The organism is Aerosakkonema sp. BLCC-F183 (assembly GCF_041929145.1).
In the GTDB taxonomy this organism is placed as follows: domain Bacteria; phylum Cyanobacteriota; class Cyanobacteriia; order Cyanobacteriales; family Aerosakkonemataceae; genus Aerosakkonema.
Map to the genome: position 1 here is coordinate 1 of NZ_JBHFNU010000124.1, position 50,813 is coordinate 50,813.

The following is a 50,813-nucleotide window of genomic DNA, read 5'->3' on the forward strand; positions in this document are numbered from 1 at the left end:
ATACGACCAACTTACCACCGACGGACTCACCCAATGGCATCCCGCTTTTCTCGCTTTGGGTAAATCCTTAGACGAATGCGCGAAAAAATATCGCGGTTTCTGTCAAAGATATAAACCCCAACCAAAAGCCAAAAAACCCGCTGCTTGGGGAAGTAAAATGTTACCCCAATTGCCGAAAATCATATCTAGGAAATCTTCATCCGGTCAATTACCTTTGTCTGGGATATGGTCATCGAGAGATAATTATATAGAAGAAGTAGCTAACCAATTTATCACCGCTAATCAATTTAATGTGGTGGCGATATTATAAGATTTTGCAGAAGGCAAAGGGGTATAGCATTAGTGAGAACTGTCGAAAAACTAGAAGGAAGGGAAGGGAAAAATAGTCGGGAAAAAGATGGAAACAAACCCTTGACAGCTTAATTTTTTTTTGTTATGCTGAAGTCGATAAGGAAGAACTATCGTGTAATATTTGAAAGAAAAAATAATTATATAAAAGATACACTAAAAAAGGGAAAATAGTCCAGCAGCACTTTAAACAGACATAAACAATTGTTTGTTTATCGTTCGACAAGATCTCTCATGCGATCGCCATCACCAAATATCCCATCTTTTTCTTCCTTGTTGTCATGCGATCGCCGACTCAACTAAGAAGCGATCGTTTTTAACTAATCAGCTAACACAGACGGCGGCCCAACAATTCTAATTCCATCAGGTTGGAATACTCGCCAATCTTCAATATCGTAAGTGTAAACCTCGTTAACGCCTGCAACTAAAGCAGTAGCAGCGTGTCTTGCATCGTGAATGCGACGAGCAGTTAACCTTCGATTTGACGCAATTTCTAACATTTTTAACGTCGCCTGCAAATTAGTTGGTAAAACAACAATTGCCGATGGCGGCTCTACCAAAAGACGAGCCGCTTGACTAGCAACCTCCGGTGTTTGGGGAGGTTGAGCGCCTATCCAAGTCAGTGCAGCATATACTTCACTCAACACACCAGCAGATGTACAAGCACCAAATTCACCCCGTCGAGCCGCTTCTACAATTGGACGCGCTTCCGCATGGCGAGGATCGCCACTTAGCAAAGCGCCGATGAAAATTCCTGCATCTAAAAATACTAAAGTCATGTCAATGCTTGTAAACTTCCTCTTTCCATCCTTGCGGTACATACCCATCCAATATGGGTAATGGCGCTAGTTCAACTTTCGCTTGTACGATTAGCGATTCACCGTTGGGAAATTGCACTGCGATCGCAGATTTTTGTCGTAACAAGCTCAAAAAATCTTCTCCTGAAATGTTTCTTACGCTTTCAATAGTAATGATTTGTTCGACGTTCATTCAATTCTCCTTTACTTTTGCTGCAAAACTTGTCGCAATTACGCATTAATTAGTTAACTTCGCTCATTACCCCTAGCTCTTCACTGTACTGTAACCACCGTTGGCTACCTGTTGTTCTACATAAGTTCGCATTGCGTCTGGCAGAGAAATGTTGATGCTTTTCACATTCGTTACTCGATCGACTTCACTTTTATAGTATGGCAGGTTTTGCCATTTTCTGCCAAATTCAGTTGTAGGCGATATGCCTACCTGGAATTAATTGAAGTGCGAATACCAACGGCAGGCTACGCCAACGCTACTTCAAATAAATTCTATGCGATCGCGCATTTCCTCAATTCCAAATCCCTTCTTAAGCTTTCAGCGACAGATGTAAGTCTGCCATTAGGCGATCGCATGATAAAATGAATGTAAATTCAATTAACAGCGATCGCTCTAAAAAACTATGACAGATGAAGAATTGAAGCAACTCGTTGCCAGCAATGCTCGCGCTATCCAAGCACTCACTGATACAGTCAATACCTTTGCTGATAGAGTTTCGGAATCCATAGAACAGGCGCAAGCTGAGCGAGAAGAACTCCGTCAAGCAACTATAGGTATTGCTAATCTGCTGGCTTCTCTCGACCAAGATCGTCCTACAATCCTCAGAAAGTTAACAGCAATTGAGAACAAAGTCGATCGAATTTTGGCAAGAGAAAATCGCGATCGAACTGTCGATAGCTAGCGAGGAAGTGAGTATAATTAAAGGAGGTAATAACTCCGACTATTCAGGAGGAGGCAAATATGCAAATTAAAAGCAACACCAAAATTCATTCTACTGGACTGGCGTTCTAGGCGATGCAGTTGATTTACATTATCAAAAAATATGACTTTTTGATTATTAGCAAAACGATTTTGGTTGTCTTAAAGAAACCCGGTTTCTAGCCGAAACCGGGTTTCTTTTTACCTTCAATCACCTCAAAATGGCTGTATTTAGGGTGGGAAAAAATATGGTTAGAAAACCCGGTGTTGCAGAGAAGGCATTTGACGGCGCACTTGTTCGAGGCGAATGGGATTGATTTCTGCGATCGCCACTCCGGGTTTGTCCCCAGCATCGGCTAAAATAGTACCCCAAGGGTCAACAATTATGGCGTGTCCGTGGGTGTGGCGCATCCCGTAGTGATTCCCAGTTTGCGCTGGTGCGATGACGTAACACGTATTTTCGATCGCTCTGGCTTGAATTAATACTTGCCAGTGATCCTTACCAGTGTAAGCTGTGAAAGCTGCTGGCACAAACAGCACATCGGCTCCCATTTGAGATAAGTGACGGTAAAGTTCCGGGAAGCGGACATCGTAGCACACGGAAAGTCCCAAATTTCCCAACTCTTTGGTGGGAGCGACAGGCGGTATGCGGTTTCCAGCCATCACTGTGCTGGATTCTCGGTACGTGTTGCCGTCGGGTAAGTTAACGTCAAATAAGTGAACTTTTTCGTAACGGGCTAGCTCTTGACCGCTGGGGTCGATCAGGAGGGCAGTGTTGTAAAATTTACCAGTACTGACGGGAACAGGAAAGCCACCGCCCAAGATAGTGACTTGGAAGCGTTGCGCCATTGTTTTGAGAAATTTTTCGCTACTCTGGGCAATAACTTCCGCTTGGGCAATTTTGTCTTTCTCTTCTCCCATAAAAGCAAAGTTTTCCGGCAAACACACCAACTCCGCACCCCGTCCTTTGGCAAGTTCAATTAATTCTTCTGCCTGAACCAGGTTTTTTTGCAGGTCAGGTACGCTAGTCATTTGAATGGCGGCGGCGATATATGACTTCATCGGTAAAGCTTGAAATTTTGCAGGACAGCCTATTCAAAATATATCTTTCTATGGGTATTTGCGGACAGCAAACTCAACCGCTAATGAATATTTGCGATCGCGCCATTATTTCAGTCTATTTTGTTACGCAAATTAATATTTCCCATTGCGGCTAAAATTATGCTTCTCGATCTGTGCTTTGATTAGCTAGAAGTGGTTTTGTTATGTCTATATCAAAAAAAGTCATTTATGTCAATATTATAAATGGATCGTTTTTCGTTAATTTGGTAGGATGAAATATTGATATTGACAGAGAGCAGGATCGAACTGGTATGATGGTTCGCACCTCTAATTGTAAATATATCTTTGTTGGACTTACCGCAAGAAAACTAAATTTAAAAGTAAAAAAATTGAAAATAGGAAAATATATTTGCTATCGTATTTAAATTGGCAGCCACCATCATAAAATAATACACTTATGGGAAAATTATAGATAAAAAATAGATGTCACTAAAACCTTGCCAAAATTGATATTAAAATCGAGAAGCTTTTTTGGTATAAATACTGAAGACGTGCAGGCAAGACAAATATCGAGAGATTCTATCCGGAATAATGACATAGCAATTCAAAAAAGTCAAAAATATCTTGAGCGCTTAATGTGATTTTTTGTCACTCAGTCGTTAATCCAATACTGCATTGACAAACTTGACACAGGAGTAGAACCAAGGCGCATTATTAGTGCTATAATCGGTTTAGCAAGGGTCAAACAATCCTACTATCCTAGACGCAAATTAACCCATTTGCAATTGGCAATTTTTAATTTTTAATAGTTATGTCGGATCGTTTGGCAACCAAGATTGAAGCAATTCTCTACTTAAAAGGACAGCCTCTTTCCATTGCAGCGATCGCCGAGTATGCTGGATGCAGCAAGGCCAAAGCTCAGGACGCGCTGCTAGAACTCGTCGCTGACTACGCTCATCGAGACAGCGCCTTGGAAGTTGTGGAAACTCCGGAGGGTTACAGCTTGCAACTGCGGACAACTTTCCAGGAATTAATGCAAAATTTAATACCGCCAGAATTAGGGGTGGGAGCTTTGCGAACGCTGGCAGCGATCGCCCTCAAAGGGCCAATATCCCAAACGGAATTAGTCGATCTACGGGGTTCTGGAGCTTATCAGCAAGTCCAGGAACTCGTCGAACTGGGGTATATTCGGAAACGGCGACAGGCAGATGGAAGGTCTTATTGGCTACAAGTGACAGAGAAGTTTCATCAGTATTTTCAAATCGACCAGCTGCCGCAACTGAATGGAGCGAAGGAAGCTTAAGGAATTAGGGGATTTGCGGGTAAAATTGCTGATTCAGTGTATTTTGCTACTCTTATCTTCCTTTAGCTTCCTCCCGCTTCTCCTCAAACCTACTTTTGGCGAAGAAAAGAGTAAAGCTGGTAAATGCACGAGTTTTGGCCCCCAAAAGCTGCCAACACATCAGGATCGTTTAGATTAGAAGTAAGTCAAATATTTAGGAGCCTCATGGTCTTTAATCCTGACTATTTAAATTCCGGCACAGAAGACGTTCAAGCCAACCCCCTGCTGACATATCTCCAGCACCAACCTCCAGAGGTTTTAGCACGTGTAGCAAAGGCGGTTAGTCCAGAAATCAAGCAAATTATTTCTCACAACGTTCAAGGGCTGGTCGGGATGTTACCGGGCGATCATTTTAATGTTCAGATTACGACAGACCGCGAAAACTTAGCAGGTTTGCTAGCTTCAGCAATGATGACAGGTTATTTCCTCCGTCAGATGGAGCAACGGATGCAGCTAGAGGAAAGTTTGTTAGGTTCTCAGTCCCTGTCGCGAGACTCAGGTATCAGCGAAAGAGCCAGCGATTCTGAGGCTTGAGCTTAGCAAAGCCAAAAACCGACTGGGCGTCAACTAATTTTAGATTGACCCCACCCATAAAGGGATGGGGCTGAGAGAGTTAGATTGATATTGGTTGCAAAAACTAGGTATAAACCGAATCATTGCCAATCAAAAATCTAAAATCGCAGTCTATAATTGTAGGCTACTCAGTGGGAAAAGCACCGGTCTGGACTTGAATTTTTTGAATTTGACCGTTGCGGTTTATTTCTAGTTCTAAATTGCCTCCAACAGTAGTGGATTCCACTATTTGCTGAACTTCAGACGGCTCTCTAACGGGTATGCCTGCAACTTTTTGAATGATATCGCCCTGACGCAAAAGAGCGCGATCGGCAGGTGAGTTTTCGACGACGCGCACAATCAAAACGCCTTTATCTTGAGAAATGTTAATATTTGTATCTCGACCGATCTGTTCTTTTACGGCTGGGTTAAGACCTACCATTTGAATTCCCAAATAAGGATGTTCCGCACGACCTTTCGCAAACAGCTGATTGGCGATTCGCTGTGCGGTTTGAATGGGGATAGCAAATCCCAGTCCTTGGGCACCAGCGCGAATAGCGGTATTGATACCGATAACTTCGCCGCGATCGTTTAAAAGCGGGCCACCAGAATTACCGGGGTTGATAGCGGCATCGGTTTGGATAAAATTAACGCGCTTATCTGGAACGCCGACCTGAGAACTAGAGCGACCGATCGCACTGATAATACCCACAGTAACAGTATTATCCAAACCGAGAGGATTGCCGATCGCGATCGCCCACTGACCCGGAACCAGATTTTGAGAATCACCCAACTTCACAGCAGGCAAATTTTTGGCCTGAATCTTCACAACCGCTATATCAGTAAGCGGGTCAACACCAATCACCCGACCGTCCAACGAGCGACCGTCCTTGAGAGTTATTTTGACAGTATCTGCCCCTGCTACTACATGAGCATTGGTAATTAAGCGACCATCATCGCTGAGAATAAATCCAGAACCGGTACCGCGTTCTACCCGTTCTTCCGGTGCTGTTGGCATTTCATTACCAAAAAACCCCCTGAAGAAGGGGTTTTGAAAAACGTCGGGCAATCTACTTTCCACCCTCCGAGCGGCATCGATGCGTACCACCGCAGGGCCTACCTTTTTAACAGCCTCTGCAATAAAGTTACCGTTGTCGGTGGGAATTCCATCTATTCTCGGTGCAGGATTTTCCTGGGTCTGGAGAAGCTGTTGTTGCGGAGGCGATGCCAAAGAGATTTCCTTGAAACCATTCTCTGTTTGGAGATAGCGGCTCCCCAACACTCCTACGCCGCCACCAATACTTAGCAACGTTAAATAAAGAGTCAGTTGTTTAAAAGTTAAACTCATGGTCGTCAGGCTAAACGACAGTTTCACAAGCGATAAATCTACTGTAGCCTTTTCTCACGATGACCTTCACAAATCGGCTGTTGTTTTTGGTGTAAAATCTTTACAATACATCAACTACAGCCAGTTGCTAGAGTTTAAATTTTTTAACAAAATACCGATCGCACCCTCTTTTACTAATTGAGTTCATGGCTCTTCATCGTTGGTTTCCACTGCTATCAATACTTTTGTGGCTGACTGTTACCGTATCGGGAGCCAAAGCCGATCCGGAATTAGCAGCAGCTAAAAACGATAATTGCCCCCAGCCAGCGTTGGAGCGCTTGAAGAAACATATAGTTGCTGCGGGTGAGACGATCGAAAGTATCGCCAGCAAATACGACCTCATTCCGGCTACGCTAATGGGTATGAATCCCAGTTTGAGGCAAGGTGAGGCTCGCGTTGGCAGCGAAATTATCATTCCTCCTTACAACGGCATCGCCGTAGAAGTTCCTGAAGGTAAAACTTGGCGCGACTTAGCCGCAGGTTACAATGTCCGCCCCGCCGTAGTATACGAAGTCAATGGCTGCGAAGAAAATCCCAGAGTAGTGTTTTTACCGGGAGTAAATTGGTCTCCTGAAGGTGCTGATGTTGAATTTGAAAGCGTCTTGAAAGGCTATCCTTTACCATCACAAGCAACAGTGGGTTTTGCCTTCGGCTGGAATCTTCATCCTATTACTCGTAAAGTAGTCTTTCACGGCGGTGTAGACTTGCTGGCAGAGCCAGGAACGCCAGTTCTTGCCGCTGGCGACGGCATAGTAGCTTTTGCGGGCGAAAGAGGAGATTACGGCAACTTAGTAGTTATAAATCATCAGGAAGGCCAACAAACTCGTTACGCGCACCTAGATACGATCGCAGTGTCCGCAGGTCAGAGGATTCAACAAGGTATGCAGTTGGGAACAGTCGGTTCTACAGGCTTCCCCGACATCGAACTTCCCCATCTGCATTTTGAAGTCAGGTATAACTCTGATTTAGGTTGGGTAGCAGAAGACCCAAAACGTTACTTACAGGCGACGACACGGCAAGGAAATGCCATGTTTTCCCGGCAACAAAGAATACAAGTAGAGCAGCATTAATTAGGGGTGTAGGGAAGGAAAAAAGAAATGCGCCCTACACCCCACACACTCTCCGATCGCTCAAAGATGACGGGAAAAGTCAGCGATGTGTATTATGGAGTCGATACTTTTGCTAGTTGTTGCTGCGGCTCTGGCGGCTGTTCCTCTGGGGACGAGCTAGAGTCAACCAGAGAACGGTACAAATTGTCATACTCCTGAGCGGATTTATCCCAGCTGAAGTCCATCCTCATGGCCCGCTGTTGCAATTCGTACCAATCTTTCTTGTACCGGAAACTCTCCCACGTCCGCACCATAGACGTATAAAGGTCTAGAGGTTCATAGCGATCGAAACAGAAACCCGTACCTACATGGTTCATGGGGTCGTGGTGGGAGACGGTATCGACTAAGCCGCCAGTACGACGGACAATGGGTACGCAACCGTAGCGCATCGCCATCATTTGACTGATGCCGCAAGGCTCGAAGCGACTGGGCATCAGGAAAGCATCCGTACCCGCGTAAATACGTCTGGCTAAGGCGTCGCTTTGGAGGATATAAGCTGACATCCGACCGCGATAACGAGTGGCAATCTGCCACATTTGATTTTCGTAGTAGGGATCGCCCAAGCCTAACACAACGAATTGTGCATCGGTGTAGGCCATGAAGCGGTCTAGCACCTGAATGATCAAATCGATCCCCTTCTGTTCTACTAAGCGGGAAATCAAACCGATCAAAAAGCAGTTGGCATTCACCTCTAAGCCCAATTCTTCTTGCAGGGCTACCTTGTTGGCGCGACGCTGGTCGAGAGTATCGGCGGTAAAGTTTTTGGTCAGGTGTTTGTCCGTGGCGGGGTCGTATATGTGGGTATCGATGCCGTTGAGGATACCGCTTAACTTGCCGCTGACGTAGGATAACAAGCCTTCCAACTGTTCCCCATAGGCAGGTGTTTTAATCTGATCGGCGTAAGTGGGGGAAACAGTGTTGACGCGATCGGCATGGTGAATGGCCGCGCTCATTGTATTATGACCTTGCATATACCAAGGGCACCAAGTCATCTGCTCTAAACGCCAGCGCCACGGCCCTTGATAAGCTAGGTTGTGAATTGTAAAGATAGTTTTGATATCCGGGTCTTCCTGCATCCACACCGGAATCATGCCTGTGTGCCAGTCGTGGCAGTGGATGATGTCTGGTTTCCAGTAGTTCCAGGCAAACTCAGCTGCACCATTGGCAAATAAGGTGAACCGCCAGTCTTCATCTTCTCCGTAGTAGATGCGGCGCGGCCAGAAGGAGGGATGACCAAACAGGTACAACGGTACATCGCTATTTGGAAAGACCGTTTCGTAAACAGCGAAGTTTTGTAACATCGCTGTGCCATACCAAATAGGCGATTTCGGTACGTCTATTTTGTCGGGCATAAAGCCATAGTAGGGCATGAAGATCCGGACATCATGCCCCATTTTTTTCAGGACTTTGGGTAAGGCACCGACGACATCCCCCATGCCGCCTACTTTAGCCAGGGGTGCTGCTTCAGCTGCAACAAATAGAATCCGCATCTTATTTTCGCGTTCCCTGCAATGGTTTGTTACATAATACCGAGTCACGGGATCGATGACACGCTTTCTTGGCAAGGAGGTTTTGATTGCCTGCTATGCTGAAAAAGAGCGGCCATCTTGCCTAACTAATACGGTTACAGGGCGGGATTATCTTTGCCCACCCCACAAGATATTAATTCACTCTTGTCTCACTTCGGCAAAAATTTGCTCTAAAATTGTTTGGGCTCCTTGTTGCCGCAAGCGCTGTGCCAGTTCGATGCCTAATTTTTCCGCGTCGATCGCAGCTCCGCTAACGCTATCCTTGATTAATTGCTGTCCGTCTAAGCTGGCGACCATACCTGTGAGGGTGAGGGTGTCGCCTTCGATTTGGGTGTTAACGCCGATCGGTACTTGACAGCCGCCTTCCAGTTCTCGTAAAAAGGCTCGCTCTGCATAGCAGCGTTGCGCTGTAGCTGTGTGTTCTAATACTTTGATTAACGATAGCACTTCGGTGTCCCCGTCACGGCATTCGATCCCTAAAGCTCCTTGTCCGACGGCGTGGAGGGAAATTTCGGCGGGGATGACTTGGTGAATGCGATCGCTCATTCCCAATCTTTGCAACCCGGCTACCGCTAAAATAATGGCGTCGAATTCGCCTGCATCCAGTTTAGCCAGTCGCGTGTTCAAGTTACCCCGAATATCTTTAAATGTCAGATGGGGATAGTGGTGACGCAGTTGCGCCAGTCGTCGCAGGGAAGATGTTCCCACTACTGCACCCGCTGGCAAGGTGTCGATTTGTTTGTCTTTGTGCTTTTCGTGGACTACCAAGGCGTCTGCTGGGTTTTCCCGTTCCGTGACGCAGCCTAAAATCAAGCCTTCTGGCAAATTGGTGGGTAAGTCTTTCAGGGAATGCACAGCAAAGTCTGTCTCGTTGTTGAGCATTCCCACTTCGAGTTCTTTGGTAAAGAGTCCCTTATCGCCAATTTTGGCTAGGGCGACATCAAGTATCTTGTCGCCTTGGGTACTCATGGTGTGGACTTCAAAGGTGATGTCGGGGAAGTGTTTCTGGAGTTGTTCTTGCACCCAGTAGGTTTGCACTAGGGCGAGTTGGCTTTTGCGCGAACCGATGCGTATTGTGCGGGTAGGAGCGGAAACTGACATAAAGAAGTGTTGTCAAAGGAGCGTGTAAAGTCACCCAATCTAGGCTACCGCAGACTGGGACTTCTATATTAGAAATTGCAGACGTTCGCTACCACAGAAAGTGAGTATACCTATTTTTCGGTTGAAGTATCCCGTCGAACAAAGCGATCCGCCTCTTTCTCCCAGAGAAACTCTGCCCACGATGTTCGATCTACCTAGCGAAGATCCGGAGGAACCCGGTTTGCCTGACGAGTTTCACGATTTGCAACCGCAATTGCTGAGTTTCACTTTCCGTCCGCACAACTATTTCCCCGATCGCGTCTTTTGCGGTAGTGACATGAACTTATATTACGATGTTCATCACCAAAATTGGTACAAACGACCGGATTGGTTTGGAGTTGTGGGAGTGCCGAGGCTTTATGATGAGCGAGATTTACGTTTGAGTTATGTGATTTGGCAAGAAGGAATTAGTCCTTTTGCAGTTGTGGAATTGCTCTCTCCCGGTACTGAGAATGAAGATTTGGGAGAAACGACAAGTGAGGTTAATAAACCCCCTGTGAAATGGGATGTTTACGAGCGCATTTTGCGCGTGCCTTACTATGTGGTGTTTAATCGTTATACCGATCGGTTACGCGCATTTTCTCTCACATCCGGTCGTTATCAGGAATTAATTTTGACCGAACCGAGAGTTTGGATGCGCGAGTTGGAATTGGGTTTGGGATTGTGGCAAGGAGAATATCAAGGAATTAATCGTCTGTGGTTGCGTTGGTATGATGCTGAAGGTAACTGGATTTTGACTGATGCTGAGGCGGCACAGCAGCAAGCAGAAATGGAGCAAGAGCGTGCCGAAGTAGCCGAACGACTAACCCAGGAAGCCGAACAACGTGCTTCTGAAGCCGAACAACGTGCTTCTGAAGCTGAACAACGCGCAGAATATTTAGCGCGGCGTTTGCGAGAGTTAGGGATAGAACCGTAGTATTTAGCTATAGGGGTAATTTCTGAATTATCCCGAAAGCTAGTGCGATCGCTTTTAGTGAGGAGATAGATTTATTTGAAGAGTGCGATCGCTAAAAAAATTGAATTACTTTATGGTGTAATTAATTGAACTGCTATTCCCAAAACATTAGCTGCTTCCGCGAGTGTTTCGTCAGCTGTTACCAAACGCAAATCGTTTGTGGCGGCAATTGCTAAATGTATAGCATCAAGAGTGCGTAAAGCCGTATCGAAACGCGCAATCCACTCACGCGCTTGCTGATAGTGAATTGGTTGTAATGGTATACGGGTATAGAAACCGCCGTCCAGGTGAATTTGAAATTGCTCGGCTATTTCTCTTGCTTGCTCTTGCGATATTTCCCTCATTCGCACTCGGCGAGATAATGCGGAAAACATTTCTACTTCAACTAGCTGACTCAACGCTGCTTGCTCTTCTATTGCCAGTAACTCCCGAATAGCGATACTGAGAGCTTCTGGCAAGTAGAAAGGAACGATAACACTGGTGTCTAAATAAATCAATAGCGTTCCTCTTGCCTTAGCTTAATTACTGTTTGACTCATTGGTTCACCCTTTATCTGAATAGAAGCGCGAAATTTATCCATTTTGGCTAACCATTCCTCCTTTGTGAGTGGCGGAACTAATCTGGCTACTACTTTTCCATCTTGCCAGAGGCTCACTTCTTCTCCTTTTGCTACTTGTTCTAGGATAGCTTGGAGGTTTTGACTGGCTTCTTCAACGGTAATTTTAGACATTGTATCAGTGGTAATGGTACATCTTCAAGGGTACAGCAGGAGATGTGGGGATCGACCAGTGCGATCGCACGAACAGAGAAGATAGAGTCAAGGTTGGCGGGGTATCGCAGCTGGTTTTGCCCTTTTTATCATATCCTCGAAATCCTCGCGAATATAATTATATATAGTTCCTCCTTTTTCGCAGACAAATGTTGGAATTTTAACGCCTCGTTCTCGGCGATGGGTAACCATTGCAACAACAGCTATATCGTTAAAACGATAAAAACTAAAAAAAGGAATACCTTCACAAAAATATACATCTATTTTTGCGCCATTGGGCTTTCTTAAATTTTGAAAGAAATCTGCCGTCTCTTCTATCCTTTTTTTTAATTCTTTTTCCTCAATACAAAACAGTCTGCTTAATTCACCTAGCACAAATGGATCATTGTTATCTGGCAAAACAAGGCGAATACAGACTTCTTTTTTTGATGCTAATTCCTTTAATTCGCTTGTGTAAGTCCTAGACCAAGTTCGACCATAAGTAAAGAATATGTCGAGTTCCCTGACTCCCTCAAAATAGGCTTTCCAATTAAGGCTTGTAATATTATCCCATTCGGTAATTTTAACTATTCCAGCCTTTTGAAATTCTTGAGAAAGGTTAACCTTGGCTAATACCTCATCTAAAAACGCTCTTTTTGCTGCCATATCCCAAACAAAACTGAGCGCTCCAGCAGTAAATATTGCTCCTCCTAAGTTTTGGATAAGATTCTGAGGTATTTTCCAATTTTCCCCCCAATCTTTCTGTGCAGAAACACATAAAAAGCCAAATCCAACAACAACCATTATAATAGACGAATTTAAAACCAGCAGGTTTACTTTTTCTTTGAGAAGCTTAAGGTAATCCATAGCTATCCCCAATCGGTTCAGTTTTCGTTAGGGATATTCAAGCGTACTTACCTCATATCCGGACAATTATAAAAAAATTACTTTATTATTTTTACATAAGGAATTATAATAGCGGCTTCCACTCGGATGAAGTACACCCCAGAAACCCGGTTTCACAGTAGTTACCGGGTTTCTTTGTATTTCAGTATCGCGCAATGAATTTAACGTCTGCCAGCTTGGATTGCAGAATTTGCTATTTGCACAGTTTCTGCTTCTCGTCCGTTTTTAATGGATACTCGATAGAGGACTCCCTGATTTTGCCATTCGACTGACGCTGTGCAATATGCACCGCAACCGTTGTGAAAAATGCCTCTGGTTCTACCCGCTAATTGGATATGTTTAAATGTTCTGGTTGTACCTTGCATTGGTGTGATAAATTGCCCGCCTTTTTCGGCGTCGATCGCTCCCATATTGCAAGCTGTTGTGCCCTGACAATTGGGAGTATAATCGAAGAAGACGACGTAGCTATTTCTTGTCGCTTGGGTATTAAAGTAAAATCTATCTGACGAGGGAATGCTGCTGGGAATAAATATCGGTATTTGGGTTTTATTTTTGATTTTGGCGAGGATTTGACGAGTGGGTACTGTAGTATTCGATCGCTGAGCGATCGCATTTTGTGGGAGATAGAAATTAGCGGCTGCCATAGTAAGGACGAGCGCAGAAGTGGCGATAAGTTTGTTGAACATTTGTTTAATTTAGTATAATATGTTGGTACGCTTTCCGGGCGGTGATGAGGTGCGATCGCTTACGAAATTGTATGCGATCGTTACCTCAACAGCAAAGAGCGAAAAATTATCTATTATTTACGGCTTCTAAATATCCCTCTAAATCTTTTGTACGCTGCTCTGTGACAGTCGCCAAACAATTACCGTAAATCGTGGGAGCCATTGTTCCTCCCTCAACTTCGCTTCGTTCAAACACACAACTCGCATCGCGAAACTTTATCCAAGCTTGCTGTGCGGCAACTAATTTTTGTTTTCGCGCCGCTGCTAACTTGGGAAGCAATTGTTGGTAAACTTGATTTAATTTTCTATCTGCATTTCGATAGGATATGCCAGCACAAGCATTCATTTCGCTTTGAGTTTGAGGGTTGTTGCAGTTAGGTTGTTGAGCTACTGGCACGCCTGATGTTTTAGGTGCTGCACCTACCACACTCAAGGCGATACTTAGCAAACCAATCACAGATGCTAAACTTACTATTGGCAATAAAGACTTTGACATAGCCTAATTTTAGGTTCATGTAATTCTAATTCAGCACTCAACTTTGTGTTCTACAATCATCAAACCACCTTTAAATTTGCCATCCAATGTATATCCTTGACTTGTGCGTATACAATTATTTTCATCGCTCAGGACGATGGTTTCGATGCCAATTAATACTCCAGTCGCCTTGTCCCAAATCCGGAAAATAATTGTGTTTTCGCTATATTCTTCTGCAAGCGTAGCGAAGTTAGAAAAAGGAGGCTCTGAACTTTCAATTTTGATTGCGCCGACACCCGCCACCATTCCGACAAAATTTTGGGTGACAGTTTTACCGTCAGCATATTGATAAGTGTTGGTTTGGAACCATTGATTATCAATTATCTTTTTAGTGACAACACCTGTGAAACGTTCGATTTCTTTACCGTCTGCATCCAGGCGTATCCATTTTCCTTGCCAAACTCCGACGTGTTTGGAAAAGACTTTAAAATTCTCTAGCTGTGGCTGAGTGGCGGGATCGGAAGTAGACATATAAATATCTGCTTTGCCAATGGCATCTTGTTTGCGCTAATCTCAATTTAGCGCCTAAAAAGACTTTGAGCTAGTCCCTCATCTGGGGAATAGGGAGGTTCTAGTTTGAGCGATGCAGAGGGCTGATGCGCGATCGCATTCTTTGATAGCTACAGATGACTGCTTCTATTCAACCGATAAATCTATTTGAGTACGAAACGCTAGCTGCCCAGCATCTGTCTCAGATGGCGCTGGACTACTACGCCAGCGGTGCGTGGGACGAAATTACGCTGCGAGATAACCGTGCGGCATTTGAACGGTATAAACTGCGTCCCCGAATGTTGGTGGATGTGAGTCAGCGAGATTTAAGTACTACTGTACTGGGTCGATCGCTCAAAATGCCAATTTTGGTTGCGCCGATGGCTTTTCAGTGTTTGGCGCATCCAGAAGGAGAAATTGCGACTGCCAAAGCTGTGCGTCAACTGGGTACGGTAATGGTGCTGAGTACCTTAGCAACCAAGAGTGTGGAGGAAGTTGCCAAAATAGATTGTCTGCGGTGGTTTCAATTATATGTGCATCGGGATAGGGGTTTGACAAAGGCACTGGTGGAACGAGCAAGCCAAGCTGGTTTTCAGGCGCTTTGCTTGACTGTGGATGCGCCTGTTTTGGGACGGCGGGAGAAAGATCGGCGCAATCAATTTGTTTTGCCATCGGGTATGGCATTGGCAAACCTTGTTAATATAGCAGATTTAGAGATTTCTTTCAAAGCAGGTGAATCGGGTTTGTTTACCTATTTTTTAGAGCAGCTGAATCCAGCACTAACTTGGAAAGATTTAGAGTGGTTACAATCAATTTCGCATCTACCTTTAGTAGTAAAAGGAATATTGCGAGGAGACGATGCTATGCGAGCAGTGGAACATGGAGCCAAAGCAGTAATTGTTTCCAATCATGGGGGGAGACAATTGGATGGATCGATCGCATCGATCGATGCTTTGAGTGAAGTTGTTGCTGCTGTCGGGGACAAAGTAGATGTACTTGTCGATGGGGGTATCCGTCGCGGCACAGATATTATTAAAGCGTTGGCTTTGGGTGCAAAAGCAGTATTGTTGGGACGCCCTGTCTTATGGGGATTAGCTGTTGGTGGAGAAGCTGGTGTTGGCCACGTCCTGGAACTGTTACGAGATGAACTGGATGTGGCAATGGCTTTGAGCGGTTGCCCTAAATTGCAGGATCTTGACCCCAGTTTGGTGGTGCGGTTGTAGAGATCGGAAGTGCAAATACTTACGCCACTTATACCAATCCGACATCACCCAAAATAGGAAATTTTGGTTTGGAAAAGCTCTTAGTTTTAACTTTTGTGCTAAACTATATCTTAACAGTTGGATTCGGTGCAGTGTTTGTTGTTGGTATGAAGAGAAATATTGACAGGAATCTCTCCGAATTTCAATGTTTACGTTCGTCTGATTTCGGAGATATTCCATGTCTATTTACGTAGGCAACCTATCCTACCAAGTTACTCAAGATGACCTAAGCAGAGTTTTTGCAGATTACGGCACCGTGAAGCGGGTTCAGATACCCGTTGACCGCGAGACAGGTCGCTCTCGCGGATTTGGTTTTGTGGAAATGGCAACAGATGCTGAAGAAGCAGCTGCCATTGAAGCTCTTGATGGTGCTGAATGGATGGGTCGCGATCTAAAAGTTAATAAAGCAAAGCCTCGCGAAGATAGAAAACCTTCTGCTGCTGGCTGGGGAAACAACAGTCGTGGCGACTCTCGCCGACGCTACTAAAGTGCTTCGAGTTCTTGCGCGGGAAAGCGGGTAAGCAGATAGGCGCAAAACAGAGGGGCAACCTCTACACTATATATGTCCGATCGTTGCTCGGTTACCGCGATTAGCAATTAGCAATCTTGCAGCCTACCAAAATAGAATGGTATAAAACTGAGTTTGCTGTTATATCCTTTTTAGTTAAACAGTCCTGTAGTTAGGATAGACTACAGGACTTTTTGAATTCGATCGCTAGGCAAATGGTTTAATTGCCAAGTCCCCCAAGGTGATCGTAAAACTCCGTTGCTGTTGTGTCGCAACAAAGGTAATCATCACTTCGCAGGCGACAGCGACTGTCAGGATAACCAAATTACGCGCTAGGGGATAATCGCACACATCGTCGTTTGCGGGAGAGGGGACGCGGTAAAGTTCGTTCCAAATTACTTCGCCGTAATCTCCACCTAATCCGACGTGAAGACAAGGCAGTTTGGCACTTTCACAATAGTCTTTTACAGCTTGACGAGCAACGCTATTATCAAAAGTATCGATAACTAAAGATGTGCCGTTGAGTAATTGTGCTGCATTGGTAGATGTTAACTCTTTTGAGTGTGCGTCTGCATTGACTCCCAAGGCGCGGTAGAGTGAATTTGCCAGCATCTTGGCTTTGAAAGCACCAATATCGGAACGATAGTATGGTTGGGTGGAAAGATTGCGTTCCTCGATGCGATCGCGATCGATTACCTTCAGTTTACCAAAACCCGATCGCGCTAAACTTTCGGCAATATTTGCACCCAAAGCACCCGCGCCGCAGATGGTGATTGCAAAGTCGCGTATTTGTGCCATTACCTCAGATGTGCGATAGCGTTGTTCGTGAAAAAAAATAGACATAGAAAGTCAAAAGTCAAAAGTCAAAAGTCAAAAATAAGAGGGAGAGGAAGAGGGAGAGGGGAAGTCTAATCGTAGGATGGGTTAGGCACGGGCGATAATTTCAGGACTTTCGATCGATAATTTAGTTCCCGTGCCGTAACCCACCATCACACGGTTTCTTTGCGTAAGTCCTAAAGTCAAAAGTTAAAAGTCAAAAGGTGGATGTTTTTATGCCATTTCCTCATCATTTCGCCTTTCGATGACGCCAACAAGGGATTGTAAATCAAAGTCGCGATCGCGTCCGCTCAAACAAATGCCAGAACTAACAACAGTGAGGTCATTTTTGGAAATAGCAGAACTGTGAAATTCGCCATCAGCAGTAGTCCATTCAACTAACCAATGGTCGTCGCGATCTCGAAATTCGCGCAACTCGCCGCCGCCTTGCCGTAATGCCGCAGCTAAACGTTTTTCATCCTGCTTTTGCTGCATTTTGGCAGCAAATTCTTTTTGCTGCTGCGCCACCAAATCGTAGATTGTACGCATTTCTGGGGTTACCCCTTTGAAGCGCAATTCCGCTGGCGAAATCACTTTTTTCAGTGCTTCTTTTAGTTGTTCTGTTACTAGCGGATCGGCACGGCGATCGCACTCATCGAACCACCACGAACCGCCATCCCAACGCGCAATTATCTGCTCAAAAGTTGCCGCATCGTTCACCAAATGTACGGCCACAGGTTTGGCAATCCCAAAACGCTGTTTGGCATCAGATTCGTTAACTGGATACGCTAGCCAACTTTTTCCTCGCAAAACATAGGCTAACCGCAGACGCATCGGTTGCAACAGCTTGAGATATTCCGCTAATTGCGGTAAATTGGGTTCGTCAATTACCTCAGCGATTTTATCATCGACTGGCTGAAAAATACCCCATCCTTCAAAATTGTGCGGTTTGGGTGCAAAATTATAAATTATGTTGGCAACTTTTGTTCTTACCAATCCGCCACGCACGCAGGGTGCGATAAATTGGCGATCGCGCAACTGGTTTTCTTGTGCAGAAATTTGCTTAAGGATTTTGCGGATATCTGCCACTGACTTTTTCCTTGTAATTTAGAAAGTGGTATTTACTTTTCAACAAAAATCCGAGCCTAAATACATTAGACATCTCCAAAAATTATTGTGGGGTAGGCATCCTGCCTGCCTTTAAGATTCTTTTGGAGGAGATGTCTATTAGACAAATCGATGCACAAATTCATAGATGAAATCAACCCTACCTTTGCGTAAAACTGCCGGATCTAATCTTTCCGTTGTGTTGCAAGTCATCAATACAACTAACTTTTGCTGTGCCTGAATACCGCCTTCCTCTATGACACTTTGATACAAAGTACCATCCAACAAACTCAAAATATGTTCGGTTTTGTTATTGTATTGAGCCGCCTCGCTACCTCGATCTTGCGCTAAGTTATCCGCTTCGTTAATAATCAGACAAATTCGCTCTAAGTAACTCGGAGGTACAAAATTTTCCACCGCATCGTGATCCAGGATAAAAATTACGTATCCCAGCGGCATTAATATTTCTTTTGCTACCGCCTGAGTCCATGCGGTTTTACCTGTTCCCGGTTCGCCATGTACGAGAACAGCTAACTGATTTTGGTCGAGAATTGCCTGCTGTATTTGATCGGTAAAAGTTTGGATATCGGCGGGAAAACTCTTAATGAGAAACTGGCTGTGAATTTGTCCGACACGGCTTTTATAGCCGCTCAGCATCACTGCTAAATTGTAAGTAGCTTTGTTAATTAGGGGCGCTAAATTATTAGACATAATGCTATAATATTTGCGTCCCTTTTCATAACTGTCTACTTGCAACCAAACTTCATACTTAGACCAGTACGCATAAATTGTTCCTAATGTTTCCAGCCGATCCCAGTTAACAAAGCGAGCTACTGGGTAATAGTAATAACGCTCCATATAATACTGGGTAATCACATCGGGACGACCCAATAAATCCAGTATTTTGAGGACAGTAATTTCCTGTAAGCGGTTGAGGACGTAATCAATGGGAATGCTTTCCCGGCTGACTGTTTGCGCGATCGGAGTTTCGGTATTCAGAACTTCTTTACAGCGATAATTAGGGGCGAGGGGTTCGGGGGTGACGTAATTCCAAAATTCATCTACTTTGTATCGCGTATTTTCAGAAAAAACATTTAATAAATTCGCCCACCAGGTATATTCGTTGCGACCCATCGCATCGGCAATATCGCTAGCTACAGCTAGCGCCTTCTGACTTAGCTGCCAAGAATCCTGAGATAAAAGATGCCAGAAAAAATCCCAGTTGAACTGCCGGGATAAGGGTCTCCAACCAGATCCGAGTAAGCCTTTTGCTTGGGGATTTTGATTTACGGGAGCGTCGTCGTTGTTAAAATATCCTGACCCCATAATTTTAATTTGTCGATCCTGGTTTTCCTAATTTTAAATGAACTTTTTTGTCGATTTTTAGAGCAAGTTTATGAGACATTTCCAAAAATTCTTGTGGGGTAGGCATCCTGCCTGCCGAGATTATTTTTTGAAGATGTTTATTAGACAATAATTTTAGCTCCCTTTTCACGAAAATATGTTTCTAGTTGTGCTAGTAGTGGATCGATAGTTTTTTTCTGGATTGTATGAGGTGGTTTCCATTTTACCCATTTATAACCGCTGTGTTCGCTGAGTTTGATCTTGACTTTTTGTTTGAGCCATCCCAGAAATATCACCACTGTTTTGTTGACTGTTTCACCGTTATATCTTTCGGCGGATCTTAGGTAGCTAGTGGTGAAGCGAAATTCGCGATCGAGATCTAAATCGCTAGCGGCAATACCAGTTTCCTCATGCAATTCCCGGAGGGCGCAACTCCACTCATCTTCTCCAGGTTCCATATGACCTTTTGGTAAGTCGTAGCGATGGGGTTTCTGCATGAGCAAAAAACTTAACTGGGGTTCAGTACGCATCACAATTATGCCGCAGGATTTAATTTGTTCCATAGTTGCACTCACTCAATTATATCTGCTTGAGATATGCGGGCGGAACATTATCCACTAGCCAAACTCCATTATCAGAACAGTAAAATGCGTAACCATCCCGGTGCATTCCGGCGGCGTCTACCGCAAAAACTACTGGGTTTCCGTGCCGTTTGCCCACTGCTTTTGCTGTAGCAATATCTGTCGATAGATGGACGTGGTGTCGTGACATTTTGTTAAGCCCGTTTTTCAGAATGGACTCGACGGTGCGATGTCCTGTACCGTGGTATAGCACATTTGGCGGAAGAGTGGGTTCTAACTGCAAATCAATTTCAACACTATGCCCTTGATTGGCTCGAATTAAAGTGCCTGTGCTGTCGAAGGAAAAACGTTTTTTGTTGTTTTTGGCGACTACTTCATACAACTGGGGGCGGGAGATGGGAAAGTTGTGCTTTGCAGAAGCGCGTAGCAGTTCATCTACGGAAACCCAGCCTCCTTCTGTAAGTGTGATGCCAATTTCTTCGGGAGTGTGACGTAAGTATTTGCTGAGATATTTGCTGATTTTAATTAAGCGAGAATCGTTCATAAGCCAGCCATTTTATTTTACATTACCAGTTTAACAAGAGGCTCTGCCTCATCTGTATCGAGATATAATACTAAGAAGGCCAATCATTTTCCAGGTATCGCTTGATTAAACTTGCGTGTGATAAAGGCTTTGATAAATTATCTAGGTCGCAGTTAGTTTCGTAGTCTAATAATAATAATGTCTTGTCTGCACTAAGCTGTTGAATTTGAGAGAGAAAGCTCTGAAGGCAATTTTCCAACACCCATTTATATGAGGGTAGATAGATGGCGCGACGCGCTTCTGCGTAAGATAATAATCGCTCTCCTGTTAATCCAGCGCGATGACCCAGCACTTTTCCGTGAGTGCGTTGCGTGCGCTTGATACCTTTCATGTTAGTTATCATCAGTTTGCTAGGGTCTACATCGGCTGACTCGAAAACTTTTAATCCTTGCCAGATGCCTTCGACTGTCATGCTAAAATATCCTGACGAAAAGGGAACGGGAATGTTACCGTGAGGATAAAATGGGCTGAATCGAATCCAAGGTTCCGAACCGCGAGAGGTAACGTCAATAATAGTAGCTTCTCCATAGTGTTTGCGTAAGTTATCGATCGAGGTGCGGCGACTTTTCACAATTACTGGCATAGTTTATGCGGCTATCTCCCATCGCTCAAAGACGCGCAAGTGTTTGTTTTATAGTGTACTACAATTCAGGGTGAAAAGATTTGCGATCGCAGTTCGATGGAAGTGCAGCCCAGAAACCCGGTTTTTTTTTGGATAAACCGCCCAGAAACCCGGTTTCTCGAAGAAACCGGGTTTCTTCGTAGTTTCTTCGTAGCGCCGGAAAGCACCCACAAGCCCTTGCTGCAAATGGCTTATATTGTCACTTGCAAAGAATCTTGAAGAATTGCGATCGTTTCTCGTGCGTAACGAACGGTGCGGGCTACATTTCTGGCATTTTCGGGAGTCAGTGCGTAATCGCCGGAGTGGGTAACTGCGTGACGTAAAGATTCCACCTCTTTTAGTTTTTTTCTAGCCGCACTTTTGTTTGGAAACGCACCGAGATTGAGGGCTGCATCCCGCTTATCGCAAAATTCGGTAACGCTGGCTTTATCCATTGCCATATTGTCGTTTTTCCACGCAATCCATCTCTGTTCAATTATAGTCGATCGACTCTCAGAAAGAGTTGCCAGCCATTCGTTTTGGTCTGGATATTTTCGTCGCAACCACTCTGCTAAAAGTAGTTCGACGCAAGTAATTAATGCGAATAGCACGGGACGGACAGCGAATTTTTGCAAGTCGCTGAGAGTAACAATACCAACGATGCGTTTGCCATGAAGGATTAAGCGGAAAGGTTGATTGTCGGCATCTTCGATAAAGGAAAGCAGACTGGCGTTAGCGGAAATGATGATTGATTCATCGATTTTTTGCATGACTTCGCCAACGGATATTTCCACTTTATCAAAGCTGGAAATTTGGCGATGAAAAACGCCGACGATGTTGTCGCAATCGCTAACAGGAATATAATCAAATTCTTCTAATTCCGGATTTGCCAAAACAAATTCTACTGTTTCATTTATATGGCAGGTTTTGAGGTCAAATGTGGCAATTAGGGCGATGTGCATCCCCACTTCTAGGGCAGAAAGTGCTTGATTTACACCTCCAGCTAAGGGGAAACTAGCCCAAGGTTTTACAGTCATCTTTCTTCACTCCCTAATTTGTCTAATTTGAAATATTTTTAGATTGTTTGTAGGGTGAGTGAAACGCACCCTAAGCTACTAAGCTATCCTTGCATCTAAATTTTACTCTGGGACGGGCAAGATGCCCATCCCACAAGAATATTATCAAAGTTGGCTGTAAAATTAGATGCACAACCGCTTAATGCAATTCCGTACCGTCTTTACGAAGCAGGTAGCGATCGCTGATCAGTTTCAGCACTACTCGACCGATTTCTGGATGCGTCCTTTCAACTTGAGGTTGTACGACAACGCCTTCCATAATACTATGTGGGTCTAGTACGCTATTAGCATTATTAAACTGAGATATAGCTTCCCAACTGTAACCGCCAGTATAAAGTACAGGCACCATTGGTAGACCGAACTCTTCGCAAAACGCGACAAAATCATCGTAGTTAAGGAATTGTCCGTCTCTGCGTACAGCAAACAAAGCAATTCCTATTTTGCTGTTATTCAAGCCATACTTAATATCTTGCACACCGTAGATTTCGCCAAATACCTGCGTGCCTGGGGGCAGTTTTTGCAAGGTAGTATTTTCATTGTAAGCTCGAATGTAGACAAGATTTTTGTTATTTTCGTTGTTTTTCCAAAAGTAATGGTGACTCCCAATGTGAGTTGTGCCATCAGCATCCACCAAAACGGTGAAGTTGGTGCCGTGAATTTTTTCACTAACAACCACTTCTTCGCCAAAATAGAGAACATCCCGGTAGCGCTTCAGATTTTCGGGACTGGGGAATTTGTACTGACCGATCGCACTTTCTACATCCCCGTTCATCGTTTGGGGAATAGGATATTCGTACTTGGTTACACCGAAGTGTTCCGTGCAGTCGTCTCCAACATTTCCCGCGAAGTTATCGCCAACTGGAATGAGCAAACCTTCAGAGAAAATTCCCCGCAGTTTGGCCGCCCGCAGTTTTTTAGAATAGTAAGGACGAATCCCGAATTCATCGAGAAAACGATCGGGGATAACGCTGTCGATCGGAAAGTAAAATGCTAAATCGCCAGCGTTAAAATTTCCCTTGGCGGTGATGACCTGATACGCCATCCCTTCAATAGTGGCGATGTCTAGTCTGTCCGCATTGGGATGATGTAATACATTGTTGATTTTGACAACTTCTACTTTAAAAATGCTCATGGATATTTCTACGAGGTTGGGAAACTTTTCGTAAAAGCCTGATATTTAGCTTTGGCAATTTTTTACCCTTTGTTTGAACAGAATACTGTTCCACAAGTTGCTGCTGGACAGCTAGGGCGATCGCCTTGTAAACCGATCGCATATCAGTCATAACGTTACCTCCAAAACTAAAAAATTGTTTAAATTATTTTTCTGATTAGGGTGGTCGAGGGATAAAGGACCACAGGGAGGGATTGCCTACGTGACTTGGTTTCGATAAAGTATTCCTTAATTGCGAGCGCGACTGAATATAAAAAATTGAGATGATAAAACCATGCAAACTTTCTCGTCTCCGCAACATCCTGGGTCAATAACATCCGTCGATAATGGGACGGCTTGTGCGGAATGCGACCCAGACGATCTGCCATCGTCACCGCGACGCCGACCTCGTACTAGCGGAGAATCTGGGTCATCGGATGGGGGAAAATCATTTATGCAGCCTCGAAAACAGTTTATTAATTTGATGGAGGAGTTGGTACTCAAAGAGGCGATCGCGCAGATCGAGGAATTTGAAGCTACTAGCGACTGTTTGCTGGATATCGGCGACATCGCAGCTTACGCCCTCAATCGCCTGCCTCCGTTGTATGCTACGACAGACGAAGGTGCAGACTATCAGCGCCAGCGTGCGGAGGAAGAACTTCAGGAGACGATCGCCCAACGGGTAAGTGAGGCGATCGTCCGTCACTTAGAACAACCAGAAACTTTGTTAAAAGGGCAACCTTTGGGCAAGAGTTCTCCCAAAGAACTTTTCAAGCAAATTAGTACTTTGCTGGAAGCTAACTTGCACAGATTTGAACAAGACGATCGCGATTCAGTATGAGTAATATAGGCATTGCTGACCAAATTTAACTACCTGCTAAGCCGATCGGCCATGCGGGTAGTTTCTGGCAAACGATATTTAGCAGCACAACGCAAAACATAATCGATCGCACTCGGCAAACTGACGCGATGTCCGCCAGAAACATACATTGGTTTTACTCCTTTTTGCGTTCGCAAAACAGCGCCAATAGTTTCGCCATTATCAATTAAAGGTTGCCAGCTACCTCTCTCTAATGGTAATTCAGCGTGTTTGCCAATTAGCAAAGTTTTCGCTGCACCAATTGTCGGTATTTCTGTTAGCACTCCCAGATGACACGCCAATCCAAATCGATGCGGATGGGCGATACCTTGTCCGTCACACAGGATTAGATCGGGTGCGATCCTGAGTTTTGCCAAGGCATCTAAAACTGCGGGAACTTCTCGGAAAGAGAGAAATCCCGGTACATAGGGAAAGGTGGTGGGACGAGTTGCGATCGCACTATCTTTTACTTGCAAATCGGGAAAACTCAGCACCACCACAGCCGCCCGCGTGATGCTGTCACCTTCGATGTACGCTGCATCCACGCCAGCGACATATTTTACCGTACCGAAATCATCAGTTGTTATGACCTGTTTTCGTAGTTCTTGCTGGATCGCGATCGCTTCTTCCGCGTTGGTTGGCCAAGCCCGTTCTTGATGAACTTTCATGTTTCTTTACTGGATTAAAAAAAGAATTGATGTTGACAGTTATAATTACCACAATTGCAATCTCAACCTCCGATTTAAATTTTAAGTTTGTTATATTTCAATACTTTTTGGCAAATTTGTTTCTGAGTTTATCTCGCCCACGAAGTTTTCGCCGTAGTAAGCTGCTTCCACTGTAATTTTACCAACAATGTGACAGTTGAATTCTGTCAATTGTTCCGCTGGCACCCATAATTCCTGATGAATTCTACTACCGACAACACGAACATCAAATTTCTTGGCGTAGTCGTCTTCCACCTCAAATTTAGTAACGAAACCAGCAAAACTATTACTTTGTGTATTCCAGTCTCGCGCAATTTGTTCGGCATATTCAAAATTGAGGACTGGATAAAAGATAGGCTGTTCCGGAAGCCGAGGAGGAAAAGCTTTAAATTCAGATTGCGCGATTAGTTCGAGTTCTTTTAATCCGACAGGACGATAGAGAATCATGTCTATCTTTATCTTTTATGTTTGGACAGAATACTTAAAAATTCATTTACTACCGATCTTGGTTGATTGTAGCACCGCTCAGCAGGGTAATGCTCAACACAAAGAATGCCAGATTTCTTGAACCAAGCATCTTTTTCCTTATCTTTTTCATATCTCCCTTGGTGATAAGCAATCTCTAAAATTCCGAATGTTCCATCCAAACACACTAAAAAATCTACTTCTCGATGATCTTCATAAATATCTGCCGTTTCATTCCTAACAGCTAGAGGCAGTGGAAAAAATAACACTCCTATAGCTTCTAATTCTTGGGCAATCCTTATTTCTGATTTTGATGCAAACTTCATTTCGTTATAAATAATTGGTTCTTTGCCTTGTCTGGCAAAAGCTTTTTCTGTTACAAGCGCTTGATTCAAATCTTTTGATTGTGCAATTAAAAATTTAATTGTTTTTTGCCAGTTTTCTTCTATGTCTATTAACTTACATCTATAAGAGATGGGAAAATTATCCATACAATTCCAAATATGGCCACGAGCAATGGATATAAAATATTGCTCAAGTATCTCTTGAACTGCTTCATCTCTTGTAACTGTTGAATAAAGAAGAAGTGGGATTTCGACTACAAGACCTGAAATCGATAACTCATTTGCATTTTTAACCCAACCTTCTTCAAAAAATAACTCTGCATCGATAATAAATGCTGCACAGTCATTGCGATCATCGTTAATTAATGCTTGAACCCAGGTTCTATGTAATCTCTGTAATAATTCTGAATTTTGCATCAAAAATCCCTCTCAGTAAGTGTGTAGGGTAGGCATTGCCCATCAGCTTTAATAATTAATGAGCAGTGCCATCTTTATCCCTATTTACTATACCATACAGGCACGACGTATCGAAAATATCCATCAGCAACTTTAACCGTGAAGCCCTTGAGTAAATTAAACGATAAGTTTTGGAGCGATATACTAGATTTTCTTAACTTATCTCCAAAATTATTAAATTTTTATTAATTTTTTCAGGTAGTTCTCTATGAGAGATAACAACCTTTCAGCCGCTTTTTCAATTAATTGCATTTGATTTTCATTTCTCCTGTCAAATTTATGAAAAGTTTCATTAGGACTGCCAAGTGCATCATTTAGCGCTTTGACAGTTTTACTTTCTGATTTATTTTGTGAATTGGCTGAGCCATGAGCAACTAAGTTCCTAGCAGCAATTGCTAAATAGTCTATTTCAAGGATAGCTTTACCTGTATGGTCTTCATAGTAAGATTTTCCTGTACTTGCGTTATATTGCCTGCCTTTAATGCTATTATCTTGACCGATAAGTTCATATAATCTATACGAACTTATAATACTAAATTCTGGGTCGGGAAACTTCTTGATAGCAAGATAGCTATCAATATATTCGTCTAACCTAGAATTATTAGCTTTGCATAAAGCACTGTACTTAAATTTATCAAAAACATTATGGATTTTAAGAGAGGCACCTCCTATATCAAACGTAACTGAAGCTAGTACATTAGATTTGCCCTCCGGAGTTTTTATGGCGGTAGTATGAGCGACATCTTGTGGAGAAGAGCTATATAAAAGCCTCAATTTGTTAAAGAAAGGTAAAAGTTTGCTTTCGGCATAGTCCTGGAAATTTTTTATATTTTGTTCTTCCAAGTAAGTTTTTTCTAAAATTAAGGATTGCAGTGTTAATGTTCTATTTTTACAAGATAAAGATACATAAATTTTATAATCTTCTGGTTGAGCTGTGAAAACTTCTACCATTTCTTCAAAAGATTCATCTTCTTTGAGTATATGCTCAATGTTTGCTAACTCTGATTCATCATAATCTATCCGGAGTGTAGCTTGATATTTAAAAGTATTTGCTTTTTCATTTATAGTCATTTTACAGTCTTGTCCTACTTTTTCAAGTGTAATCAAATTCATAGCTTTCCTCACCAATATAAATACAATAGCACACAGTAAATTTCATCCTTCTTCTGACTGCTGGCGCTTAGCTCGCGATTTCAACATTCGCTCTTTTAATTTGGCATTTTTGGCGGCAACTTCTGGGTTTCCTTCATACCAAGGGGGAATATCATCGTAATCCGGGATGCCGTCATCAATCAAATATCGCGAATTTGAATTTTTCGGATAACCCGCAACAACTCCACCCGCGCAAATAACCAATAAAGCATTTTCTTCATCTGCCTTCAGCGCTCTTTTAGCTGATGGAGAAACTCGCACGCAATCACCCCGCTCAATTGGTATTAGTTTTCCATCAATCAGAATAGTTCCCTTTCCTTGAACTACGATATAAACTTCTTCTTGCTCTGCATGGCTGTGGGTAAAAGTGTAGCCTTCAGCAGATGGTAAATGAATCAACCCAAGCCCCACAGACTGGAGGTTTAGCTGTTTGTAAGGATTGGTTAAAAAGGGTAAGCTATCAAAATCGAAGTGAGCTTTGGTAAAAGGGTTAATGCTTGGTTCTTCAGTCATATTTCTAAAAATGGTAGTTGAGTTACAACGTTACGAAAGTGCGATCGCACGCTGCCTTATGTCACAGCAAAATCAGTAATTTTTCTAAATTCAGAATCTCGAAAACCCAACACGATATGTTCCTTGGGAACACCTGCTTCGACAAGTTGATTGGCAACTCCATCCTCTGTGCCATCGCGTTGAATCCATATTTTGCCATTAATAATATCAATATGGATCAAACAGCCGTGAACTCGGCGAGTTGTGGAAGGAAAATCTCCGCCGACTTTTTCTCGTCCCAGAATCATCAATAGATATCGATCTTGTTCGCGATCGAAAACCGTTTCAAACTGGATGTCACCGTGAGCATAAGGAATTTTAGTATGTCCGATGATAATTTCTTCAATCAATCGACGATAGGTTTGCTTGGTATCCATCTGAGAATAACCTCCATTTGCGGGTCGAACACAATTAGTGGTATTTGATAATCTTGAATTATTAAGCGACCGACTGCTTCTTCAAAAATATCGATAAATATTCGATCGTGAACCGCAATGTAAAGAGTTCTATTCGGTTCGGTTCTTGCTAGGACAGACCGATACACAAAATATTGACCAACCGCATTTTCAATATCATTCATTTCAGACGCACCGCCAAAACTTTTAATCTCTACTGCGATTTGACATCCGGCTTTTTCTGCGGTTAATAACTGCTCGGCACCTAAGTCAACATAGAGATCCTTGTTGCCCCACTTCAATCGTAAAGGATCGTGAGTGATTGTCCATCCATCTTTGCTCAATGCGTTCTTGAAATTGTCGTGATATTTGTCGCGTGCTGGCACCTTCTCTAATCTCTTACTACAGATATCTAAATTGTAGGGTAAGTATTGCCCACCCTACAACCATTTTAAGACAGCGGGATTACAAGTAAAGTGATATTCTTGATACCGATTACCAGGATCGGTTCACCTGGCAATAGCTGCACTTGAACTTTTGGCTGATAAAATTCAGCAGGCCAATAACTGCCCAATGCTTTTACTCTACCGCGAGTTCCAGGTGCGATCGCCTTTTCTACAGTCCCTTGTTTCGGTTCAGGGAACATTGCAACATGGGAATTGGTCAGTAATTCATTCATAAGCTGACCTCCTAGTTGAGTTACAAAGTGAGAAAATTGCGATCGCACTTAGAAATCAACACTTGGTGTAGCGTACCCCAGAAACCCGGTTTCTTCGAGAAACCGGGTTTCTATGTACTTAAAAATCCAAGAAACCTCGCTTTCCCAAACGTGCGATCGCAGCAGCAGCTTGCAGTCGCGGACAAGCCAAACTATCGGCTACCTGAGTGCTATCCACATTGCCTAGATTCAAGACAGTTTCTAACACCTGTCGATCGAATTCCAAATCGCGGAACTCATCTTTGAGCATAGCAACCATCTTACTAATCACATCCTTAGCGCTGCTAGCGGATGCACACTGACCGCCAGTAGCAGTTGCGATCGCACCGAAAGCCTGCATAGTAAACCCATCGCCACCCATGCACAAAGCATGAACCGTCACCCACTGATTTTCCGCAGCTGCGGCGACCAATTGCACATTCAAACCGCTAGGACAACCATTGGGCCAGCCATCGCCGTTTCCGCCGCGACCGCCGCGTTGTTGTGAGGGAACCATTTCTTGCAACCATTTAGCAAAGCCGTGCGGTGGTGCATCCCCAACCAGTAAGATAAAACGGCAGCTGTGAGAACGCCATTGCATCTGCACGCAAGCATCGCGGACACCGCTATAAACCGCTTCCGGGCCATCACCACCGCCATCAGCCTTTAGCTGGTTAATTGCCTTCTGCATCTCCTTCAAATTAGCAGTCAGCGGATAGACACGAGTTACAAAAGAATTGTCTTGCGGTGGGTGGTCGCGGTATTCCACCAAACCTACTTGCAAGTCGATACCGCTATCAGCTTTCAGCAAGCTAATCGTATCGAGTAACTGTTGCTTTGCGGCTTGGATAAACGACCCCATACTGCCAGTTGTATCGACAACAAAGCACAGGTCAACAAAGTTAAAAGCTTTTTTCATAGTTTCTCCTTCTTCTAGGTTTGGCAATAAGTAATCGGGGGTAAAATTTCCGATTACTTATTGCCAATTCCCAATTACCCAACTTTATTTGTCATCCCGTACTGGCAGAGGTGTATCCAGAATTTCCATCAGCAATTCCAGACGAGATCTGCGAGATAGCAAAGGCACCAAGTTCGGCAGCGAGTAGTAATCTCCCGCAAAGGTGAAACTTTCAAAAGTTACCTTATTTTGCTGTAGTTGATGCTCCAAATAGCTGTTGTGCTGACCTACTTTCACCAGAACTACATTCGGAATAACTTTCAATTCTTCGCAGTAGCGGGGATAAACGGTGCTGAAGTAAGGAGCGGCGTTTTCGTTTTCATCAGTTACGATGATAATCTGTTCGATCGCTTGTCGCTTCAGTCGCATTATTTCCAAAGCCGCACCGATGCTGGTACTGCCATTTGGGAAAATGTGCCGGAAAGCTTTTTCCCAATCTGAGAGGTTTTTACCCTGTGCTTGAATTGGGTAAGCCATCGCATCGAAAGCATAAACAAACAAATCTGCTTCTGCGATCGCAGATACGATCGCCGCAATTTGCTTGCCAACTTCCAACGCCTCCGTCATACTCGCGCTTTTATCGACCAGCAAAGCAGTAGTTTTGGTAATTTTACCGCGCTGCTTCACCTGCACATCGACAATTTGCTCCAACTTAGTAGCTGTTGCTTCATCAACAACTGCTACTTCACTTGCTTTCATCGCCTTAAATGCCGATACCCGGTCAGATTTTGCCGCTGCTTCCAGTTTCTCATCAATTAGCGCTTTCACTTCCGGGTGATCCATTGCACCCCGTTCTTTCAGCGACTTGAGGTTATTAATTACCTCTTGCGGCGACATAGAATTAATCAGCGCTACCACCACAGTTGGCGTTAGTTGTTTCACCGCACCAACAGCAACAGTGTAAGGTATATTGTGTTCGACAATTAGCGCTGCTTGTTCTGCGGGAGATGGTGCTTTTGCTAATTGCTTGAGCATGAAAGCGAGGCTATCTTCTGGCGGTTTATCCTTAAATAGTACCGCATCAGCGCGATCGCTTGGCTTAATGTGCAATGTAGCGTACAGGTGCTTCATCGCCTTACGTCCCCGCAACGCAGCGCGATCGAAAAATTGTGGGTTCTTTTCCCGTGTTTTCAGATAGCGAGTTACTGCTGTGCGTGCGGAACGAGGTACTTTTCCGCGATGCTGCTTCATAAAATCGACAATTCGCGATACTTCATAAGGCGGGAACTCTTGCAACATCACAAAACCTGCATCGCGATGTTCGTTGACATTGCTAGTCAGCAAATTGCCAACAAACACTTCTTTATGATCGCGCACATCGCCATTTCGCTGATACCAAGTTGCCAAATGTCCGTAAAAAATCGGGTCGAGTTCGATAATTAACTTGTGAATTTCCGATACTTGTTCCAGCTTGCGGTGAGGTGTAGTAAGCAAGCTATTTAGCATTTCCAAACGCCAATCGCGTTCTGTTGTATTCATTGGCACTACCTCCTATAAATTAATGATTGTTTAGGAGGCAATTGTCGCACGCACAAATAGTGAAAAATCACCGCGCAAGTCGAAAAAGCTTTTTTGCACCTACTCGCTTATTGGTCAAGTATGTAAGGCTTTCCCAGTTGGGGCGCGGCGACAACTGCCATTATAGATCGTTTTTGAAATCTTTCAACATTCTCTCTAAGCATCTTAGCCCGCCCGGAAATCAATTTCCGGCGTCATAGCTAAAGTTCTCTAAAGAAAACTGAAAAGTAAAATTCAATTTCCAGTCCACTTAAGTGGACTTTCGCTATGAGCCTGGGAATTGATTCCCAGGCGGGCTAACAGCACATATGCAAAGATATCAATGCCAAAAAAAATTGCTCGTTAGAGAGGTTTCAGATCTGGTTCAAGCCAGTTTTGACGAGCTTCAGAAGACATCAGGCGATCGCGACTATAATATTGTAGTGGCAGATGCTTGTTTCCATGAATCTCGATAAGTTTGTTAGCAAGATCTACCATTGCTAAATAAGCACCTTCAGCATCAAGAAATCGGCTCACAATCCGAATCCAAAATAGAGTTATGGTTTCGTGATAGCCGCCTGTTTCTGTATTTGCAATACCAGCAGCAGCGTTATGCCGCTGAATGCCAGTACGAATGCAATGTATTGCTGCTATCTCGGAGTAATAAAATAGATACCAAAGTGCGACAGTTAAATGTGCCTGATGAGTCCATTCACTTCGCGGTAGCCTACACTCCTTGAAGGCGCGGATCAGATTTTCTATCTCACCCAGCGTTTTGTATGTTGCAATTTCAGCAATCATATTGAGCCTTATTTGACAGAAACTTTTGCACCGACAGATTCTAATTGACGCTCGATATCTTCAGCATCGGGGAGTGCGATCGCACTTTTGACTACTTGCGGTACTGACTCGACAAAATCTTTCGCTTCCTTCAAACCAAAACCTGTCAGTTCCCGCACCACTTTAAGAATGGCAATCTTTTTATCGGCGGGTACTTCCTCCAAAACCACATCAAATGATTTGAATTCCGGTTCGTGCGGCGGGAATATAGGGTCGCTAATTATAGGAATAGAGATACCTTTACGCACCGAAGCATCGACACCGAAGGTAGCCTCTATCTGCTTAACCAGTTGGGAAGTTTCCAGCAAAGTCAGAGATTTTAATTGTGCCAAAATGTCAATGGTTTTTGCAGACATGGCTACCTCCTCCAAACAATAAACAAATTTTGAAAATTAGCACTTCGCGCAAGTTGAGAAAGCTGTTTGTTCATACACAGGATTTGAACCTGCATATACTTGAGCTTCAATCAAGCGCCTTTTCCATTTGGCTAGTATGTAAGCTTTCTCAGTTAGGGCGCGAAGTGAAAAACTTAACGCAAATAAACCCGGTTTCTATGAAAATTCGTGAGTTTCGCAGCTAAAAGTCTACCAAGAAACCGGGTTTATAGTCCTTTCGTGCGGAAGTCTGTTTAATTTTTAGCAAGCTTCTGCAAGATAAACTTAATTTCCTTCTTCCCACACGGCTGCTTGCTAACAGCATAAACTTCTCTACCGTACTCCAGCCTTGCTACACAAGGTCGAATAGCAGTTTTCAGTAGAACATCTGTAGGTTTCTCCATTGGTGGAATATCTTGCAGCGTCACCAAATACCACAAATCATCCAGTTTGCGATATTGATGATAGGCATCTATGATTATCAGATCATCTCTCTTGTTGTCACCCTTGTTGATATCTTTATTCGGTCTTCTCTTCGCTAAGCAGAGAATTCCCGTTTCTGGATGAACGTAAAGCTCTTCTCGCCAATCACCAATCGGACGCCTTTCTGAGTAATAAGAGTAGCTCTTTTTACGGTAAGGAACTCCATCAATTAACTCAACATCTCGTTCCACAAAGCCCCACACATGACCCAGAAGATGTTGCCCGATTAGCGTTCTCATTTCAATCTGCTGGCATAATTCCTTATAGACAGCATCCCAAGGCTGCCCTACTTTAGAACGCAACCAGCGACGCAATGGCCCCAGATGGTCTGAGAAGTGCTTTGTGCGTTGCCTTATTTTGATTAAATAAGGAGATAACAAGCCTTCTTCAGTAGCTTCTTGAGTGATTTTTTCGAGAGCTTTCTTATAGCCTGTTAGCTTCTTTGCACTTATCCTCATGCCTCTACGAGGGCGTTCGATGACAATTTCACCTAAGCGGTGTTCGCTCATTAATCAACCTTTTCTCTTGACGTAAGTTAGGATCTTGAAAGATAGTTGTTGAAAGGTTTATTTGATTCATACAGTATATTAAAAGCATTTTTTCCTCCTTTTCTCATTATTCTTAATGGGAAAAATGCTCCGCGCAAGTTGAGAAAGCTGTTTGTTCATACGCGGGATTTGAACCCGCGAACCCTTTTCAGGGGTTGCTTGATTATGAGTCAAGTGCCTTAAACCACTAGGCAAGTATGTAAGCTTTCTCCATTAGGGCGCGGAGTATACTTGGCAAAGTTTCAACATAATGGGATTCCCGCGCAAGTCAGAAAAGCTATTTTTTTCTGAGCTACTCCCCCAAAATTCAAAGTGGAGGAGAAAGGAATCGAACCTTTGACACTTCGATTTGCGATCGAATGCTCTAACCAGTTTGTAAGCTTCACAAGTTAGGACGCGGGAAAAATTTTTTAAGGTTGCTTCGCACAAGTTGAAAAAGCGAGGACACAACAGTCGCTCTTACCAGTTTTACCTGGCAGTGGGCACGCAAACTTCATCTCAGTGAGACTGGGAATGCTTCACTTGTTCGATCGCTCGAATTTCGCTACATTATGACCCTTATAGTTAGGAAGAGTGTGTAAGCTTTTTCGATCGGGGTGCGAAGCAGCAATTGCTACTTTTGGAAATGCTAAGTTCCGCGCAAGTCGGCAAAGCTTTTGAACACTCCGAGCGCTCTACCCCTGAGCTACAACCCCTCGAACGGGGTTGGTAGGATTTGAACCTACGACCAGTCGGTGGACTTGTGTGTATGCTTTGCCCTTTAGGGCGCAGAACAGAAAACATAATGGCAATCAGCCGATAAACATAATAATTTATGGCAGTTAAAGCCACTTCGCGCAAGTTAAAAAAGCTGTTGATTCATACGCAGGATTCGCACCTGCTACCAATCGGGTAATAGCCGAATGCTCTACTAATGAGCTAGTATGTAAGCTTTCTAAATGAGGGCGCGAAGTGAATTTCAACTACCTTTTTATCTATCCCGCACAAGTCAACAAAGCGTTGAACATTAGCGCTCTATCCGTTGAGCTACTCCCCCATTAGCGGGGAAGGTAGGAATCGAACCTACAACCTCTGGTTACGAAGACCAGATGTATGTACGCTTCACTCGTTAGGGTGCGGAATAGAAAGAATTTTGGATTTTGGATTTTGGATTAATTGCTGAATTCAAAATCCAAATTTTTTAAAGGTTGTTCCGCACAAGTTAGAAAAGCTTTTAACCACTTCTAATGCGTTTACCATTTCGCCATAAAGACCGAGGTCTTTAGTGGGAATCGAACCCACAATCCTTGCGGAGCTAGATCCTAATGTGTGTATGGCTTTTCAGGTCAGGGTGCGGACAACATTTTTATCCGTAAACTGCTTCTGGACGTACAATCAAATCGCCGCTGGGTCTGCGATCGACAATGTAAGACTGCAACCGATCTTGACTGACATCAAAATGCTGTGCGAGGCGTTGCTTGATGGCGGTATCGCTCATAGCCGTTGTCACACCCAGTTGAGGTTCGGCGATATCATAAGAACGTCCTTCAAAGCGAATGTGAACCATCTCGCACCTCCTTATCCTTAGTATTTAAAACAAATTTGTTACAAAAAGAAACGTCGATCTAAATGATAGTCCTGTCTAACTCGGCGGATTGACTCAGTAACTTTTCTATGTCTGAGTCTTGTAGAACTTTCCCGTTCTAATTCCCGTTCAGACGGAATTGAAGTAATCTCAGGTCGCCTGTTGTTTGACTCGGAATGAGTTATCGGCTGACCGAAGATTTTGGTGTAAAGTAACAACATCACAGAATAGTCTTGGTAACAAGACTCCTGAATGAACGTCCGTTGAAATTGCCAGTTAATTATTCAATTGTCAAGGTTCAGTTGGGCATTCCAAGGAGAGGCGTTAACCTCTCTCTTGCTTGCCATAAATTTATGCTACATAAATACTACAAAGTTGTCAAGGGGTTGGAAAAAATTTTTTCAGGTGACATCCTTAACGTAAGAAATCCAGTTGTAAAGCTTCTCAAAGCCAACCGATTCGTAAAGTCGCAGCGCATTGTTGGGATTTTGGGTATCGACGCCAAGTTTTGCGGTTTCCATACCCGCAGCTTTCAATTGGTGCATTCCCGAAAGTAACATCGATCGCGCTAGCCCCATCTTGCGGAAACCGCGCCGCGTACCGAGTGCTGCAATCCAGCCTTCTTTGCGTCCGCTACGTTCGTTATCCTTTATATGAATAGCGCAGAAGCAAAAAGCTGCGAATGTGCGATCGGGCGCTAATGCAACCAAATCCAATTCGGGCTTGTAATCAGGTGTAGTCAGCATATATTTAGCCCGATCGAGCGTTAGATCGTGGTGATTCCAATGATCGATAAAGGTTTGGTTGAACATCTCCACCCAAGCTTCCGTATCTTGATGACCCGCATCGCGGAGAGTAAAACCTGCTGGAAATTGCGGTTCTGGAATTGCTTCGGCGAGACTGCGCTGCATGGTGAAGAAGTGGCGATCGACCGTGAAACGGTGATTTTCCGCTACCGTGATGTAGTACGGTTTGTCATCGCGAGCAGAACAACGCAATTTTACTTGCACGTTGCGATCGCGAGCAACTTCCCGCATCCTCTCTTCACTCCAAGCAATAATCTGCTTTTCCAGATCTTTACCGCGATTATGAGGATGAACGCAATACCACAACCAACCATCAATTATTTCGCCCGATTGCGGTATCCCTACCTCACCGAAACCAATTAAATTACCATCTGCATCTTCCCAAAGTCTGATATCCCGTGCTTTATCAATTGATGGCTTGTCAAATTCCGTGCGAAGTTCCGATACTGAAGTACCGTGTTCTAGGCGATCGACCTCTTCGCAAGTATTGATTAAATGTGCGATCGCTTCCAAGTCAGATTCGATCGCCAACGGGCGCATCGTCAGAGTAAACATAAAAAATTACATTGAATACTACTCTATACTACAATTGTAATAAAGATGAAACCTCACCCTATTGGGTGAGCGATCGAGGTAAATCTAGATCCCCGACTTCTTCAAGAAGTCGGGGATCTGAACAAGCGATCGAGATTGATTAAAATAGGAGATTAAATAGCGATCGTTTTTTAATTTATATTTCAAATAATCGAACGTCATAAAGTTTAAATCGATTGTCATGGGTGATGATTGTATAATCTTCTGCTTTTGCCTGAGCAATTATCAAGCGATCGAAAGGATCTTGATGATGGAAAGGCAATTTCTGCAATATCTCGTAATGGCTAAATTTAGTTTCTAAGATTTGAAACTGGTGATTTATCAAAAACATCTGCAATTCTGATAGGGAAATGGATAATGACAGCTTGCCAATACTAATTTTAATGGTCATTTCCCACAAGCTAGCCTGACTAATATAGATATGATTGTCAGGATCGGCAATTAACCATCTTACATCGGAAGAAAGGCGAACGCTCCCTTCAATAAACCAAATCAAAATGTGAGTATCAATTAGATATTTCATGGCAGCATATAATCTTCAAAACCCGGAGGCGTTTCATCAAAATCCTCTGCCACATAAGTAAAAATACCCTGGCCACAGCCAAATTGACGAGGTTGGACTGCAAGAGCATTTTCAGAATGATTTTCTTTGAATTTTTGGATTTTGTTTAATGCTTCAGCATCTTTTAATGACAAAATCCATTGGATTAATTCTAATTTGAGATATTCAGTATTCATGACTTTTACATTATATGTTTTCAACTTGATATAATCCGATAGTAGACAGCATACGGAAAGCGCCGCACCACTACCCGTCAAACATCTTGATAGACAACAGCATAAGACTCAGGCATTTGAAAAATTCGATTCAAGATCTCGTCAACACAATCCAAAAAATCGTCACCAAGTCCAGGCTGCTGACTCTCGTACCAATTGTACGCCTCATCTAGTTCTTCACGAACTTCTGGACGAAATACCAGCACATAATTCATGGTCTTTTTCTGATTGAGGCTTTAATCTCATCCCATGTCAATACGTTATCGGGATTAGTTTCGTAATCGGCAATACGGCGATCGATCTCTTGGCGTTGTGCTTCGGTCAAATTAGGATAAGCTTGTTCTGCTGCAATACTTTCCCAAATTGCTTGCACAAGATCGATCCGCTCTTCAATGCTTAAGGTTGTAATCTCCTTCAAAGTGGCTGTGATGTCCATGCAATAAACCTAGATAAAAGAGTGGGTGACTAAATACACCTAAATATATAATATAGCATTTTACCCATTAAATCGAACGCTGTAATAACAATACGACTTAACACACCCAATTACCCTATATAGCGATCGCTGCCCTTTCTACCTTTGCTTTATCAGCACAGCGTCTCGCTTTTGGGCTTCTGTTGGTCAATTATACACAATTTTTTAATGCTTCAATATCTGCACCAACGATTTTCTCTAAATTTCTCGTAATCTTTTCAATATCCCAATTCCACCAGGCAATTTCCAGCAAAGCATTGATTATTTCATCAGAAAAGCGTTGTCGGATTACCTTAGCTGGATTTCCTCCCACAATAGTGTAAGGTTTAACATCTTTGGTAACTACAGACTTAGCAGCAATAATGGCTCCATCGCCAATTTTTACCCCTGGCATAATCACTGCTTCATATCCGATCCAGACATCATTGCCGATTACGGTATCACCTTTAAAAGGTAATTCGCTAGCATCGGGTGTAACTCGCTCCCAACCGTTAGCAAAAATGTTAAATGGATAGGTCGAGAACCCAGATATTTTATGATTAGCACCATTCATAATAAATTTTACATTTGTAGCGATCGCGCAAAATTTACCGATGATTAACTTGTCACCGATAAAGGGATAGTGATAAAGTACGTTACGCTCAAAATTTTCCGAATCTTCTGGAGCGTCGTAATAAGTGTAGTCTCCAATAATAATGTTGGGGTTTGAGACAATATTTTTGATAAAGCAAACTTGAGGGAAACCCTCCATTGGATGTAAAACTTTCGGATCGGGATATTGCATCGCAAGACCTCAGACGTGAGTGATTTCCAATCTTATTTTAAAGGACTTAAGCTATTAGCCCGAAACTCAAGTTCCAGGCTAATAGCTTTCTGCACCTGTTTGTCTGGAGGAAATCTACTTCAAGATTTTGGAGACAACGCCAGCGCCGATCGTGCGACCGCCTTCACGAATAGCAAAGCGCATTCCTTGCTCGATCGCAATTGGGTCGAGTAGTTCAACTGTCATATTAACGCGATCGCCCGGTACTGCCATCTCAGCTACACTGCCATCATCTGTCGTGAAGGATTCGATCGTTCCTGTCACATCAGTTGTTCGCACGAAAAACTGAGGACGATAACCTGGCAAGAATGGAGTTTTGCGACCCCCTTCCTTTGCCGTCAGCACGTACATCTCAGACTCAAACTTAGTATGAGGTGTAATTGAACCCGGTTTGGCAACAACCATTCCTCGTTCAACTTCATGCTTCTGGATACCCCGCAGCAACAAACCGACATTTTCGCCAGCAATTGCTTCATCCAGAACTTGCCTGAACATTTCTATGCCGATGACCGTTGCACGTAGGGTATTGTTCAGACCGACCAGTTCAACGTCATCACCGACTTTAATTGTACCTCGATCGATCTTACCTGTAACAACCGTTCCCCGACCTTTGATCGAGAAAACATCTTCGATCGGCATTAGGAAAGGTCGATCGATTTCCCGCTTTGGCGTAGGAATGTAAGAGTCTACCGCATCCATCAGTGCATAAATGCGATCGACCCACTCATCCTCACCCCGCTGAGTTTTAGGATTAGCAGTCATCTTCTCCAACGCTTTGAGTGCCGAACCTGCGACAATGGGAATCTCATTCCCAGGAAAGTGGTAAGCACTTAAAAGGTCGCGAATTTCTAGTTCCACTAATTCCAAAAGTTCATCGTCCTCTACCATGTCTTTCTTATTCATAAAAACGACAAGGTAAGGAACGCCAACCTGACGTGCCAGTAAGATGTGTTCCTGAGTTTGCGGCATCACACCATCTGCTGCTGAAACTAACAGAATGGCACCATCCATTTGAGCAGCACCCGTAATCATGTTTTTCACATAGTCGGCATGACCGGGACAATCAATGTGAGCATAATGTCGAGTATCAGTTTCATACTCAACATGAGCCGTATTGATAGTAATACCCCGTTCCTGTTCTTCTGGTGCAGCATCAATTTGTTCGTAGCCTAGCGGTTTAGCTTTTCCCAACGCTGCTAGGGTTTGAGTAATTGCTGCTGTCAAGGTAGTCTTGCCATGATCGACATGACCGATCGTGCCGATATTAATGTGTGGTTTCGTCCGCTCAAATTTGGTGCGTGCCATGCACTTTAGATCCTCCTTTTGTTGTTGTTATGGAATCAGCGATCGCGCTCTCAATTCAATGAACTGAGAACTGCTATAAATGGAAGGTAGAGGAATCCTAAAAGAATGTCTTCTTGCAGGATACCTTTACAGCAAAAAGCTGCACCTTCCAAAACCCCTTACCCAGGAGTCGAACCTGGCAATACCGTCTTTAGGAAAGACAGTTCTGCATCCGGCAGGCAAGGGAAATTTTATTGTGCTTCTCTAATGAAGCTGACTTTAGAAAATTGATATCGTATCTGGTCTAGTCTGCGTTCAATACTTTGCGGAACACGACCTTATCATCGCCCGTGGCGTAGAAATCCCGAATGCGTGCCTCCTCCTCGTAGCCGCACTTTGCGTAGAACGCCCGCGTGCGATCGAATTCGGGCAGTCCGGACGTTTCCACCAGTAGCACGCGCCCCCTGCGTGCTGTCAATGCCTGCTCGACGTAGCGTAGCAGTTTCGTACCGCGTCCTTGCCCTTGACGATCGGGGTGGATCGCAATTAATTGCAGATTCCAAGTCCTGTCTGTCATCCGTTCCGGCTCACAGTATGCAACGCCCACTGGCCCATTGTCATCGTCAGTAATCCAGAAAGGCTCTGTATCGCTGTTTCCCCCCAAGGAATCGGTCAACATCTGGCGTAACAACTCTAGCGCACTCGGCGGAAAAAGGCCAGTTGCGTCAGCTAGGGCGATCAGAGCAGTGGTGTCATCGGGTGTAGTCGATCGAATCATGGTGAATTCAAGTTTAGTCATAACGTACTCAAGTCTAGAAGTACTACCACGAACGGTCTACCTATGAGCTTCGGAATTGATGATTTCTGTTGTCAGGTTATAACCTGACAAGAGATTACGAGGAACTCCTGGAATCGATCGATCGCTAGCGATGGGCTTCCATATAAGCCCTTAACAAAGCATTAATTTGCGTTTGATAGCCCCGCCCTTGAGATTTGAACCATTCCAAAACATCACTATCGATCCGCAAGGTAACTTGAGATTTATTCTTAGCTGATGGTAATCCCCGTCGAACAATTGCTTTTGCAAACATCTCTGGTGTAATTTCTGGACAGTCGGATAAATCTATATCTTCATCAGTCATAGCATCTAGGCGTTGCCAATCAGTTTCAGATTTGCTCGAAATAGGTTCGTTGCTCATATCTGGTTGCTTTTCTAGCGGAAATAATGCGAGTAATATCGTCTCTTTCAGTGTGGACAATAGCAACTACTTGCCCTTGCAACAAGCCAAGGGTAATAAAACGTTGTTCGCCATAGTTAAAGCGATCGTCTTCAACAGTCACGATGTCTCCATCAAAAACTGCCGGAACATCAACAAAGTCAACACCGTGCTTGCGAAGATTAGCAAGTCGCTTGGCTTCATCCCACTCAAATTCCATAACGCTATTGTAACTACAATTTGTAGTTACAGCTACTCCCCGCCAGTTAACAGTTATTTTGATACAAAAATGGAGAGGACGGGACTCAAACCCGCATCGACCGACGGCAACTTTTAGGAAACGCGCTTTCTTACTACCCGTAAGCAGACAGGAACTACCCCCATCTCGGACTATTAATTCCTTTCAGTGCCTCCGCAACCCGTTGCCCGTTTGCTGTTTCAGGGAACGTCGCAAAGCAACTTTTTACCCTACTCGACAAACCCAGTCGTCCTTTTGAGAACCGTTTCCCTAGTTTCTACGGTGCCATTCCAATTTAGGCGACCTCCCCATAATTATATTAATGAAGCTATTGGGGTTGTGTCAGATCTACTCGATGTCCATCTGGATCTGCCACTATTGCACGTCTTCCCCAAGCTGAATTACTAGGATGTGAAATGATTGAAGCACCGTGTTTTTCGAGTTCGCGGATAACTGCATCTACAGAAGTGACTTGAAATCCTAGCGGAGTCGCTGTCGTCGGTACTGTTTCTGGGGTAGATGGATAAATCTCAAACGTAGTACAACCGACCTCACTGGCAAAATGCTCTAAACCACTGCCATGTTGATGCTTGATGAAAGTCAGCCCCAGCCGTTGATAGAAGGCAGCAGATTTTTCAATGTTGTCTGAGCGGATGACAACGAGATTCAATTGAATTTGAGCCATTGCTTCGTGCCTCGCTTCTCGGCTTCCGTGGATAAGGGAAAATCTGGGAACTCGATTGGTATTATGGCTGTAACTGCGATCGTATAAAACCATAACCATCACCAAATTGCGATATCATACGGCAATTGTAATTATTTAGTTCATCAACAATATCAGGATTATTAAAATCTTTGGTGTTCCGGTTAAGAAAACAAGCTACTGAGGGATGATGCTGGCGAAGGTGACCAATAACCGAGGCATAAATAAGAGCATCCTGTGGTTTTAAGTTGTAAGGAGCTTCACACCTTGCCGCTTCCGTAAGCATATCAACACTAAGCGCAATCACTTCTGCACTATTGAGCAGACGATCGCGATACTGCGCGAAGCGTTGGCGTTCCTCCTCATTACTTTGAAGTAGCAAACTTGCAATGTCTTCGATACTAGAAATACGAGCCGTATAGGATGCTGTGCGTCTTAATTGACTGAGTTCTTTCTGAAGCGAGTCCTGAAGCTTTTTACGCTCGTTTGCTTGACGGCTTAATTTTTCGTGAGGTTCAGCAAAACTATATGCTGGTATCACAAGCTTTGCACGTCCGGCTTCGCAAATTTGCAAAATATGTTCGCAACTTTGAAATTGCTCCTGTTGAAAAACTAACTCCAAGACAAAATTAGTTTCAACGTAAATATTCATGCCCCGGCCTCATGCTGTAAACTACCTCCAGCAATAGCAGCATAAAGACCAGAATCAATTAGCCATCGCTGAGATTCATCTGCCCCATTAGGTAGTTCTTGTGAATAAATGATGTTTGTAAACCAAGATGAAAAAATCAATTCAAGGCTTTCCTCGCTTATTTCTCGATCGCTTTTTATCCCAGCTTTTTCAAAATAAGGTTGAAAAATCGGACGTGCATCAATAACATAATTTGGCTCACTTTCATCCAGTCTTGCTTCTTCATCAGCCCACAAATAAAATTTATCGGTAAACACCATCAGGAAATAAGGGACTTTTGGAAAAACTCCATGAGCAAGAATATAGCGACGAAATTTTGCTACCCACTCTGGCGAAGTATGACGCCTACTCTTGATTTCAACTAAAAGTATCAGTTGACCTTCACAGTCATAACCTGTTAAATCCCAGCGAGTAACTCGTTGACTTTGTGTGGGCATAGTTCAAAGCTTTGACTCAATACCACTATTTTGGCGCACAATTTCATTCCTGTACCATAAAGCTATGTACTTATGACCAATCCACCGGGAAGGTACTGCCCCTTCTAAGACACAGTTATCGGCTGTGCGCGTCACTATTTCCGCCTCCGGTGGTTAAAGGAAGATGGAGGGATCGAACCCCCAGGTGTTACCCTGCCCTGCTTTTCAAGAGCAGTTGCCGTCCATTCAGCGGCATCTTCCATTCAGGGGTGTCTGGCCGGACTTGAACCGCGCTAATAACTAGCTTCACAGGCTAGCGTCTCGACCACTTCGACTTCAGACACCATCAGTGGAGTCAAGGAGAATCGAACTCCTAACTTCTTGCGTGCAAGGCAAGCGCTCTGCCAATTGAGCTATGACCCCATTTTTGGTGGATTCTGGTCAGAATCGAACTGACTTCTTTCTACTTGCAAGGTAGACGCTTTACCAATTAAGCTACAGACCCACGATGGATACTGGTCGGAATTGAACCGACATCCTTCTAGCAGCCAGCTAGACGCTTTACCAATTAAGGTACAGACCCATTTTTGGAAAGTGCAAATCGCATCAGGATAGCGTGCAAGCTACCAGAGCATTTTGCGTTTTCTCAGCTACTAGAGGGACTCCGCTGGTGAGTTATTACACACTCTTTAAAGGATGGCTACTTTCAGGCAAACCTCCCAGGTTCTTCGCACTCCCCGTTTGCAAACGCCCACTGCATTAAGGCAGCGTTACTTTTCCTCTCGTACTAAAGTATGTAGGCTCTCGGATGTTAGGTCACGCTGTAAAATGCGATCGCCATTTCTGCAAAAATTAATAAATCAATTTAACTCACCTCTTTTAAACAAAACTAAAGTTTTCAGCGGGAATGGTAGGACTTGAACCTACACAAACGAAGGTAGAAGCTTCGCGCTCTATCCATTGAGCTACATTCCCACAAAGCGAGAGTGGCAGGACTTGAACCTGCAACAACCAGTTTCGTAAACTGATACTCTATCCAGTTGAGTTACACTCTCATAATTGGTAGTCCTGGCAGGATTTGAACCCGCAACCTCTTGCTTGTAAGGCACTTGCTCTACCGTTGAGCTACAGGACTGAGAACAGCGAGAGTAGTAGGACTCGAACCTACAACCTTCAGGGTCGAAACCTGAAACTCTGTCCATTGAGCTATACTCCCAAATTGTTCTCAAGCGGATGACGGGACTCGAACCCATGCGCTGAGACTGGCAGACTCAGATGCTAGCCACTACATCACACCCGCATTTTTGAAAGCGGACAACGAGGATCGAACTCGTGCCTAGAGTTTGGAAGACTCAGATGCTACCGCTACCTCCGCATATTCAAAGTTTCAAACGATCGCATTTATTTTATTCATTAGATCCAAAGCGCTGATAGAATTCTGTAAATATATTTCTTTCTCTTCTAGTATCCAAAACCGAAAAAAGTACACTTTTAAATCTCCCCCAAAATTGACCGTTTGCTAATAATAAATCTGCAAACATTTGAGCGACCATTGCCGAATCGTTTCTGAATACGCCACAACCCCAAGCTCCTAAAACTAAAGCATCGCAATGATGGTAAGCAGCCAAACTTAGCAATTTAGCACCGCGAATATAGAGAACTTCGCGTATTTTTCCCAAATCCTGAGATTGTTTTTTTGCAACTTCACCCGCGTTAGGGGCTGGGCTAGTGATAAAATCTACTAGATACGGTTTTTCTAGTAAAGTTCCGTCATCTTGGCGGAAGATTGGGCAACCGGGTGAATAAATCATGCGATCGGAATACAATAGCGATCGATTTTCGCGATGAAACTCATAGTGTTCGGGACATTTTAACAGGCTTTTGTAAAGTCCAGAACTCCTTGCTAAGCTTTCTTCTTGCGCTTGAGCGCCTCTAGTAAATCCACCGCCGGGGTTTTTGGCAGAAGCAAAATTGAGAACGCCAATTCTTTCAAATTGTTGGGTTTGCGCCATCTGTTCTGCTCCCACCAAAGTTGTCTCGTTTCTGACTGTAAATTCAGTATGAGAGAATAGAGGAGTGCTAGCGAGAACTTCTTTTTGGATTTGTGCGAGACGATCGGGATCGTAGCATTTAGTTTGAGCGATACAGGATACTAATTCTCGCGCAATATTCACCCGTTCGCCATTAGGAGATAGGTAATAACCAGCTTCCATTATTTTGAGAGTATCTTGCGCGATCGCAACTAGCCTCATGTTCTCAAGTCCTCCCAATATCACTTTCTTTACAGTACAAGCAGGAGGCGAGATTTGAACTCGCATAGGCGACTTACAAGGTCGCTGTGTTGCCATTGACACCACACCTGCACTTTGGTGGCGGGGGCAGGAATTGAACCTGTCTGATAGTCAGGTTATGAGCCTGATGAGCCGCCGTTGCTCCATCCCCGCATCGTCACCAAATGCCCCTGACTGGATTTGAACCAGTAACCTCCTCGTTCTAAGCGAGGCACCTCTTCCTGTTGGGCTACAAGGGCAGAAAAAGTGTAAAGGATGAAGGATAAAAGATGAAAAATTTATCGTTTATCCTTCTTTTAAGCTTTGAGAAACCGGGTTTCTAGATGAAAAACTTAGGTATTCAGGTTTAGCTATTTGCAAGAAACCCGGTTTCTGAATCTTGCGAAAATTTTCTTATTTTTGCCTATGAACTGTTACCCGCTTATCGGGATTTTGCTTCTTCACCCAAGCGAGGAATTTCTGCATTTCTGGCGCTTTCCTCAGCTTTTCTAGGGTGTTTAGTTCTTTGGCAAGATACTTGTTATCAAATAAAGCATGAATTTGGCGATGGCAAGCCGAACAAATATCAATAGTTGGGCTTGTTTCTACTTTCTGGCGTTTAGTGCTTTGTCTGGGAATGAGGTGATGGGCGGTTAAACGTTCCATCTCTCTTTCGCAGAGTTCACAGGGCAGTGTTTGTTTTGACACAACTTTGAAAGTCATCGTTTCGCAGAGTTCGGGATTGCGATCGCATCTTAGACATTTTCACTTTCTCCTTCTAATTATGACAAATCAACCAGATTGAATTCCAGTCGCAGAATTCAATGGGCGCTACAGGAGTTGAACCTGTGTCGTCCTGATTAAAAGTCAGGTGCATAACCGTTCTGCCAAACGCCCTTATTTGGTGGGTCGCCCAGGGGTTGAACCTGGATAAGTCTGCTTAAGAGGCAGTTGCATATCCGCTCTGCCAACGACCCAAGTAGGTACTCCCGACAGGATTTGAACCTGTAAAATCTGGCTTCTCGAACCAGCACGTATGCCAATTCCGTCACGGGAGCATAAATTGGCTGTTAGCCAAGTACCCCTGACAGGACTCGAACCTGCAAAACACTCGTTCTGAACGAGCGACGGTTTCCAGTTACGTCACAGGGGTAAAATCGGGGTGGCAGGATTTGAACCTACGACATTCTGCTCCCAAAGCAGACGCGCTACCAAGCTGCGCTACACCCCGTTGATGCTCCTGACTGGATTTGAACCAGCAACGCGCAAGGTTTAAGCTTGCTGCCTCTTCCGGTTGGGCTACAGGAGCGAGTTTTCATGCTCCCGGTGGGATTTGAACCCACACGGTATAACAACTACTTTTGAGGTAGCGGCCTCTTCCAGTTGGGCTACAGGAGCAAAAATCGATCGTCTGCCGTGAAGGATAGAACTGGGAAGGCAGGAATCGAACCTGCGAGAGCCTGATCCAAAATCAAGTGGCTTTGCCAACGTCGCCTACTTCCCAATGATGTAAGTAGCTGCCGGGGCAGGGCTTGAACCTGCAATCTCATGGGTCAGGGCCATGCGACTTTGCCTTTCGTCTACCCGGCAATAAAATAAATGGCTGCCTCAGTAGGACTTGAACCTACAACCGCGCGGTTAACAGCCGCTCGCTCTGCCATTGAGCTATGAGGCAATGCCAGCCCCCCAGGTCAGTATCGAACTGACGACCTCTTATTCTTAGAAGCTGAGGGAATGGGAAGAGTAGGAATTGAACCTACGTCTCTTGCTCTTCAAGCAAGCGCTAGAACCAACTCAGCTATCCTCCCAAAAGACGACCTTTGTATTTGGCAGCTTGATCAATAAGTACTTGATCGTGTTTACTGTGTTCAATTCGATGACAGCAAGCACATAACAATTCACATTTTTCTAGCTCTCGCTGTATCACTTCCCAACTTTTGTTGGCAACATTACCGATTTGAAACTCTTTAGTATCAGGGTCTATGTGATGAAATTCATACCCCGGTAATGCTCCCTGCCAACCACACCTTTGACACTTACCTCCTAGAAGCTTGACTGCTGCATTTTTGGTGATGTAGCGTCTTACCTTCGTCCTGCAACCACCACACATTTTTGTTCTCTTACCAGTAGTAGATTTACAGCATATTGGACAATTTTGTTCAATTGGAGGACGCTTATTGAGTACTAGCTTTCTCGTATTTCGGCTTCCAAACGGTGAACATTCCAGACAATACTTTCGCCGTTGGAAATTACGTTTTTTCCCATCAATCATTAGCTTGACTGGAAACTTAGCTCCACAGTACTCACATATTGGCATATAGTTAGGTAGTTTAGTATTACAAGAATATTGTAGTACCAACTGAGCTACCGGGGGATAAACGGAGAGGGAGGGATTTGAACCCTCGGCGGCTGTTATACCGCTCTTTCTTAGCAGGAAAGCGCCTTAAGCCACTCGGCCACCTCTCCACAATGGGTCGGGCAGGAATTGAACCTGCAACGCTTTAAGCTACTGTTTTACAGACAGTTACCTACGCCAATAGGTGAGCCAACCCAGATAGCCCCAACGGGATTTGAACCCGTGTTGTCCGATCGAAAGCCGGATGTCCTTGGCCGCTAGACGATGGGGCCAAACGAAAAATCTACTTCGTGCAAGTTTGAGCAGCTTTTATTAGCCCCCAAGTTGGCGGAGGCTGTAGGACTCGAACCTACTTAACTGATGGTTGGAAGATCAGTTTTACCAGTTTTTGACGTTCTCACCGCCCTAAAAGTGCGGTGATTCTAAAAATCACTTTTTAGGTTTTCTCTTTCACCGATAAACCTTAAAATCAACTATCCATTACTGGCAATGCTTAAACCAATTAACCGTTCGACAGAACCAATTAACGAGTCTAACTTAGCTGACCCCAGAGGGCTGTATCTCCAGAGACTTACTAGGATACTCCGCCTAGCGTTATCGTGCGCCCCACGATACGTTTACGGACAAAAATATTTTGTTTTCTGGTTGGTGCTACTTTGTTGATAACGCTAGCTTTGCTTAGACTCGTTTTCGCCACCGAGTTGTCTTTATTGTTTCCCGACCTATCGTGTTTCACTCAAAAATTGAGTCGTCCTGTATCGGCGGATACTCTACCTGAGACAACACAATTATACCAAAAAGTCGTCCTAGAAGGGCGAGGCTTTCAACCTAAATTTTCGGTAAGCTTCTCGTGTTGGGGCACGCAGTAGAACGCAGAGACTAGGATTTGAACCCAGACCAAAGGCTTTGGAGACCCTTGTGCTGCCTGTTACACCATCCCTGCATTTAGTAGCAGCGGCGGGACTTGAACCCGCATTAACCAAGGTATGAACTTGGGACTTTGCCATTAAGCTACGCTGCTATCTGACGCCAAGGTCAGAGTGGGATTTGAACCCACGCTAGTCGGTTTTGCAGACCGACGCCTTACCAACTTGGCGACCTGACCATTTGGTAGTCCCGACGAGATTCAAACTCGCAATCTTCTGCTTGAGGGGCAGACGGCTTAATCAATTCGCCTACGGGACTGTTTCAGCGAGGCTGACGGGTTTCGATCCCGCGACCTTCGGTTTGACAAACCGATGCTCTCCCAACTAAGCTACAGCCTCATAAAATGGGTGAATTATTTAGTTTTCAAGGTTCGGTTTGGCTTGGGGTGAGGCTTTTGGCTCTCTTTCCCTCGCCATACATTTATACTACATAACGTACTACAGAAGTGTCAAGGGTTTGGCAAAAAATTTTTTTTGAGGGGGTTACAGGAGGATTTCAGCGGCAGTATTTGTTGGCTGTAATCGTTGCATAGCAATAGTTACAGCCAAAAAAGCGGCGGAAGTCGCCTTTTGTCACACATATATATGTAGTGGAGTATGGCAGCACTACAAGGGCGTGAAGGGATCGCACCACCAACATCTGCCTTTGCTTGTGTAGGGGAGGCGGACGATCGCGCTATGAGGTGGGGATGAATAAGCGATCGCACTACCTACCGACCACAAACTGGCACATCCAATAGTGCCGATCGTACTGAGAAGGCGATCGAAAATATGTTGATATTACCGATCCGGTTGTCAAAATAGAATTCCTAATCCAGTAGAAATCCTCTTTTAATTAACAGTAAATTTTTTTACCATTATTGTATGGCAAATCTTAAAAGAAGATAAATTCTGAGCCTGAAATCTTAAGAGCTTGTTCGGAAAGCTTATTAGAAAATTTAATAGGGTGAGGGCTGGAAATTCTAATAGTTTTTGAAGGCGATTGCTTGAAATATGGTGTTTTGGCAATCAAAAAGCATTAAATTTGCTCAATTTATTTTCTTAATGAGTGTAACAACGTACTTTTGTGGTAAAATTTGCCCCATTGCTGTCTGAAAATTAACAGGAGCTTAAAACAAGGGAAATCTTTGATGTATCGCCTTGTTTGAAAGACAGAGAGTCTTTTCGAGATTTTACTCCCAAAGTAAGAAAAATTCCTTACTTGTGGCAATTCTAGGATGGAAGAGTTTGGAGGACGAACAGTGAGCTACTACGATTTTGACGATCATTTTTGGTCACCGAAGGAAGTTTGCGGTCAGCAACCGCCGAAAAGAACGCAAAAACGAATTTGGGGTATTTGGAAGCTGACAGGAATTGGTGGCGGTGGGGTTTTGCCTAAGTACGGGTCGATTTCGGCAGATCTGAAAGAGAGTCTCGATCGCACGCCTCAAGCTTAAAGTAAATCTACTCAGCATAAACTTCTGCTGGTCATTATAAAAGTAGCAAGACTCTCAATTTAAGGGTTATGCAAGTGTTCCTCGCCCGCTCAATGTTAAAATTGGGCGGGTTTCTTACTGTAGACAAAGCATAGGCTGATTTATTTCGCCTAACTACTGCGAGATATTTTTATTCAATCGAATATTCTTGCTTGCGATCATTGGCTCACATCGTACCAGAAGTGCGAAGATTTATTTTCCATAAGGAAATCTTTAAATTATCTTAAAAAAGGATCTACCTGGAGATAGATTATTTTTTAATCCATAAGGTAGATATTGATATAAATA

At 43.9% G+C, this 50,813-nt stretch carries 65 protein-coding genes and 35 tRNA genes; 13 read left to right on the top strand and 87 right to left on the bottom strand.

Annotated features, from left to right (window positions below):
• On the top strand, window positions 1-310 hold a 310-nt coding region (locus ACE1CD_RS35680), incomplete at its 5' end, for a hypothetical protein (protein WP_374827800.1).
• A gap of 358 nt (window positions 311-668) precedes the next feature.
• Here ACE1CD_RS35680 and ACE1CD_RS35685 read toward each other — a convergent pair.
• The 3 genes from ACE1CD_RS35685 to ACE1CD_RS35695 form a co-directional block, all read right to left on the bottom strand.
• The gene (locus ACE1CD_RS35685; RefSeq protein ID WP_374792012.1) at window positions 669-1,127 is read right to left on the bottom strand and encodes a type II toxin-antitoxin system VapC family toxin; all 459 of its coding nucleotides are present in this window, start codon (window positions 1,125-1,127) and stop codon (window positions 669-671) included.
• Between the two features lies 1 nt (window position 1,128).
• On the bottom strand, window positions 1,129-1,338 hold the full coding sequence (locus ACE1CD_RS35690) for a hypothetical protein (RefSeq protein ID WP_374792010.1): 210 nt from the start codon (window positions 1,336-1,338) through the stop codon (window positions 1,129-1,131).
• Window positions 1,339-1,410: 72 nt separating this feature from the next.
• Window positions 1,411-1,503, bottom strand: coding sequence for a type II toxin-antitoxin system ParD family antitoxin (locus ACE1CD_RS35695; protein ID WP_374792008.1), 93 nt, complete (start codon window positions 1,501-1,503; stop codon window positions 1,411-1,413).
• A 42-nt stretch (window positions 1,504-1,545) separates the two neighbouring features.
• Between ACE1CD_RS35695 and ACE1CD_RS35700 the strand changes: the two genes are divergently transcribed.
• Together ACE1CD_RS35700 and ACE1CD_RS35705 are read left to right on the top strand one after the other, a co-directional pair.
• The gene (locus ACE1CD_RS35700; protein ID WP_374792006.1) at window positions 1,546-1,743 is read left to right on the top strand and encodes a hypothetical protein; all 198 of its coding nucleotides are present in this window, start codon (window positions 1,546-1,548) and stop codon (window positions 1,741-1,743) included.
• A gap of 37 nt (window positions 1,744-1,780) precedes the next feature.
• A complete protein-coding gene (locus ACE1CD_RS35705) occupies window positions 1,781-2,059 on the top strand; it encodes a hypothetical protein (RefSeq protein ID WP_374827801.1) in 279 nt (92 codons plus the stop codon).
• Between the two features lie 269 nt (window positions 2,060-2,328).
• Here the strand turns inward: ACE1CD_RS35705 and ACE1CD_RS35710 are convergent, their stop codons facing one another.
• Complete coding sequence (locus ACE1CD_RS35710) at window positions 2,329-3,138, bottom strand: carbon-nitrogen hydrolase family protein (RefSeq protein WP_374792002.1); 810 nt, start codon at window positions 3,136-3,138, stop codon at window positions 2,329-2,331.
• Here ACE1CD_RS35710 and ACE1CD_RS35715 point away from each other — a divergent pair.
• The 3 genes from ACE1CD_RS35715 (at window position 3,129) to ACE1CD_RS35725 (ending at window position 5,014) form a co-directional block, all read left to right on the top strand.
• The gene (locus ACE1CD_RS35715; RefSeq protein WP_374792000.1) at window positions 3,129-3,293 is read left to right on the top strand and encodes a hypothetical protein; all 165 of its coding nucleotides are present in this window, start codon (window positions 3,129-3,131) and stop codon (window positions 3,291-3,293) included. The genes ACE1CD_RS35710 and ACE1CD_RS35715 overlap by 10 nt on opposite strands.
• Before the next feature lie 656 nt (window positions 3,294-3,949).
• Window positions 3,950-4,441, top strand: a complete 492-nt coding sequence (gene scpB, locus ACE1CD_RS35720) for an SMC-Scp complex subunit ScpB (RefSeq protein ID WP_374791998.1) — start codon at window positions 3,950-3,952, stop codon at window positions 4,439-4,441.
• Window positions 4,442-4,645: 204 nt separating this feature from the next.
• Entirely contained in the window at window positions 4,646-5,014 is a 369-nt protein-coding gene (locus ACE1CD_RS35725; RefSeq protein ID WP_374791996.1) for a DUF760 domain-containing protein, read from the top strand.
• A 163-nt stretch (window positions 5,015-5,177) separates the two neighbouring features.
• Here ACE1CD_RS35725 and ACE1CD_RS35730 read toward each other — a convergent pair whose 3' ends face one another.
• A complete protein-coding gene (locus tag ACE1CD_RS35730) occupies window positions 5,178-6,380 on the bottom strand; it encodes an HhoA/HhoB/HtrA family serine endopeptidase (RefSeq protein ID WP_374791994.1) in 1,203 nt (400 codons plus the stop codon).
• 185 nt (window positions 6,381-6,565) lie between these two features.
• On the opposite strand from ACE1CD_RS35730, the gene ACE1CD_RS35735 reads away from it, so the two are divergent.
• Window positions 6,566-7,489 carry a LysM peptidoglycan-binding domain-containing M23 family metallopeptidase gene (locus ACE1CD_RS35735; protein ID WP_374791991.1) on the top strand — a complete coding sequence of 308 codons (924 nt, stop codon included), beginning with the start codon at window positions 6,566-6,568 and terminating at the stop codon, window positions 7,487-7,489.
• A gap of 92 nt (window positions 7,490-7,581) precedes the next feature.
• On the opposite strand, the gene glgA is transcribed toward ACE1CD_RS35735, so the two are convergent.
• Both glgA and hemC read right to left on the bottom strand, forming a co-directional pair.
• Window positions 7,582-9,018: a glycogen synthase GlgA gene (gene glgA, locus ACE1CD_RS35740; protein WP_374791990.1), complete on the bottom strand. Its 1,437-nt coding sequence runs from the start codon at window positions 9,016-9,018 to the stop codon at window positions 7,582-7,584.
• Window positions 9,019-9,195: 177 nt separating this feature from the next.
• Window positions 9,196-10,158, bottom strand: coding sequence for a hydroxymethylbilane synthase (gene hemC / locus ACE1CD_RS35745; RefSeq protein ID WP_374791988.1), 963 nt, complete (start codon window positions 10,156-10,158; stop codon window positions 9,196-9,198).
• A gap of 112 nt (window positions 10,159-10,270) precedes the next feature.
• On the opposite strand from hemC, the gene ACE1CD_RS35750 reads away from it, so the two are divergent.
• The gene (locus ACE1CD_RS35750; RefSeq protein WP_374827876.1) at window positions 10,271-11,113 is read left to right on the top strand and encodes a Uma2 family endonuclease; all 843 of its coding nucleotides are present in this window, start codon (window positions 10,271-10,273) and stop codon (window positions 11,111-11,113) included.
• Between the two features lie 110 nt (window positions 11,114-11,223).
• Here the strand turns inward: ACE1CD_RS35750 and ACE1CD_RS35755 are convergent, their stop codons facing one another.
• The 6 genes from ACE1CD_RS35755 to ACE1CD_RS35780 all read right to left on the bottom strand — a co-directional run bounded on the left by ACE1CD_RS35755 (window position 11,224) and on the right by ACE1CD_RS35780 (window position 14,537).
• Window positions 11,224-11,649, bottom strand: a complete 426-nt coding sequence (locus ACE1CD_RS35755) for a type II toxin-antitoxin system VapC family toxin (protein ID WP_374827802.1) — start codon at window positions 11,647-11,649, stop codon at window positions 11,224-11,226.
• Window positions 11,646-11,882: a type II toxin-antitoxin system Phd/YefM family antitoxin gene (locus ACE1CD_RS35760; RefSeq protein WP_374827803.1), complete on the bottom strand. Its 237-nt coding sequence runs from the start codon at window positions 11,880-11,882 to the stop codon at window positions 11,646-11,648. The genes ACE1CD_RS35755 and ACE1CD_RS35760 overlap by 4 nt, the downstream gene beginning before the upstream one ends.
• An 87-nt stretch (window positions 11,883-11,969) precedes the next feature.
• Window positions 11,970-12,767, bottom strand: a complete 798-nt coding sequence (locus ACE1CD_RS35765) for a hypothetical protein (protein ID WP_374827804.1) — start codon at window positions 12,765-12,767, stop codon at window positions 11,970-11,972.
• A gap of 200 nt (window positions 12,768-12,967) precedes the next feature.
• Window positions 12,968-13,492, bottom strand: a complete 525-nt coding sequence (locus ACE1CD_RS35770) for a hypothetical protein (RefSeq protein WP_374827805.1) — start codon at window positions 13,490-13,492, stop codon at window positions 12,968-12,970.
• Window positions 13,493-13,598: 106 nt separating this feature from the next.
• Window positions 13,599-14,027 carry a lysozyme inhibitor LprI family protein gene (locus ACE1CD_RS35775; protein ID WP_374827806.1) on the bottom strand — a complete coding sequence of 143 codons (429 nt, stop codon included), beginning with the start codon at window positions 14,025-14,027 and terminating at the stop codon, window positions 13,599-13,601.
• A 30-nt stretch (window positions 14,028-14,057) separates the two neighbouring features.
• A complete protein-coding gene (locus ACE1CD_RS35780; protein WP_374791977.1) occupies window positions 14,058-14,537 on the bottom strand; it encodes a DUF3598 family protein in 480 nt (159 codons plus the stop codon).
• A 155-nt stretch (window positions 14,538-14,692) separates the two neighbouring features.
• Between ACE1CD_RS35780 and ACE1CD_RS35785 the strand changes: the two genes are divergently transcribed.
• Together ACE1CD_RS35785 and ACE1CD_RS35790 are read left to right on the top strand one after the other, a co-directional pair.
• Entirely contained in the window at window positions 14,693-15,778 is a 1,086-nt protein-coding gene (locus ACE1CD_RS35785; RefSeq protein WP_374827807.1) for an alpha-hydroxy acid oxidase, read from the top strand.
• Between the two features lie 217 nt (window positions 15,779-15,995).
• Window positions 15,996-16,304, top strand: coding sequence for an RNA recognition motif domain-containing protein (locus ACE1CD_RS35790; protein WP_374791973.1), 309 nt, complete (start codon window positions 15,996-15,998; stop codon window positions 16,302-16,304).
• Window positions 16,305-16,532: 228 nt separating this feature from the next.
• Here the strand turns inward: ACE1CD_RS35790 and ACE1CD_RS35795 are convergent, their stop codons facing one another.
• From ACE1CD_RS35795 to ACE1CD_RS35835, 9 genes are all read right to left on the bottom strand, one after another.
• The gene (locus ACE1CD_RS35795; RefSeq protein WP_374791971.1) at window positions 16,533-17,168 is read right to left on the bottom strand and encodes a ThiF family adenylyltransferase; all 636 of its coding nucleotides are present in this window, start codon (window positions 17,166-17,168) and stop codon (window positions 16,533-16,535) included.
• A 207-nt stretch (window positions 17,169-17,375) separates the two neighbouring features.
• Window positions 17,376-18,230 (bottom strand): hypothetical protein, encoded by an 855-nt coding sequence (locus ACE1CD_RS35800; protein WP_374791969.1) that lies wholly within the window; start codon window positions 18,228-18,230, stop codon window positions 17,376-17,378.
• A gap of 138 nt (window positions 18,231-18,368) precedes the next feature.
• On the bottom strand, window positions 18,369-19,574 hold the full coding sequence (locus tag ACE1CD_RS35805; RefSeq protein ID WP_374791967.1) for an AAA family ATPase: 1,206 nt from the start codon (window positions 19,572-19,574) through the stop codon (window positions 18,369-18,371).
• A gap of 140 nt (window positions 19,575-19,714) precedes the next feature.
• Window positions 19,715-20,155, bottom strand: coding sequence for a bis(5'-nucleosyl)-tetraphosphatase (locus tag ACE1CD_RS35810; RefSeq protein WP_374827808.1), 441 nt, complete (start codon window positions 20,153-20,155; stop codon window positions 19,715-19,717).
• 16 nt (window positions 20,156-20,171) lie between these two features.
• Complete coding sequence (locus tag ACE1CD_RS35815) at window positions 20,172-20,717, bottom strand: RNA 2'-phosphotransferase (protein ID WP_374827809.1); 546 nt, start codon at window positions 20,715-20,717, stop codon at window positions 20,172-20,174.
• A gap of 70 nt (window positions 20,718-20,787) precedes the next feature.
• Window positions 20,788-21,339, bottom strand: a complete 552-nt coding sequence (locus ACE1CD_RS35820; protein WP_374827810.1) for a hypothetical protein — start codon at window positions 21,337-21,339, stop codon at window positions 20,788-20,790.
• Between the two features lie 230 nt (window positions 21,340-21,569).
• Window positions 21,570-22,394, bottom strand: coding sequence for a hypothetical protein (locus ACE1CD_RS35825; RefSeq protein WP_374827812.1), 825 nt, complete (start codon window positions 22,392-22,394; stop codon window positions 21,570-21,572).
• Between the two features lie 178 nt (window positions 22,395-22,572).
• Window positions 22,573-23,565, bottom strand: coding sequence for an RNA ligase family protein (locus tag ACE1CD_RS35830; RefSeq protein ID WP_374791957.1), 993 nt, complete (start codon window positions 23,563-23,565; stop codon window positions 22,573-22,575).
• Window positions 23,552-23,716, bottom strand: coding sequence for a hypothetical protein (locus ACE1CD_RS35835; RefSeq protein ID WP_374791955.1), 165 nt, complete (start codon window positions 23,714-23,716; stop codon window positions 23,552-23,554). The genes ACE1CD_RS35830 and ACE1CD_RS35835 overlap by 14 nt, the downstream gene beginning before the upstream one ends.
• 162 nt (window positions 23,717-23,878) lie before the next feature.
• Between ACE1CD_RS35835 and ACE1CD_RS35840 the strand changes: the two genes are divergently transcribed.
• The gene (locus tag ACE1CD_RS35840) at window positions 23,879-24,424 is read left to right on the top strand and encodes a late competence development ComFB family protein (protein ID WP_374791953.1); all 546 of its coding nucleotides are present in this window, start codon (window positions 23,879-23,881) and stop codon (window positions 24,422-24,424) included.
• Window positions 24,425-24,453: 29 nt separating this feature from the next.
• Here the strand turns inward: ACE1CD_RS35840 and nfi are convergent, their stop codons facing one another.
• From nfi to tuf, 23 genes are all read right to left on the bottom strand, one after another.
• On the bottom strand, window positions 24,454-25,110 hold the full coding sequence (gene nfi, locus ACE1CD_RS35845) for a deoxyribonuclease V (protein ID WP_374791951.1): 657 nt from the start codon (window positions 25,108-25,110) through the stop codon (window positions 24,454-24,456).
• Window positions 25,111-25,200: 90 nt separating this feature from the next.
• Entirely contained in the window at window positions 25,201-25,596 is a 396-nt protein-coding gene (locus ACE1CD_RS35850) for a hypothetical protein (protein ID WP_374827813.1), read from the bottom strand.
• An 8-nt stretch (window positions 25,597-25,604) separates the two neighbouring features.
• On the bottom strand, window positions 25,605-26,375 hold the full coding sequence (locus tag ACE1CD_RS35855) for a hypothetical protein (protein ID WP_374827814.1): 771 nt from the start codon (window positions 26,373-26,375) through the stop codon (window positions 25,605-25,607).
• A gap of 213 nt (window positions 26,376-26,588) precedes the next feature.
• Window positions 26,589-27,527, bottom strand: coding sequence for a hypothetical protein (locus ACE1CD_RS35860; RefSeq protein WP_374827815.1), 939 nt, complete (start codon window positions 27,525-27,527; stop codon window positions 26,589-26,591).
• Window positions 27,528-27,569: 42 nt separating this feature from the next.
• Complete coding sequence (locus tag ACE1CD_RS35865; RefSeq protein WP_374827816.1) at window positions 27,570-28,079, bottom strand: cupin domain-containing protein; 510 nt, start codon at window positions 28,077-28,079, stop codon at window positions 27,570-27,572.
• A gap of 56 nt (window positions 28,080-28,135) precedes the next feature.
• The gene (locus ACE1CD_RS35870; RefSeq protein WP_374827817.1) at window positions 28,136-28,495 is read right to left on the bottom strand and encodes a XisI protein; all 360 of its coding nucleotides are present in this window, start codon (window positions 28,493-28,495) and stop codon (window positions 28,136-28,138) included.
• Window positions 28,465-28,899, bottom strand: a complete 435-nt coding sequence (locus tag ACE1CD_RS35875; protein WP_374827818.1) for an element excision factor XisH family protein — start codon at window positions 28,897-28,899, stop codon at window positions 28,465-28,467. The genes ACE1CD_RS35870 and ACE1CD_RS35875 overlap by 31 nt, the downstream gene beginning before the upstream one ends.
• Before the next feature lie 65 nt (window positions 28,900-28,964).
• A complete protein-coding gene (locus ACE1CD_RS35880) occupies window positions 28,965-29,192 on the bottom strand; it encodes an NfeD family protein (RefSeq protein WP_374827819.1) in 228 nt (75 codons plus the stop codon).
• A 118-nt stretch (window positions 29,193-29,310) separates the two neighbouring features.
• A complete protein-coding gene (locus ACE1CD_RS35885; protein WP_374827820.1) occupies window positions 29,311-30,129 on the bottom strand; it encodes a VWA domain-containing protein in 819 nt (272 codons plus the stop codon).
• 84 nt (window positions 30,130-30,213) lie between these two features.
• Entirely contained in the window at window positions 30,214-31,653 is a 1,440-nt protein-coding gene (locus ACE1CD_RS35890; protein WP_374827821.1) for a hypothetical protein, read from the bottom strand.
• 375 nt (window positions 31,654-32,028) lie between these two features.
• Window positions 32,029-32,466 (bottom strand): hypothetical protein, encoded by a 438-nt coding sequence (locus ACE1CD_RS35895; RefSeq protein WP_374791935.1) that lies wholly within the window; start codon window positions 32,464-32,466, stop codon window positions 32,029-32,031.
• Between the two features lie 8 nt (window positions 32,467-32,474).
• Complete coding sequence (gene rplL, locus ACE1CD_RS35900) at window positions 32,475-32,861, bottom strand: 50S ribosomal protein L7/L12 (RefSeq protein WP_374791933.1); 387 nt, start codon at window positions 32,859-32,861, stop codon at window positions 32,475-32,477.
• A gap of 71 nt (window positions 32,862-32,932) precedes the next feature.
• Window positions 32,933-33,002 (bottom strand) — tRNA-Phe (locus tag ACE1CD_RS35905).
• A 131-nt stretch (window positions 33,003-33,133) separates the two neighbouring features.
• A complete protein-coding gene (locus ACE1CD_RS35910; RefSeq protein WP_374827822.1) occupies window positions 33,134-33,871 on the bottom strand; it encodes a hypothetical protein in 738 nt (245 codons plus the stop codon).
• A gap of 156 nt (window positions 33,872-34,027) precedes the next feature.
• Window positions 34,028-34,112 (bottom strand) — tRNA-Met (locus ACE1CD_RS35915).
• A 1,143-nt stretch (window positions 34,113-35,255) separates the two neighbouring features.
• Window positions 35,256-35,456, bottom strand: coding sequence for a hypothetical protein (locus ACE1CD_RS35920; RefSeq protein ID WP_374827824.1), 201 nt, complete (start codon window positions 35,454-35,456; stop codon window positions 35,256-35,258).
• A 419-nt stretch (window positions 35,457-35,875) separates the two neighbouring features.
• Window positions 35,876-36,835 (bottom strand): GNAT family N-acetyltransferase, encoded by a 960-nt coding sequence (locus ACE1CD_RS35925; RefSeq protein ID WP_374827825.1) that lies wholly within the window; start codon window positions 36,833-36,835, stop codon window positions 35,876-35,878.
• A gap of 175 nt (window positions 36,836-37,010) precedes the next feature.
• Window positions 37,011-37,397 (bottom strand): type II toxin-antitoxin system VapC family toxin, encoded by a 387-nt coding sequence (locus ACE1CD_RS35930; protein ID WP_374791925.1) that lies wholly within the window; start codon window positions 37,395-37,397, stop codon window positions 37,011-37,013.
• Window positions 37,394-37,612: a hypothetical protein gene (locus ACE1CD_RS35935; protein ID WP_374791923.1), complete on the bottom strand. Its 219-nt coding sequence runs from the start codon at window positions 37,610-37,612 to the stop codon at window positions 37,394-37,396. The genes ACE1CD_RS35930 and ACE1CD_RS35935 overlap by 4 nt, the downstream gene beginning before the upstream one ends.
• 77 nt (window positions 37,613-37,689) lie before the next feature.
• A complete protein-coding gene (locus ACE1CD_RS35940; RefSeq protein WP_374827826.1) occupies window positions 37,690-37,857 on the bottom strand; it encodes a hypothetical protein in 168 nt (55 codons plus the stop codon).
• A gap of 5 nt (window positions 37,858-37,862) precedes the next feature.
• On the bottom strand, window positions 37,863-38,087 hold the full coding sequence (locus ACE1CD_RS35945) for an addiction module protein (RefSeq protein WP_374791919.1): 225 nt from the start codon (window positions 38,085-38,087) through the stop codon (window positions 37,863-37,865).
• Between the two features lie 190 nt (window positions 38,088-38,277).
• A complete protein-coding gene (locus ACE1CD_RS35950) occupies window positions 38,278-38,910 on the bottom strand; it encodes a Vat family streptogramin A O-acetyltransferase (RefSeq protein ID WP_374827827.1) in 633 nt (210 codons plus the stop codon).
• A gap of 114 nt (window positions 38,911-39,024) precedes the next feature.
• Window positions 39,025-40,254 carry an elongation factor Tu gene (tuf, locus tag ACE1CD_RS35955; RefSeq protein ID WP_374827828.1) on the bottom strand — a complete coding sequence of 410 codons (1,230 nt, stop codon included), beginning with the start codon at window positions 40,252-40,254 and terminating at the stop codon, window positions 39,025-39,027.
• A 105-nt stretch (window positions 40,255-40,359) separates the two neighbouring features.
• Between tuf and ACE1CD_RS35960 the strand changes: the two genes are divergently transcribed.
• On the top strand, window positions 40,360-40,524 hold the full coding sequence (locus tag ACE1CD_RS35960; RefSeq protein WP_374827829.1) for a hypothetical protein: 165 nt from the start codon (window positions 40,360-40,362) through the stop codon (window positions 40,522-40,524).
• A 13-nt stretch (window positions 40,525-40,537) separates the two neighbouring features.
• Here the strand turns inward: ACE1CD_RS35960 and ACE1CD_RS35965 are convergent, their stop codons facing one another.
• From ACE1CD_RS35965 to ACE1CD_RS36170, 42 genes are all read right to left on the bottom strand, one after another.
• Window positions 40,538-41,032 carry a GNAT family N-acetyltransferase gene (locus ACE1CD_RS35965; RefSeq protein WP_374791912.1) on the bottom strand — a complete coding sequence of 165 codons (495 nt, stop codon included), beginning with the start codon at window positions 41,030-41,032 and terminating at the stop codon, window positions 40,538-40,540.
• A gap of 124 nt (window positions 41,033-41,156) precedes the next feature.
• Window positions 41,157-41,432, bottom strand: coding sequence for a BrnA antitoxin family protein (locus ACE1CD_RS35970; RefSeq protein WP_374791910.1), 276 nt, complete (start codon window positions 41,430-41,432; stop codon window positions 41,157-41,159).
• Window positions 41,401-41,670, bottom strand: a complete 270-nt coding sequence (locus ACE1CD_RS35975; protein ID WP_374791908.1) for a BrnT family toxin — start codon at window positions 41,668-41,670, stop codon at window positions 41,401-41,403. The genes ACE1CD_RS35970 and ACE1CD_RS35975 overlap by 32 nt, the downstream gene beginning before the upstream one ends.
• A gap of 346 nt (window positions 41,671-42,016) precedes the next feature.
• The gene (locus ACE1CD_RS35980; protein WP_374791907.1) at window positions 42,017-42,472 is read right to left on the bottom strand and encodes a VOC family protein; all 456 of its coding nucleotides are present in this window, start codon (window positions 42,470-42,472) and stop codon (window positions 42,017-42,019) included.
• Window positions 42,435-43,043: a PIN domain-containing protein gene (locus ACE1CD_RS35985; RefSeq protein WP_374791905.1), complete on the bottom strand. Its 609-nt coding sequence runs from the start codon at window positions 43,041-43,043 to the stop codon at window positions 42,435-42,437. The genes ACE1CD_RS35980 and ACE1CD_RS35985 overlap by 38 nt, the downstream gene beginning before the upstream one ends.
• Complete coding sequence (locus ACE1CD_RS35990) at window positions 43,040-43,519, bottom strand: hypothetical protein (protein ID WP_374827830.1); 480 nt, start codon at window positions 43,517-43,519, stop codon at window positions 43,040-43,042. The genes ACE1CD_RS35985 and ACE1CD_RS35990 overlap by 4 nt, the downstream gene beginning before the upstream one ends.
• Window positions 43,520-43,676: 157 nt before the next feature.
• Window positions 43,677-43,759 (bottom strand) — tRNA-OTHER (locus ACE1CD_RS35995).
• A gap of 7 nt (window positions 43,760-43,766) precedes the next feature.
• Window positions 43,767-43,842: transfer RNA gene (locus ACE1CD_RS36000), tRNA-His, on the bottom strand.
• 6 nt (window positions 43,843-43,848) lie between these two features.
• Window positions 43,849-43,921, bottom strand: a tRNA-Ala gene (locus tag ACE1CD_RS36005).
• Between the two features lie 5 nt (window positions 43,922-43,926).
• Window positions 43,927-44,003, bottom strand: a tRNA-Ala gene (locus ACE1CD_RS36010).
• A gap of 4 nt (window positions 44,004-44,007) precedes the next feature.
• Window positions 44,008-44,081: transfer RNA gene (locus tag ACE1CD_RS36015), tRNA-Ala, on the bottom strand.
• A 319-nt stretch (window positions 44,082-44,400) separates the two neighbouring features.
• A tRNA-Arg gene (locus tag ACE1CD_RS36020) sits at window positions 44,401-44,473 on the bottom strand.
• Window positions 44,474-44,479: 6 nt separating this feature from the next.
• A tRNA-Arg gene (locus ACE1CD_RS36025) sits at window positions 44,480-44,553 on the bottom strand.
• 5 nt (window positions 44,554-44,558) lie between these two features.
• Window positions 44,559-44,633 (bottom strand) — tRNA-Val (locus tag ACE1CD_RS36030).
• Window positions 44,634-44,641: 8 nt separating this feature from the next.
• A tRNA-Arg gene (locus ACE1CD_RS36035) sits at window positions 44,642-44,714 on the bottom strand.
• Between the two features lie 12 nt (window positions 44,715-44,726).
• Window positions 44,727-44,798, bottom strand: a tRNA-Gly gene (locus ACE1CD_RS36040).
• A 9-nt stretch (window positions 44,799-44,807) separates the two neighbouring features.
• Window positions 44,808-44,873 (bottom strand) — tRNA-Ser (locus ACE1CD_RS36045).
• Window positions 44,874-44,904: 31 nt separating this feature from the next.
• Window positions 44,905-45,816 carry a TIGR02452 family protein gene (locus ACE1CD_RS36050; RefSeq protein ID WP_374827832.1) on the bottom strand — a complete coding sequence of 304 codons (912 nt, stop codon included), beginning with the start codon at window positions 45,814-45,816 and terminating at the stop codon, window positions 44,905-44,907.
• A tRNA-Thr gene (locus ACE1CD_RS36055) sits at window positions 45,790-45,861 on the bottom strand. The genes ACE1CD_RS36050 and ACE1CD_RS36055 overlap by 27 nt, the downstream gene beginning before the upstream one ends.
• A gap of 4 nt (window positions 45,862-45,865) precedes the next feature.
• A tRNA-Met gene (locus ACE1CD_RS36060) sits at window positions 45,866-45,943 on the bottom strand.
• Window positions 45,944-45,954: 11 nt separating this feature from the next.
• Window positions 45,955-46,028: transfer RNA gene (locus ACE1CD_RS36065), tRNA-Leu, on the bottom strand.
• A 154-nt stretch (window positions 46,029-46,182) separates the two neighbouring features.
• Window positions 46,183-46,434 carry a hypothetical protein gene (locus tag ACE1CD_RS36070; RefSeq protein ID WP_374827833.1) on the bottom strand — a complete coding sequence of 84 codons (252 nt, stop codon included), beginning with the start codon at window positions 46,432-46,434 and terminating at the stop codon, window positions 46,183-46,185.
• Between the two features lie 159 nt (window positions 46,435-46,593).
• Window positions 46,594-46,665 (bottom strand) — tRNA-Lys (locus ACE1CD_RS36075).
• Between the two features lie 5 nt (window positions 46,666-46,670).
• Window positions 46,671-46,745, bottom strand: a tRNA-Lys gene (locus ACE1CD_RS36080).
• A gap of 7 nt (window positions 46,746-46,752) precedes the next feature.
• Window positions 46,753-46,826: transfer RNA gene (locus tag ACE1CD_RS36085), tRNA-Leu, on the bottom strand.
• A gap of 21 nt (window positions 46,827-46,847) precedes the next feature.
• Window positions 46,848-46,921: transfer RNA gene (locus ACE1CD_RS36090), tRNA-Leu, on the bottom strand.
• Between the two features lie 4 nt (window positions 46,922-46,925).
• Window positions 46,926-46,999: transfer RNA gene (locus ACE1CD_RS36095), tRNA-Pro, on the bottom strand.
• Window positions 47,000-47,003: 4 nt separating this feature from the next.
• Window positions 47,004-47,077: transfer RNA gene (locus ACE1CD_RS36100), tRNA-Leu, on the bottom strand.
• A gap of 9 nt (window positions 47,078-47,086) precedes the next feature.
• Window positions 47,087-47,166 (bottom strand) — tRNA-Leu (locus tag ACE1CD_RS36105).
• A gap of 31 nt (window positions 47,167-47,197) precedes the next feature.
• A tRNA-Gln gene (locus ACE1CD_RS36110) sits at window positions 47,198-47,272 on the bottom strand.
• A 13-nt stretch (window positions 47,273-47,285) separates the two neighbouring features.
• A tRNA-Gln gene (locus ACE1CD_RS36115) sits at window positions 47,286-47,358 on the bottom strand.
• Window positions 47,359-47,368: 10 nt separating this feature from the next.
• A tRNA-Asn gene (locus ACE1CD_RS36120) sits at window positions 47,369-47,443 on the bottom strand.
• Between the two features lie 60 nt (window positions 47,444-47,503).
• Window positions 47,504-47,576 (bottom strand) — tRNA-Phe (locus tag ACE1CD_RS36125).
• Window positions 47,567-47,878, bottom strand: coding sequence for a hypothetical protein (locus ACE1CD_RS36130; RefSeq protein ID WP_374791898.1), 312 nt, complete (start codon window positions 47,876-47,878; stop codon window positions 47,567-47,569). The genes ACE1CD_RS36125 and ACE1CD_RS36130 overlap by 10 nt, the downstream gene beginning before the upstream one ends.
• Before the next feature lie 269 nt (window positions 47,879-48,147).
• Window positions 48,148-48,234 (bottom strand) — tRNA-Ser (locus tag ACE1CD_RS36135).
• A gap of 4 nt (window positions 48,235-48,238) precedes the next feature.
• Window positions 48,239-48,320 (bottom strand) — tRNA-Tyr (locus tag ACE1CD_RS36140).
• Window positions 48,321-48,323: 3 nt separating this feature from the next.
• Window positions 48,324-48,396: transfer RNA gene (locus tag ACE1CD_RS36145), tRNA-Glu, on the bottom strand.
• A gap of 599 nt (window positions 48,397-48,995) precedes the next feature.
• Window positions 48,996-49,067, bottom strand: a tRNA-Trp gene (locus ACE1CD_RS36150).
• A gap of 6 nt (window positions 49,068-49,073) precedes the next feature.
• Window positions 49,074-49,145, bottom strand: a tRNA-Met gene (locus tag ACE1CD_RS36155).
• Window positions 49,146-49,156: 11 nt separating this feature from the next.
• A tRNA-Cys gene (locus tag ACE1CD_RS36160) sits at window positions 49,157-49,229 on the bottom strand.
• A gap of 3 nt (window positions 49,230-49,232) precedes the next feature.
• A tRNA-Glu gene (locus ACE1CD_RS36165) sits at window positions 49,233-49,309 on the bottom strand.
• A gap of 7 nt (window positions 49,310-49,316) precedes the next feature.
• Window positions 49,317-49,389 (bottom strand) — tRNA-Asp (locus ACE1CD_RS36170).
• Between the two features lie 902 nt (window positions 49,390-50,291).
• On the opposite strand from ACE1CD_RS36170, the gene ACE1CD_RS36175 reads away from it, so the two are divergent.
• Window positions 50,292-50,486 carry a hypothetical protein gene (locus ACE1CD_RS36175; protein ID WP_374791896.1) on the top strand — a complete coding sequence of 65 codons (195 nt, stop codon included), beginning with the start codon at window positions 50,292-50,294 and terminating at the stop codon, window positions 50,484-50,486.
• The last annotated feature ends 327 nt before the right edge of the window (window positions 50,487-50,813 follow it).

Excerpts from the sequence above, each read along its gene's own strand:
- tuf (WP_374827828.1), bottom strand. The coding sequence starts at position 40,254 with ATGGCACGCACCAAATTTGAGCGGACGAAACCACACATTAATATCGGC.
- ACE1CD_RS35935 (WP_374791923.1), bottom strand. The coding sequence starts at position 37,612 with ATGAATACTGAATATCTCAAATTAGAATTAATCCAATGGATTTTGTCA.
- ACE1CD_RS35815 (WP_374827809.1), bottom strand. The coding sequence starts at position 20,717 with ATGAACGATTCTCGCTTAATTAAAATCAGCAAATATCTCAGCAAATAC.
- ACE1CD_RS35880 (WP_374827819.1), bottom strand. The coding sequence starts at position 29,192 with ATGAATGAATTACTGACCAATTCCCATGTTGCAATGTTCCCTGAACCG.
- ACE1CD_RS35990 (WP_374827830.1), bottom strand. The coding sequence starts at position 43,519 with ATGCCCACACAAAGTCAACGAGTTACTCGCTGGGATTTAACAGGTTAT.
- ACE1CD_RS35725 (WP_374791996.1), top strand. The coding sequence starts at position 4,646 with ATGGTCTTTAATCCTGACTATTTAAATTCCGGCACAGAAGACGTTCAA.
- ACE1CD_RS35760 (WP_374827803.1), bottom strand. The coding sequence starts at position 11,882 with ATGTCTAAAATTACCGTTGAAGAAGCCAGTCAAAACCTCCAAGCTATC.
- ACE1CD_RS35735 (WP_374791991.1), top strand. The coding sequence starts at position 6,566 with ATGGCTCTTCATCGTTGGTTTCCACTGCTATCAATACTTTTGTGGCTG.
- ACE1CD_RS35950 (WP_374827827.1), bottom strand. The coding sequence starts at position 38,910 with ATGCAATATCCCGATCCGAAAGTTTTACATCCAATGGAGGGTTTCCCT.
- ACE1CD_RS35860 (WP_374827815.1), bottom strand. The coding sequence starts at position 27,527 with ATGAATTTGATTACACTTGAAAAAGTAGGACAAGACTGTAAAATGACT.
- ACE1CD_RS35775 (WP_374827806.1), bottom strand. The coding sequence starts at position 14,027 with ATGTCAAAGTCTTTATTGCCAATAGTAAGTTTAGCATCTGTGATTGGT.
- ACE1CD_RS35810 (WP_374827808.1), bottom strand. The coding sequence starts at position 20,155 with ATGGAACAAATTAAATCCTGCGGCATAATTGTGATGCGTACTGAACCC.
- ACE1CD_RS35710 (WP_374792002.1), bottom strand. The coding sequence starts at position 3,138 with ATGAAGTCATATATCGCCGCCGCCATTCAAATGACTAGCGTACCTGAC.
- ACE1CD_RS35790 (WP_374791973.1), top strand. The coding sequence starts at position 15,996 with ATGTCTATTTACGTAGGCAACCTATCCTACCAAGTTACTCAAGATGAC.
- ACE1CD_RS35780 (WP_374791977.1), bottom strand. The coding sequence starts at position 14,537 with ATGTCTACTTCCGATCCCGCCACTCAGCCACAGCTAGAGAATTTTAAA.
- ACE1CD_RS35895 (WP_374791935.1), bottom strand. The coding sequence starts at position 32,466 with ATGATTGCTGAAATTGCAACATACAAAACGCTGGGTGAGATAGAAAAT.
- ACE1CD_RS35690 (WP_374792010.1), bottom strand. The coding sequence starts at position 1,338 with ATGAACGTCGAACAAATCATTACTATTGAAAGCGTAAGAAACATTTCA.
- ACE1CD_RS36050 (WP_374827832.1), bottom strand. The coding sequence starts at position 45,816 with ATGCGAGTTCAAATCTCGCCTCCTGCTTGTACTGTAAAGAAAGTGATA.
- rplL (WP_374791933.1), bottom strand. The coding sequence starts at position 32,861 with ATGTCTGCAAAAACCATTGACATTTTGGCACAATTAAAATCTCTGACT.
- ACE1CD_RS35830 (WP_374791957.1), bottom strand. The coding sequence starts at position 23,565 with ATGAGCATTTTTAAAGTAGAAGTTGTCAAAATCAACAATGTATTACAT.
- ACE1CD_RS35850 (WP_374827813.1), bottom strand. The coding sequence starts at position 25,596 with ATGATTCTCTATCGTCCTGTCGGATTAAAAGAACTCGAACTAATCGCG.
- ACE1CD_RS35870 (WP_374827817.1), bottom strand. The coding sequence starts at position 28,495 with ATGGATACCAAGCAAACCTATCGTCGATTGATTGAAGAAATTATCATC.
- ACE1CD_RS35835 (WP_374791955.1), bottom strand. The coding sequence starts at position 23,716 with ATGACTGATATGCGATCGGTTTACAAGGCGATCGCCCTAGCTGTCCAG.
- ACE1CD_RS35795 (WP_374791971.1), bottom strand. The coding sequence starts at position 17,168 with ATGTCTATTTTTTTTCACGAACAACGCTATCGCACATCTGAGGTAATG.
- ACE1CD_RS35820 (WP_374827810.1), bottom strand. The coding sequence starts at position 21,339 with ATGCCAGTAATTGTGAAAAGTCGCCGCACCTCGATCGATAACTTACGC.
- nfi (WP_374791951.1), bottom strand. The coding sequence starts at position 25,110 with ATGAAAGTTCATCAAGAACGGGCTTGGCCAACCAACGCGGAAGAAGCG.
- ACE1CD_RS35705 (WP_374827801.1), top strand. The coding sequence starts at position 1,781 with ATGACAGATGAAGAATTGAAGCAACTCGTTGCCAGCAATGCTCGCGCT.
- ACE1CD_RS35865 (WP_374827816.1), bottom strand. The coding sequence starts at position 28,079 with ATGACTGAAGAACCAAGCATTAACCCTTTTACCAAAGCTCACTTCGAT.
- ACE1CD_RS35965 (WP_374791912.1), bottom strand. The coding sequence starts at position 41,032 with ATGACTAAACTTGAATTCACCATGATTCGATCGACTACACCCGATGAC.
- ACE1CD_RS35975 (WP_374791908.1), bottom strand. The coding sequence starts at position 41,670 with ATGGAATTTGAGTGGGATGAAGCCAAGCGACTTGCTAATCTTCGCAAG.
- ACE1CD_RS35920 (WP_374827824.1), bottom strand. The coding sequence starts at position 35,456 with ATGGTTCACATTCGCTTTGAAGGACGTTCTTATGATATCGCCGAACCT.
- ACE1CD_RS35910 (WP_374827822.1), bottom strand. The coding sequence starts at position 33,871 with ATGAGCGAACACCGCTTAGGTGAAATTGTCATCGAACGCCCTCGTAGA.
- ACE1CD_RS35825 (WP_374827812.1), bottom strand. The coding sequence starts at position 22,394 with ATGACTGTAAAACCTTGGGCTAGTTTCCCCTTAGCTGGAGGTGTAAAT.
- scpB (WP_374791998.1), top strand. The coding sequence starts at position 3,950 with ATGTCGGATCGTTTGGCAACCAAGATTGAAGCAATTCTCTACTTAAAA.
- ACE1CD_RS36070 (WP_374827833.1), bottom strand. The coding sequence starts at position 46,434 with ATGGAACGTTTAACCGCCCATCACCTCATTCCCAGACAAAGCACTAAA.
- ACE1CD_RS35730 (WP_374791994.1), bottom strand. The coding sequence starts at position 6,380 with ATGAGTTTAACTTTTAAACAACTGACTCTTTATTTAACGTTGCTAAGT.
- ACE1CD_RS35985 (WP_374791905.1), bottom strand. The coding sequence starts at position 43,043 with ATGAATATTTACGTTGAAACTAATTTTGTCTTGGAGTTAGTTTTTCAA.
- ACE1CD_RS36130 (WP_374791898.1), bottom strand. The coding sequence starts at position 47,878 with ATGTGTGGTGGTTGCAGGACGAAGGTAAGACGCTACATCACCAAAAAT.
- ACE1CD_RS35685 (WP_374792012.1), bottom strand. The coding sequence starts at position 1,127 with ATGACTTTAGTATTTTTAGATGCAGGAATTTTCATCGGCGCTTTGCTA.
- ACE1CD_RS35805 (WP_374791967.1), bottom strand. The coding sequence starts at position 19,574 with ATGGGGTCAGGATATTTTAACAACGACGACGCTCCCGTAAATCAAAAT.
- ACE1CD_RS35770 (WP_374827805.1), bottom strand. The coding sequence starts at position 13,492 with ATGTTCAACAAACTTATCGCCACTTCTGCGCTCGTCCTTACTATGGCA.
- hemC (WP_374791988.1), bottom strand. The coding sequence starts at position 10,158 with ATGTCAGTTTCCGCTCCTACCCGCACAATACGCATCGGTTCGCGCAAA.
- ACE1CD_RS35785 (WP_374827807.1), top strand. The coding sequence starts at position 14,693 with ATGACTGCTTCTATTCAACCGATAAATCTATTTGAGTACGAAACGCTA.
- ACE1CD_RS35960 (WP_374827829.1), top strand. The coding sequence starts at position 40,360 with ATGTCTTCTTGCAGGATACCTTTACAGCAAAAAGCTGCACCTTCCAAA.
- ACE1CD_RS35840 (WP_374791953.1), top strand. The coding sequence starts at position 23,879 with ATGCAAACTTTCTCGTCTCCGCAACATCCTGGGTCAATAACATCCGTC.
- ACE1CD_RS35715 (WP_374792000.1), top strand. The coding sequence starts at position 3,129 with ATGACTTCATCGGTAAAGCTTGAAATTTTGCAGGACAGCCTATTCAAA.
- ACE1CD_RS35855 (WP_374827814.1), bottom strand. The coding sequence starts at position 26,375 with ATGCAAAATTCAGAATTATTACAGAGATTACATAGAACCTGGGTTCAA.
- ACE1CD_RS35945 (WP_374791919.1), bottom strand. The coding sequence starts at position 38,087 with ATGGACATCACAGCCACTTTGAAGGAGATTACAACCTTAAGCATTGAA.
- ACE1CD_RS35970 (WP_374791910.1), bottom strand. The coding sequence starts at position 41,432 with ATGAGCAACGAACCTATTTCGAGCAAATCTGAAACTGATTGGCAACGC.
- ACE1CD_RS35885 (WP_374827820.1), bottom strand. The coding sequence starts at position 30,129 with ATGAAAAAAGCTTTTAACTTTGTTGACCTGTGCTTTGTTGTCGATACA.
- ACE1CD_RS35765 (WP_374827804.1), bottom strand. The coding sequence starts at position 12,767 with ATGGATTACCTTAAGCTTCTCAAAGAAAAAGTAAACCTGCTGGTTTTA.
- ACE1CD_RS35925 (WP_374827825.1), bottom strand. The coding sequence starts at position 36,835 with ATGTTTACTCTGACGATGCGCCCGTTGGCGATCGAATCTGACTTGGAA.
- ACE1CD_RS35930 (WP_374791925.1), bottom strand. The coding sequence starts at position 37,397 with ATGAAATATCTAATTGATACTCACATTTTGATTTGGTTTATTGAAGGG.
- ACE1CD_RS35980 (WP_374791907.1), bottom strand. The coding sequence starts at position 42,472 with ATGGTTATGGTTTTATACGATCGCAGTTACAGCCATAATACCAATCGA.
- glgA (WP_374791990.1), bottom strand. The coding sequence starts at position 9,018 with ATGCGGATTCTATTTGTTGCAGCTGAAGCAGCACCCCTGGCTAAAGTA.